This window comes from Pseudomonas sp. W2-17 (assembly GCF_041060445.1).
GTDB lineage: Bacteria > Pseudomonadota > Gammaproteobacteria > Pseudomonadales > Pseudomonadaceae > Aquipseudomonas.
The window spans coordinates 1-57671 of record NZ_JAUFNS010000019.1; the positions used below are offsets into that span (position 1 = coordinate 1).

Annotated in this window: 46 protein-coding genes and 1 other RNA gene (1 of these 47 running past the window's edge); 29 read left to right on the plus strand and 18 right to left on the minus strand. The window is 61.3% G+C overall.

Annotated features, from left to right (window positions below; all coding sequences use genetic code 11):
* Positions 1–363 precede the first annotated feature (363 nt).
* The 5 genes from QWI20_RS21105 to QWI20_RS21125 all read left to right on the plus strand — a co-directional run bounded on the left by QWI20_RS21105 (position 364) and on the right by QWI20_RS21125 (position 6857).
* Positions 364–1197 carry an aldo/keto reductase gene (locus QWI20_RS21105; protein ID WP_369307074.1) on the plus strand — a complete coding sequence of 278 codons (834 nt, stop codon included), beginning with the start codon at positions 364–366 and terminating at the stop codon, positions 1195–1197.
* Between the two features lie 107 nt (positions 1198–1304).
* Positions 1305–2321 (plus strand): transporter, encoded by a 1017-nt coding sequence (locus QWI20_RS21110; protein WP_369307075.1) that lies wholly within the window; start codon positions 1305–1307, stop codon positions 2319–2321.
* Between the two features lie 131 nt (positions 2322–2452).
* Positions 2453–4069, plus strand: a complete 1617-nt coding sequence (locus tag QWI20_RS21115; RefSeq protein WP_369307076.1) for an inorganic phosphate transporter — start codon at positions 2453–2455, stop codon at positions 4067–4069.
* Positions 4070–4467: 398 nt separating this feature from the next.
* Positions 4468–5604, plus strand: coding sequence for an FMNH2-dependent alkanesulfonate monooxygenase (gene ssuD, locus QWI20_RS21120; protein WP_172612785.1), 1137 nt, complete (start codon positions 4468–4470; stop codon positions 5602–5604).
* A gap of 149 nt (positions 5605–5753) precedes the next feature.
* On the plus strand, positions 5754–6857 hold the full coding sequence (locus QWI20_RS21125) for a sigma-54 interaction domain-containing protein (RefSeq protein WP_369307139.1): 1104 nt from the start codon (positions 5754–5756) through the stop codon (positions 6855–6857).
* A gap of 407 nt (positions 6858–7264) precedes the next feature.
* Here the strand turns inward: QWI20_RS21125 and QWI20_RS21130 are convergent, their stop codons facing one another.
* Positions 7265–7600 carry an antibiotic biosynthesis monooxygenase gene (locus QWI20_RS21130; protein ID WP_369307077.1) on the minus strand — a complete coding sequence of 112 codons (336 nt, stop codon included), beginning with the start codon at positions 7598–7600 and terminating at the stop codon, positions 7265–7267.
* A gap of 177 nt (positions 7601–7777) precedes the next feature.
* On the opposite strand from QWI20_RS21130, the gene soxR reads away from it, so the two are divergent.
* The gene (soxR, locus tag QWI20_RS21135; RefSeq protein WP_192174229.1) at positions 7778–8239 is read left to right on the plus strand and encodes a redox-sensitive transcriptional activator SoxR; all 462 of its coding nucleotides are present in this window, start codon (positions 7778–7780) and stop codon (positions 8237–8239) included.
* On the opposite strand, the gene QWI20_RS21140 is transcribed toward soxR, so the two are convergent.
* From QWI20_RS21140 to rlmM, 3 genes are all read right to left on the minus strand, one after another.
* Positions 8230–8718: a hypothetical protein gene (locus QWI20_RS21140; RefSeq protein WP_369307078.1), complete on the minus strand. Its 489-nt coding sequence runs from the start codon at positions 8716–8718 to the stop codon at positions 8230–8232. The two genes, soxR and QWI20_RS21140, sit on opposite strands and share 10 nt — an antisense overlap.
* Positions 8719–8882: 164 nt before the next feature.
* Complete coding sequence (locus tag QWI20_RS21145; protein WP_369307079.1) at positions 8883–10310, minus strand: FAD/NAD(P)-binding protein; 1428 nt, start codon at positions 10308–10310, stop codon at positions 8883–8885.
* Between the two features lie 76 nt (positions 10311–10386).
* Positions 10387–11454: a 23S rRNA (cytidine(2498)-2'-O)-methyltransferase RlmM gene (rlmM, locus tag QWI20_RS21150; protein ID WP_369307080.1), complete on the minus strand. Its 1068-nt coding sequence runs from the start codon at positions 11452–11454 to the stop codon at positions 10387–10389.
* Between the two features lie 235 nt (positions 11455–11689).
* On the opposite strand from rlmM, the gene acnA reads away from it, so the two are divergent.
* The 5 genes from acnA to QWI20_RS21175 all read left to right on the plus strand — a co-directional run bounded on the left by acnA (position 11690) and on the right by QWI20_RS21175 (position 19157).
* A complete protein-coding gene (acnA, locus tag QWI20_RS21155; RefSeq protein ID WP_369307081.1) occupies positions 11690–14431 on the plus strand; it encodes an aconitate hydratase AcnA in 2742 nt (913 codons plus the stop codon).
* Between the two features lie 241 nt (positions 14432–14672).
* On the plus strand, positions 14673–15464 hold the full coding sequence (locus tag QWI20_RS21160) for a lysostaphin resistance A-like protein (RefSeq protein WP_369307082.1): 792 nt from the start codon (positions 14673–14675) through the stop codon (positions 15462–15464).
* A gap of 101 nt (positions 15465–15565) precedes the next feature.
* Positions 15566–17131: a methyl-accepting chemotaxis protein gene (locus QWI20_RS21165; RefSeq protein WP_369307083.1), complete on the plus strand. Its 1566-nt coding sequence runs from the start codon at positions 15566–15568 to the stop codon at positions 17129–17131.
* A 285-nt stretch (positions 17132–17416) separates the two neighbouring features.
* Positions 17417–18070: a hypothetical protein gene (locus QWI20_RS21170; RefSeq protein ID WP_369307084.1), complete on the plus strand. Its 654-nt coding sequence runs from the start codon at positions 17417–17419 to the stop codon at positions 18068–18070.
* A gap of 421 nt (positions 18071–18491) precedes the next feature.
* Positions 18492–19157, plus strand: a complete 666-nt coding sequence (locus tag QWI20_RS21175; protein WP_282372832.1) for a hypothetical protein — start codon at positions 18492–18494, stop codon at positions 19155–19157.
* Between the two features lie 76 nt (positions 19158–19233).
* Here QWI20_RS21175 and QWI20_RS21180 read toward each other — a convergent pair whose 3' ends face one another.
* Positions 19234–21546: an autotransporter outer membrane beta-barrel domain-containing protein gene (locus QWI20_RS21180; RefSeq protein WP_369307085.1), complete on the minus strand. Its 2313-nt coding sequence runs from the start codon at positions 21544–21546 to the stop codon at positions 19234–19236.
* Between the two features lie 354 nt (positions 21547–21900).
* On the opposite strand from QWI20_RS21180, the gene QWI20_RS21185 reads away from it, so the two are divergent.
* From QWI20_RS21185 to QWI20_RS21195, 3 genes are all read left to right on the plus strand, one after another.
* Positions 21901–23772, plus strand: coding sequence for a hypothetical protein (locus QWI20_RS21185; RefSeq protein WP_369307086.1), 1872 nt, complete (start codon positions 21901–21903; stop codon positions 23770–23772).
* Between the two features lie 325 nt (positions 23773–24097).
* The gene (locus tag QWI20_RS21190) at positions 24098–25747 is read left to right on the plus strand and encodes a hypothetical protein (RefSeq protein WP_369307087.1); all 1650 of its coding nucleotides are present in this window, start codon (positions 24098–24100) and stop codon (positions 25745–25747) included.
* 202 nt (positions 25748–25949) lie between these two features.
* Positions 25950–26447 (plus strand): hypothetical protein, encoded by a 498-nt coding sequence (locus tag QWI20_RS21195; protein ID WP_369307088.1) that lies wholly within the window; start codon positions 25950–25952, stop codon positions 26445–26447.
* Here the strand turns inward: QWI20_RS21195 and QWI20_RS21200 are convergent.
* A complete protein-coding gene (locus QWI20_RS21200; RefSeq protein WP_369307089.1) occupies positions 26422–27111 on the minus strand; it encodes an alpha/beta family hydrolase in 690 nt (229 codons plus the stop codon). The two genes, QWI20_RS21195 and QWI20_RS21200, sit on opposite strands and share 26 nt — an antisense overlap.
* 858 nt (positions 27112–27969) lie before the next feature.
* Here QWI20_RS21200 and ccoN point away from each other — a divergent pair.
* From ccoN to QWI20_RS21260, 12 genes are all read left to right on the plus strand, one after another.
* Complete coding sequence (gene ccoN / locus QWI20_RS21205; protein ID WP_282372521.1) at positions 27970–29412, plus strand: cytochrome-c oxidase, cbb3-type subunit I; 1443 nt, start codon at positions 27970–27972, stop codon at positions 29410–29412.
* Entirely contained in the window at positions 29412–30023 is a 612-nt protein-coding gene (gene ccoO, locus QWI20_RS21210; protein ID WP_369307090.1) for a cytochrome-c oxidase, cbb3-type subunit II, read from the plus strand. Before ccoN ends, ccoO begins: the two co-directional genes overlap by 1 nt.
* 5 nt (positions 30024–30028) lie before the next feature.
* A complete protein-coding gene (locus QWI20_RS21215; RefSeq protein ID WP_369307140.1) occupies positions 30029–30250 on the plus strand; it encodes a cbb3-type cytochrome oxidase subunit 3 in 222 nt (73 codons plus the stop codon).
* Entirely contained in the window at positions 30247–31227 is a 981-nt protein-coding gene (gene ccoP, locus QWI20_RS21220) for a cytochrome-c oxidase, cbb3-type subunit III (RefSeq protein WP_369307091.1), read from the plus strand. Before QWI20_RS21215 ends, ccoP begins: the two co-directional genes overlap by 4 nt.
* A 56-nt stretch (positions 31228–31283) precedes the next feature.
* A complete protein-coding gene (gene ccoG / locus QWI20_RS21225; protein WP_369307092.1) occupies positions 31284–32699 on the plus strand; it encodes a cytochrome c oxidase accessory protein CcoG in 1416 nt (471 codons plus the stop codon).
* Between the two features lie 12 nt (positions 32700–32711).
* Positions 32712–33245 (plus strand): FixH family protein, encoded by a 534-nt coding sequence (locus QWI20_RS21230; protein WP_369307093.1) that lies wholly within the window; start codon positions 32712–32714, stop codon positions 33243–33245.
* Positions 33246–33261: 16 nt separating this feature from the next.
* Positions 33262–35736, plus strand: a complete 2475-nt coding sequence (locus tag QWI20_RS21235) for a heavy metal translocating P-type ATPase (RefSeq protein ID WP_369307141.1) — start codon at positions 33262–33264, stop codon at positions 35734–35736.
* A 25-nt stretch (positions 35737–35761) separates the two neighbouring features.
* Positions 35762–35977: a cbb3-type cytochrome oxidase assembly protein CcoS gene (gene ccoS / locus QWI20_RS21240; RefSeq protein WP_369307094.1), complete on the plus strand. Its 216-nt coding sequence runs from the start codon at positions 35762–35764 to the stop codon at positions 35975–35977.
* Positions 35978–36631: 654 nt separating this feature from the next.
* Positions 36632–37390, plus strand: coding sequence for a sulfite exporter TauE/SafE family protein (locus QWI20_RS21245; RefSeq protein WP_369307095.1), 759 nt, complete (start codon positions 36632–36634; stop codon positions 37388–37390).
* A gap of 90 nt (positions 37391–37480) precedes the next feature.
* The gene (gene hemN / locus QWI20_RS21250) at positions 37481–38863 is read left to right on the plus strand and encodes an oxygen-independent coproporphyrinogen III oxidase (protein WP_369307096.1); all 1383 of its coding nucleotides are present in this window, start codon (positions 37481–37483) and stop codon (positions 38861–38863) included.
* A 132-nt stretch (positions 38864–38995) separates the two neighbouring features.
* On the plus strand, positions 38996–39730 hold the full coding sequence (gene fnr, locus QWI20_RS21255) for a fumarate/nitrate reduction transcriptional regulator Fnr (RefSeq protein ID WP_369307097.1): 735 nt from the start codon (positions 38996–38998) through the stop codon (positions 39728–39730).
* A 63-nt stretch (positions 39731–39793) separates the two neighbouring features.
* Complete coding sequence (locus tag QWI20_RS21260) at positions 39794–40342, plus strand: adenine phosphoribosyltransferase (protein ID WP_369307098.1); 549 nt, start codon at positions 39794–39796, stop codon at positions 40340–40342.
* Between the two features lie 225 nt (positions 40343–40567).
* Here the strand turns inward: QWI20_RS21260 and recR are convergent, their stop codons facing one another.
* From recR to dnaX, 4 genes are all read right to left on the minus strand, one after another.
* On the minus strand, positions 40568–41170 hold the full coding sequence (gene recR / locus QWI20_RS21265; protein WP_369307099.1) for a recombination mediator RecR: 603 nt from the start codon (positions 41168–41170) through the stop codon (positions 40568–40570).
* A 69-nt stretch (positions 41171–41239) separates the two neighbouring features.
* A complete protein-coding gene (locus QWI20_RS21270) occupies positions 41240–42268 on the minus strand; it encodes an NADP-dependent oxidoreductase (protein ID WP_369307100.1) in 1029 nt (342 codons plus the stop codon).
* A gap of 181 nt (positions 42269–42449) precedes the next feature.
* Positions 42450–42776: a YbaB/EbfC family nucleoid-associated protein gene (locus tag QWI20_RS21275; RefSeq protein ID WP_037011416.1), complete on the minus strand. Its 327-nt coding sequence runs from the start codon at positions 42774–42776 to the stop codon at positions 42450–42452.
* A gap of 100 nt (positions 42777–42876) precedes the next feature.
* Positions 42877–45066, minus strand: a complete 2190-nt coding sequence (dnaX, locus tag QWI20_RS21280; RefSeq protein WP_369307101.1) for a DNA polymerase III subunit gamma/tau — start codon at positions 45064–45066, stop codon at positions 42877–42879.
* Between the two features lie 272 nt (positions 45067–45338).
* On the opposite strand from dnaX, the gene QWI20_RS21285 reads away from it, so the two are divergent.
* Positions 45339–46052 carry a substrate-binding periplasmic protein gene (locus QWI20_RS21285; RefSeq protein ID WP_369307142.1) on the plus strand — a complete coding sequence of 238 codons (714 nt, stop codon included), beginning with the start codon at positions 45339–45341 and terminating at the stop codon, positions 46050–46052.
* A gap of 316 nt (positions 46053–46368) precedes the next feature.
* Positions 46369–48075: an acid phosphatase gene (gene acpA / locus QWI20_RS21290; protein WP_369307102.1), complete on the plus strand. Its 1707-nt coding sequence runs from the start codon at positions 46369–46371 to the stop codon at positions 48073–48075.
* A 61-nt stretch (positions 48076–48136) separates the two neighbouring features.
* Here acpA and QWI20_RS21295 read toward each other — a convergent pair whose 3' ends face one another.
* The 5 genes from QWI20_RS21295 to ffs all read right to left on the minus strand — a co-directional run bounded on the left by QWI20_RS21295 (position 48137) and on the right by ffs (position 51959).
* The gene (locus QWI20_RS21295) at positions 48137–49333 is read right to left on the minus strand and encodes a nitrate/nitrite transporter (protein ID WP_369307103.1); all 1197 of its coding nucleotides are present in this window, start codon (positions 49331–49333) and stop codon (positions 48137–48139) included.
* 99 nt (positions 49334–49432) lie between these two features.
* Entirely contained in the window at positions 49433–49801 is a 369-nt protein-coding gene (locus QWI20_RS21300) for a Rap1a/Tai family immunity protein (RefSeq protein WP_369307104.1), read from the minus strand.
* Entirely contained in the window at positions 49801–50727 is a 927-nt protein-coding gene (coaA, locus tag QWI20_RS21305) for a type I pantothenate kinase (protein WP_074889248.1), read from the minus strand. The genes QWI20_RS21300 and coaA overlap by 1 nt, the downstream gene beginning before the upstream one ends.
* Positions 50728–50829: 102 nt before the next feature.
* The gene (locus QWI20_RS21310) at positions 50830–51501 is read right to left on the minus strand and encodes an HAD-IA family hydrolase (protein WP_369307105.1); all 672 of its coding nucleotides are present in this window, start codon (positions 51499–51501) and stop codon (positions 50830–50832) included.
* A 361-nt stretch (positions 51502–51862) separates the two neighbouring features.
* Positions 51863–51959: signal recognition particle sRNA small type (ffs, locus tag QWI20_RS21315), an RNA gene on the minus strand.
* 236 nt (positions 51960–52195) lie between these two features.
* Between ffs and QWI20_RS21320 the strand changes: the two genes are divergently transcribed.
* Complete coding sequence (locus QWI20_RS21320; RefSeq protein ID WP_369307106.1) at positions 52196–52690, plus strand: GNAT family N-acetyltransferase; 495 nt, start codon at positions 52196–52198, stop codon at positions 52688–52690.
* Positions 52691–52693: 3 nt separating this feature from the next.
* On the opposite strand, the gene QWI20_RS21325 is transcribed toward QWI20_RS21320, so the two are convergent.
* The 3 genes from QWI20_RS21325 to ligA all read right to left on the minus strand — a co-directional run.
* Positions 52694–54499, minus strand: coding sequence for a putative bifunctional diguanylate cyclase/phosphodiesterase (locus QWI20_RS21325; RefSeq protein WP_369307107.1), 1806 nt, complete (start codon positions 54497–54499; stop codon positions 52694–52696).
* Positions 54500–54671: 172 nt separating this feature from the next.
* Complete coding sequence (locus QWI20_RS21330) at positions 54672–55838, minus strand: putative zinc-binding metallopeptidase (protein ID WP_369307108.1); 1167 nt, start codon at positions 55836–55838, stop codon at positions 54672–54674.
* Between the two features lie 953 nt (positions 55839–56791).
* On the minus strand, positions 56792–57671 hold the end of the coding sequence (gene ligA, locus QWI20_RS21335; RefSeq protein ID WP_369307109.1) for an NAD-dependent DNA ligase LigA. It continues 1469 nt past the right edge of the window; the window shows 880 of its 2349 coding nt (coding positions 1470–2349); its start codon lies off the right edge, out of view; the stop codon is at positions 56792–56794.

Here is a 57671-nt window from a genome sequence, read left to right on the forward strand (position 1 = left end):
GCGGGTTGGCGTGAACTCTTTGTGGGACCGGCTTTAGCCGGGAATGCGTCATGTGTCACATCGCAAAACTGATGTCGTTCACACCGGCCTCTTCCCGGCTGAAGCCGGTCCCACTAATTGACCGCGTGCATCCAGTGGCACTGGCTGGAACACCATTGTGGGACCGGCTTTAGCCGGGAATGCGTCATGTGTCACATCGCAAAACTGATGTCGTTCACACCGGCCTCTTCCCGGCTGAAGCCGGTCCTACAATGGACATGCGATTCCACTCACTCACCGCGCATTCGCTTGCGATTGAACCCCTGCCGCCCCGTACTGCCTGACTCTTAATCATTCAGTCCTATCCGCCCGGAGGCACCCCCGATGCGCACGCTTGAACTGGCAGACAAAACCGTCCCCGTTATCGGTCAGGGCACCTGGCACATGGGTGAGGATCGCCATCAGTTCGAGGCGGAAGTCTCAGCGCTGCAGCTGGGCATCGATCTGGGCCTGACGCTGATCGATACCGCCGAGATGTACGGCGAAGGCGGCGCTGAGGAAGTGGTCGGCGAGGCCATTGCCGGGCGCCGCGACGAGGTCATGCTGGTGAGCAAGGTCTACCCGCACAACGCCAGCCGCGCGGGCATTCCGGCGGCCTGCGAGCGCAGCCTCAAGCGCATGAAGACCGACTACATCGATCTGTATTTGCTTCACTGGGCCGGTCAGTACCCGCTGGAAGAAACCGTTGAGGCCTTCGAGCGTCTGCGCGAAGCGGGCAAGATCGGGCGCTGGGGCGTGTCGAATTTCGACGTGGCCGACCTGCTTGAGCTGGACGCACTCGGCCTCGGCGGCGGATGTGCCACCAATCAGGTGCTGTACAACCCGGAAGAACGCGGCATCGAATACGACCTGCTGCCGTGGATGCAAACCGCCCGGATGCCGCTGATGGCGTACTGCCCGATCGGTCAGGCCGGCAACTTGCTGATGAACCCTGCCATCCTTGAAGTTGCCGAACGCCACGACGCCACACCGGCGCAGATCAGCCTGGCGTGGGTGCTGCGTCAGGACGGCGTGATCGCCATTCCCAAGGCCGTCACGCCCCATCACCTGGAATTGAACGCCGCCGCGGTTGAGATCGAGCTGTCCATCGAGGATGAATTGTTGATTGATTCCTCATGGCCGGCGCCCCTGCGCAAGACGCGCCTGTCAATGGTCTGAACAAGACCGCTGGCCGACACAAACCGTCACAAAACTGTCAAAACCCCTTGCGATGATGCCGCTTTCGATCTCGTGCCCTGCGGGGCACTTCCCGTCTGCGAGCCTTCATGAATCAACGCATCGCCCACCATCAGGACTCCGATCTGTTTGGCTTGCTGTACGGGTTCCGCTTCCGTCCCGGCGAGCCTGGTCGGGAGCTGGATTCGACGTCCGCGCTGGAATGCCTGCGCCGACCGACCGAGCCCGACGAGTTCGTCTGGCTGCACTTGAACCTGACCCACGCCAGTTGCGAACGCTGGCTTAAAACCAACCTCGACCTGCCCGACGAGTTTCTCGAAGCGCTGCACGAAGGGTCGCGCTCCACGCGCATCGAACACGTCGACTCCGCCCTGCTCGCGGTGGTCAACGACGTGGTCTTCGACTTCAACCGCGTCTCCACCGACATCGCCACGTTATGGGTCTGCGTGCGCAGCAACCTGATGATCTCCGCGCGCCATCAGCCGTTGCGTTCAGTGGACCGGCTGCGCTCGTCGGTCAAACAAGGCGAAACCTTCCGCTCCCCGCTGGAGCTGCTCGCCCACCTGCTGCGCGACCAGAGCGACGTGCTGAGCCAGTTCATGCGCAAGACCAGCATCAGCGTCGACAAGATCGAAGACCAGCTCCTCTCACAACGCCTGAGCAACAACCGCTCGGAACTGGGCGCCATGCGTCGGGTGCTGGTGCGTCTGCAACGGCTGCTGGCCTTGGAACCCGGCTCGCTGATGCGCCTGCTGCACCGACCGCCGCAGTGGCTGCTGGAGGAGGATTTGCAAGAACTGCGGCAATCCACCGAAGAGTCGGCGCTGGTGATCAGCGACCTCACCGCCCTCGGCGAACGGATCAAACTGCTGCAGGAAGAAATCGCCGCCAACCTCAACGAACAGAGCAGCCGCACGCTGTTCACCCTCACCGTCGTCACCGTGCTGGCGCTGCCGATCAACATCGTCGCGGGTTTCTTCGGCATGAACGTCGGCGGTATACCACTGGCGTCCGATCCCCATGGGTTCTGGGTGCTGGTCGCGCTGGTGGCGACGTTTACGTTTATTGCGGGACGGTGGGCGTTTCGCAAGAGCCGGGACTATTAACGACAGCGTTTAAAGCCCGTCCACTGGTCCCTAACCCCAGCATTTCCGCGCAAAACGTGACCCGTGTCGCATCTCTGTCACATTTTGTAATGATCATGGTCACTATCCCTCATTAACAGGATTGTGCCCCCATGGCGACCCCCACACTGGCTCAAGGCTCTCTGCAACAGGGACCCGGACTGAGTGCTCAATTCGGGCGCAAGCCTGGCATGACGACGATGGTGATTTTCTTCGTCGTGCTGGCATTGGGCCTGTTCTATACCGGCTACAGCCTCAAGCAGGACATGGACGATCTGGGTACCGTCGTGTTGACCTGGACGCCGTTCATTCTGCTTGGCGTCGCATTGGTCATCGCGCTGGGCTTTGAGTTCGTCAACGGTTTCCACGACACCGCCAACGCTGTCGCGACGGTCATTTACACCCATTCCCTGCCGCCGAACTTCGCCGTGGTCTGGTCGGGAACCTTCAACTTCCTGGGTGTGCTGTTTTCCAGCGGCGCGGTGGCGTTCGGCATCATTGCCCTGCTGCCGGTCGAACTGATACTGCAAGTCGGTTCATCGGCGGGTTACGCGATGATCTTCGCCCTGCTCATCGCAGCGATCCTGTGGAACCTCGGCACCTGGTGGCTGGGTCTACCGGCCTCGTCTTCCCACACGCTGATCGGTTCGATCATCGGCGTCGGCATTGCCAACGCGTTGATGCATGGCCGCGACGGCACCAGCGGCGTGGATTGGTCCCAGGCGACCAAAGTCGGTTATTCGCTGCTGCTCTCGCCGCTGGTGGGCTTCACCTGCGCCGCGCTGTTGCTGATGGCGCTGCGCATGTTCGTGAAGAACCGCGCGCTGTACAAAGCGCCGGAAGGCAACAAGCCGCCGCCGATCTGGATTCGTGGTCTGTTGATCCTGACCTGCACCGGGGTGTCGTTTGCCCACGGTTCGAACGACGGCCAGAAAGGCATGGGCCTGATCATGCTGATTCTGGTGGGAACGCTGCCCATGGCTTACGCGCTGAACCGCGCCATGCCAGCCGATCAATCGGTGCAGTTCGCCGCAGTCGCCCAAGTCACGCAACAGGCCCTGACCAAAGCGGCGCCGCTGCCCGCGCCGGCCGATTCCCGCCAGACACTTTCCGTTTACATCCGCGACAAGCAGGCGACACCTGAGCTGGTACCGGCGCTGGCGGTGATGGCCGGCAAGATCGGCGATCAGGTCGCCAGCTACGGTTCCCTGGCCAAGGTGCCGGCCGAGGCCACCGCCAACGTACGGAACGACATGTACCTGACCTCCGAAGCCATCCGTGTGATGGACAAGAACAAGGTCGGTAACTTCGACGCCGACACCCAGGCCAAGGTCGACACGTTCAAGCAGCAGATCGATACCGCGACGCGCTTCATTCCGCTGTGGGTCAAGGTGGCTGTCGCGATCGCGCTGGGCCTGGGCACCATGGTGGGCTGGAAACGCATTGTGATCACGGTCGGTGAAAAGATCGGCAAGACCCACCTGACCTACGCCCAGGGCGCATCGGCTGAAGTCGTTGCGATGCTGACCATTGGCGCGGCGGACATGTACGGATTGCCGGTATCGACCACCCACGTTCTGTCCTCGGGGGTGGCCGGCAGCATGGTCGCCAACGGATCCGGCCTGCAGATGCGCACCCTGCGCAATCTGGCGATGGCATGGGTGCTGACCCTGCCTGCCGCGATCCTGTTGTCGGGCAGTTTGTACTGGCTGTTCACCCAGATTTTCTGATGCCCAAGAGTCTCCCGCACTCTCCTTCAGGCGCTTCGGCGCCTGTTTTTTTGCGCGGTGTTCTGACCCGGCGCAGGTCTGTAACTCGCCCTAAATCGTGTAGGCGGGTTTGACAGGCCCACTGCAGATTCGCGTGGAATGCACGACTTGTGGGAGTGAGCTTGCTCACGAAGACGGCGTTTCAGGCGCCGAGAATGCAGCGGTTGTTCCGGCTCCTTCGTGAGCAAGCTCACTCCCACAAGATCTTACCCGTCAGCTGCATCTTCAGAGGGTACAAATCCGGGCATATCTCTAACGGTTATAAAAATATGGGATTCAGTTCTTTTACGGAATAAATCGGAGCCTTTATAACGGGTGCACTTGTCACAAGCCCACCGATTCCGCTCGAAGGATTTCTCATGGATGTTTTCTGGTTTCTACCGACACACGGCGACGGCCATTACCTGGGCACGACCAAGGGCGCGCGCCCGGTCACGCTCAATTACCTGAAGCAGGTCGCCCAGGCCGCCGATGATCTGGGTTACCACGGCGTGCTGATTCCGACCGGCCGCTCCTGCGAAGACTCCTGGGTGATCGCATCGGCCCTCGTGCCGCTGACCGAGCGTTTGCGTTATCTGGTGGCGATTCGTCCGGGGATCATTTCTCCGACCGTCTCCGCGCGCATGGCCGCGACGCTGGATCGCTTGTCCGGTGGACGCCTGCTGATCAACGTCGTGACCGGTGGCGATCCGGATGAAAACCGCGGCGACGGCAGCTTCCTCGATCACAGCGAGCGCTACGAAGTCACCGATGAATTCCTGAAGATCTGGCGCCGCGTGTTGCAAGGCGAAGCCGTGGACTTTGAAGGCAAGCACCTGAGAGTGCAGAACGCCAAAGCGCTGTATCCGCCGATCCAGAAGCCCTATCCGCCGCTGTATTTCGGTGGATCCTCCGAGGCTGCCCACGAACTGGCCGCCGAGCAGGTCGACGTTTATCTCACCTGGGGCGAGCCCCCTGCCGCCGTGGCCGAGAAGCTGGCGGACGTGCGTGAGCGCGCCGCGCGCAACGGTCGGACCGTCAAGTTCGGTATCCGTCTGCACGTGATCGTCCGCGAGACCAGCGAAGAAGCCTGGAAAGCCGCGGACACCCTGATCGAGCACATCAGCGACGACACCATCGCCGCCGCGCAGAAATCCTTCTCGCGTTTCGACTCCGAAGGTCAGCGCCGCATGGCCGCACTGCACGACGGCCGTCGCGACAACCTGGAAATCGCCCCGAACCTGTGGGCCGGCGTCGGACTGGTACGGGGCGGTGCGGGCACGGCGCTGGTGGGTAATCCGCAGGAAGTCGCCGCACGCATTAAGGAATACGCGGACCTGGGTATCGAAAGCTTCATCTTCTCCGGCTACCCGCACCTGGAAGAAGCCTATCGCTTCGCCGAGCTGGTGTTCCCGCTGTTGCCGGAGCCCTATCGCAGCCTGGCAGGCCGCGGCATCACCAACCTCACAGGCCCTTTCGGCGAGATGATTGCCAACGACTTGCCGCCTCAGAAGTAAGTTTCACCGCACCCCCTTGTAGGAGTGGCCCGTTTGCTGCGCGCCCGCGCAGCACGTGGGAAGCGGTTGATCTGCCACCGCGACAACTGCCATCGCGACAAGGAGTCCTCATGACAGCCAGCTTACCGTTCCAACCACAAGTGATCCCCATGCAGCTATTGACCCTACCGCCCTCGCCGGCTCTGGCCACTTCCATTCGCGCCACAGCGCAGGTGTTCGAAGACCCGAGATCCCAGGCGCTGCTGGCCCACATCGAACAAGTCGCGCCAAGCGATGCCAGCGTGCTGATCATCGGCGAAACCGGCACCGGCAAAGAGCTGGTGGCGCGCCACATTCACAACCTGAGCAGCCGTCGTCACCAGCCGTTCGTGGCCGTCAACTGCGGCGCGTTTTCGGAATCGCTGGTGGAAGCCGAGCTGTTCGGCCAGGAAAAAGGCGCGTTCACCGGCGCCCTCACGGCCAAGGCCGGCTGGTTCGAAGAAGCCAACGGCGGCACGCTGTTTCTCGACGAAATCGGCGATCTGCCCCTGGCGATTCAGGTCAAGCTGCTGCGCGTCCTGCAGGAGCGTGAAGTGGTGCGGCTGGGTTCGCGCAAAAGCACGCCGATCAACGTGCGGGTGCTGGCCGCGACCAACGTGCAACTGGAACGCGCGATCAATGCCGGGCACTTTCGCGAAGACCTGTTCTACCGCTTGAACGTCGTCAATCTGGAGCTGAGCACCCTGCGCGAACGGCCGGGGGACATCATGCCGCTGAGCCGGCACTTCATCGACGTCTACAGCCAGCGTCTGGGTTGCGGACCGATTCAGATCAGCGCCGACGCCGAGCACAAGCTGCGCACCTACGGCTGGCCGGGGAATATCCGCGAGCTGGAAAACGTCATTCACCACACCCTGCTGATCTGCCGCAACGGCGTGATTCAGTCCAGCGATCTGCGCCTCTCGAACTTGCGCCTTGAGCGTCAGGAAGATTCAGCCCCCGCCGTTGACGATTCAACCGAAGCGCTGCTGGCCCGGACGTTCCAGCGCCTGTTCGAGGAGCAGGCCGGCGCGCTGCACGAGAAGGTCGAAGACGCCTTGTTGCGCGCCGCCTATCGCTTCAGCCACTGCAACCAGGTGCACACCGCGCAGTTGCTGGGGTTAAGCCGCAATGTCGTGCGCGCGCGGCTGATCAAGATCGGCGAACTGGCCGTCAACAAACGCCGTCCCGGTGAACAGACCCAAGGGGAGCGGATGCTGCATTTGTCGGTGTGAACACGGCAGATCCCTTGTGTGCGAGCTTGCTCGCGAAGGCTTACCTGCAGCCCGGAATAAAGTGGCTGAACGTACCGGCCTCTTCGTGAGCAAGCTCACTCCCACAAGTCCAACGAACTGGCCGAAATTTCAAGTGGGCTCAGATCCCGTGGGAGCGAGCTTGCTCGCGAAGGCTTACTGGCAGCCCGGAAGAAAGTGGCTGAATGCACCGGCCTCTTCGCGAGCAAGATGAAGCGCCACCCCGGTCGCTCCCACAAGTCCAACGAACTGGCCGAAATTTCAAGTGGGCTCAGATCCCGTGGGAGCGAGCTTGCTCGCGAAGGCTTACTGGCAGACCGGAAGAAAGTGGCTGAACGCACCGGCCTCTTCGTCAGCAGGGTGGATCGCCACCCCGGTCACCCACAACCCTAACGCGGCCCTACGACTTCCCCCGCCACTTCGTACGCGTTGAAGATCATTGACGTGGCGCGGTATCGCCGAATCAACTCCCACATGTCCCCTTCGCCCTGCTCGGCGTTTTCGAACGCGCGCTCGCAGTCGGTCTTCGACAGCCATTGCACATGGCTCAGCACGCGCTGACGGTCTTCGCTAACGTGCACGCTGGCGCGGACAAAGCCTGGGTAGGTGCGCGTGAATCGCTCGAAACGCTCATTGAGCGCCCCAACCAGCCCGGCCTGATGGTGCGGATCGACGGCGAACTCAACGAACTGACTGAACGGAAGAGTAGCGGCTGCTGGTGTCATGAACGTTCTCCACAGATGACATGTGTTGCTGAACAGGATGCTGCGCAAACCGGTAGGGCCCCCTACGTTTCTTGCGCCGGTGCCCCACTTGCCAAGCCGGTCCGGCCAAGGGATGCTGCGCAGGATAAAACCTCCAGTTAACTGGAGGTCAAGCGTCGTTCAACACAGGGAGATTGCATGCTCACCCAGGACATCCCGCCCATCGCCCGCGAGCTCACCGTCGGCCAGCTGTCCGCCCGCAGCGGCGTGGCCATCACCGCGCTGCGCTTTTACGAGGCCAAAGGCCTGATCAGCAGCCAGCGCAACGCCGGCAATCAGCGTCGCTACCCCAGGGATGTGCTGCGTCGGGTGGCCCTGATCAAAACCGCCCAGCGCCTGGGCATTCCGCTGGCGACCATCCAGACCGCACTGCAGACCCTGCCCCAGGACCGCCCGCCCAGCCTTGACGACTGGACGCGGCTGTCCGAGCGCTGGAAAACCGATCTGGATGAACGCATCAACCGCCTCACCGCCCTGCGCGACCAACTCAATGGCTGCATCGGTTGCGGCTGCCTGTCGATGGAGGCCTGCCCGCTGCGCAACTTCGGCGACAGCCTGAGCGAGCAAGGCGCCGGGCCGCGCCTGCTGGATCAGGATTGAAGGTTCTGCGGACTGACCAGAGTGCCGGCCAACGTCTGGTCCGCCAGTGACAGATGCATCTGCTGCATCGCTTGATTGAGCTGGTTGGTGGCCTGAATGAGCGAGTTGGTCATGGCCATGATTTCCATCTGCAACTGGCGCATCTTGCCTTCCCGGGCGCGGGGCGAGAGCGAACGGTCGCTCATGAACGCGTGCATGTCCTGCATGCGTTTGGCAATGCGCTCCTGAATCGAGCGGATCAGCTTGAGCTGCTCCTTGATCCGGTCAGGCAAGTGGGTGGCGTCGATGTCGGCGTTCTTGTCACCCTTCTTCGCCGCCCTCTGCGCGTCCGGCGAGAGCAGCACTTCGATGCCCTGGCGCACCTGCTCGGCGGCGCTGGCGGTCTGACTTGCGTCGTCGGCGGCTGTAGCAGTTGACACGACGGGGGGCGGCAGGAGCAGCGCCCCTTCGGCGGGATTTCTGAAACTCAAGCTCAACATGAACGATGGCCTCCATAGCCCTGTGCACTCGCTGACGTCCCTGTCGCCTCGCGATGAAAAGCGGGCGGTCTTACCGGGTCGATAACGGGCTTTCGGCTCTTTCGGAGGGTGCTTTAGGAGGGGCTGCGGAAATTGTGTCGTGGTCGACACAATTTCCTGCGACTTCACAACGGTACGGTGCTCAACGCTGCCAATCGTGCCGCCAGCGCTTTGGCCTGCAACGCCACGTCGGTTACGGCGGTGCTTTCCCACCACAGACCACGCAAGGGCGGGCCCATGGCGTAGAGCCGCGTCGAGATACGTCCTTCGGCGTCCATGACCGCGCCACCCGCATCGGCGGCAATGCCCAGCGCCAGCGGCCCCGGCTGAATCAGTCCCCGCGCCAGCAGATTGCGCGGCAAGGCACGGTCGACCCGGCGCCAGTCGTATTGAATGCCGGTCGAGTTGATCAGCGCTACGCCGCTCTCTGTGCTGGCCTGGTCCTGGCCGCGATAGCGAACGCTGATGGAGACCTGTCCGGCCTCGGCGCCCTCAACGCTGAGCAATGAGGCGGCGTGGATGTTCAAGCGCCCTTCGCCGATCAGCCTGTCCAGCAAGTGCGCGCTGGGCGGCGGCGAGCGGTGGTGATGGCTTTCCCACCACGGCCGGACATGGCGTACGAATTGGCGGCGTTGCACGTCAGACGCCTGACTCCACAGCCGTGGAATATGCACGCGCACGGTGTCGAGTGGCGCCTGCCAGTCGATGCCCTGCTCCGCCGCTTGCGCGCACTGCTCGCGCAAGGCCCTGACCAGTTGCCGGGTGCTGCGAATGTTCGGGTCGGCGGCGAGGAAGTCCGGCCACGTTGGCGGCTGACGGCGCACGTGGGGCAGCAGGCCGTGGCGGGAAAACACGTCGATGGGCCCACGGTGACCGGCTTGCTCCAGGGACACCACGGCGTCGACCATGGTCAGGCCCGAGCCGATGATCAACACCCGGCCGTGGGGGTCGAGCTGGCCCATGGCGTTTACGTCCCACGGATCAACAGCGGCGGCATTAAGGGCGTTTGAATCGCGCTGGGGCGTGCGTGCGGCGGCGAACATGCCCGTTGCCAGCACGCCGAAGCGGCCGGTCAGGTGCTCACCGTTGGCGAGGGTCAGGCGTAGGCCGGCTGCGTCATTCTGCAGGTCGGTGACTTCGCCGCGCACGTGCTCGACGGTCGAGCCGTAACGCTCGCCGATCACCCGGGCCTCGGCCAGGCGCTGCTGGACGTACAGACCGAAAATCCCGCGCGGCGGAAACAGCTCGGCCACCGGCACGGGCTGCTGATCAGACTCCGCCCAGCCACCGGCGGCGATGTAGTCGGTCAGCCAGCGGGTAAGATCGTCGACGTCGTCCGGGTCGACGCTCATGCGTGCGGCGTTGCCGTTCAGCGTGTGGCCCAGCTCAGTGGCGCTGTAGGCCTCGCCTCGGCCCAGCTCGCTGCGTGACTCGACAATGACGATGCGCCGTTGCCCCGGCAGGCGCAGCAGCTGCACCGCCAGCATCGTGCCGCTGAGGCCACCGCCGACGATGAGGATGTCGGCGTCAGGTCCATTGTGTGCAGCGCTCATTGCCTCTCCCCTTCTCTTCGCCCCGCGGGCGCGCACCGCTGATTATGAACAGCGTGGCAGCGGATTCAAGCCGACGTCAGCCCTTGCGTTTCATGTCCAGCCGCCGCAGATGGCAGGTCACTTCTTCGCGGTCGTGATAGAGCTGCTTGCAACCAATCGAGACCTTGACGCCGCGCGCCTTGAAGCCGTCTTCGATGCGCTCCAGCAGCCGTCGCACTTCGGCGTAGCGCTGCTTCATCGGCAACTTCAAATTGACCACCGCCTCGCGGCACAGACCTTCGCCCAGCCAGGTTTCCAGCAGCGCGGCGTTGCGTGCGGGCTTTTCGACGATGTCGCAGACCATCCAGTCCACCGGCTGACGCGGCTTGAAGGTGAAGCCGTCCGCCATCAAGTGCTGCACCAGCCCGGTGTCCATCAGGCTTTCGGCCATCGGTCCGTTATCGATGGCGGTGACCAGCATGCCGCGCCGCACCAGTTGATAGGTCCAGCCACCGGGCGCCGCACCGAGGTCGACGCCGGTCATGTCCCCCGACAGGCGCTCGTCCCACTGATCGCGGGGGATAAAGTGATGCCAGGCCTCTTCGAGCTTAAGGGTCGAGCGGCTCGGCGCTTCCCGGGGAAATTTCAGGCGCGGAATGCCCATGGGCCACATCGCCGAGTTGCTCGCGTCGGCCAGCCCGAGAAACACCTCGCGCCCGCTTTTGAACGTCAGCAGCAAACGTGGCAGGCTCGGGTTATCGACCAGTTTGCCGGCCTTTTCCAAGGCCTTGCGCAACGGCGCCTCGAACTTGCGGCAGAACGTCGAGAGCTCCTTGCCGTCGTTGGTGTCGACCACTTCCAGCCACAGGCTGCCGCACGGCGCAAAGCCGGCCATGTGTTCGAGGATTACGCTGATGCGGTCGGTTTCGGGAAGCTGGACAAACACGCCACGGGCCCATTGGCGGGGAAAAATCAGCTCGCGGAACTTCAGGCTGTTCATCAGCCGCTCCGCGCCGTCGGCCTCGGTGCAGATGAATTCGGCAAAGGCGGCGTCGGTCTTGGCCTTGGCGTAGCCGGACACCTCAAGGCGAGCGGCGTGCTCGCTGAGTTCCGAGCAGACCTCGCTTTCGAAGCCGGGGCGGCAATGCATGAAAAGGGTGTTCACGGGACGGTCTCCTCGCGCGCCACGAATCAGGTCGCGGCGCAAGCTGTACATGAGGATTAACCTCAATGACTCGAAAGCGGCGCATGATAGCCGAATCAGGAACCACTGGCTCAGCCGGTAGGTCCAGTACTACTCAACGATCATTTAAAGGCGCCGCCCAGAGCGCCGAAGCAACACCCGTCTTACCGTCGATCGCCCGTCCGCGCGTACTGCACGGACCGTCAAGGAGTCAGTCATGCCCTCCCTCGATAGCCTGAAAAGCCTCAAAACCCTCGAAGTCAGCAACAAGACCTACCACTACTTCAGCCTCCCGGATGCCGCGCGGACGCTGGGCGATCTCGACAAACTGCCGATGTCGCTCAAGGTGCTGCTGGAAAACCTGCTGCGCTGGGAAGACAACCACACGGTGACCGGCGACGACCTCAAGGCCCTCGCCGACTGGCTGATCGAGCGCAAATCCCATCGAGAAATCCAGTACCGCCCCGCGCGCGTGCTGATGCAGGATTTCACCGGCGTGCCGGCGGTGGTTGACCTCGCCGCCATGCGCGCCGCCGTGGCCAAGGCCGGTGGCGATCCTCAGCGCATCAACCCGCTGTCGCCGGTGGATCTGGTCATCGATCACTCGGTGATGGTCGACCGCTTCGGCGACGACAAGGCCTTCGGCGAAAACGTCGACATCGAGATGCAGCGCAACGGTGAGCGTTACGCGTTTCTGCGCTGGGGCCAGAACGCCTTCGATAACTTCAGCGTGGTGCCACCGGGCACCGGGATCTGCCATCAGGTCAACCTCGAATACCTCGGCCGCACCGTGTGGACCAAGGAAGAAGACGGCCGCACCTACGCCTTCCCGGACACGCTGGTCGGTACCGATTCCCACACCACAATGATCAACGGCCTCGGCGTACTCGGCTGGGGCGTCGGCGGCATCGAAGCGGAAGCGGCCATGCTCGGCCAACCGGTGTCGATGCTGATTCCGGAAGTCATCGGCTTCAAGCTCACCGGCAAACTGCGCGAAGGCATCACCGCCACCGACCTGGTGCTGACCGTGACGCAAATGCTGCGCAAGAAAGGCGTGGTCGGTAAATTCGTCGAATTCTATGGCGACGGCCTGGCCGACTTGCCGCTGGCGGATCGGGCCACCATTGCCAACATGGCCCCGGAATACGGCGCGACGTGCGGGTTCTTTCCGGTCGACGACGTCACGCTGGATTACCTGCGCCTGTCGGGCCGTCCGGACGAAACGGTGCAGTTGGTCGAAGCCTATTGCAAGGCCCAGGGCCTCTGGCGCCTGCCCGGTCAGGAACCGGCGTTCACCGATGCGCTGGAGCTGGACATGGGTTCCGTCGTGGCCAGCCTTGCGGGGCCAAAACGTCCGCAAGACCGCGTCGCCCTTCCCGATGTGTCCAAGGCCTTCAGCGACTTCCTGGGCCTGGCGGTCAGCCCGAGCAAGCACGAAGAAGGGCGACTGGAAAGCGAAGGCGGCGGCGGTGTCGCGGTGGGCAACGCCGCGCAGGTGGGCGAGGCTGAGTATGAACACAACGGCCAGACCTATCGCCTCAAGAACGGCGCGGTGGTCATCGCTGCAATCACTTCCTGCACCAACACCTCAAACCCCAGCGTGATGATGGCGGCCGGCCTGCTGGCGAAAAAAGCCGTGGAACAAGGTTTGACGCGCAAACCCTGGGTGAAGAGCTCGCTGGCGCCGGGGTCGAAGGTGGTGACCGACTACTACAACGCGGCTGGTCTCACCCAGTATCTCGATCAGTTGGGCTTCGACCTGGTGGGCTATGGCTGCACCACCTGCATCGGCAACTCGGGGCCGCTTCCTGACCCGATCGAAAAGGCCATTCAGCAGTCGGACCTGACCGTTGCGTCGGTCCTCTCGGGCAACCGCAATTTCGAAGGCCGCGTGCATCCGCTGGTGAAAACCAACTGGCTGGCCTCGCCGCCGCTGGTGGTCGCTTACGCCTTGGCCGGCACCGTGCGCACCGACCTGAGCAGCGAACCCTTGGGCGAAGGCAGCGACGGCCAGCCGGTGTACCTGCGCGACATCTGGCCGACCCAGCAGGAAATCGCCGACGCGGTCATGAATGTCAGTACCAGCATGTTTCACAAGGAGTACGCGGAAGTCTTCGCCGGCGGCGAGCAATGGCAGGCGATTGAGGTCCCCGAGGCGGCGACCTACGTCTGGCAGCCGGATTCGACGTACATCCAGCATCCGCCGTTTTTCGAGGACGTCGCCGGCCCGCTGCCAGTCATCGCCGACGTGCAGCAGGCTCGCGTGCTGGCGGTGCTGGGCGATTCGGTGACCACTGACCACATCTCCCCCGCCGGCAACATCAAACTGGACAGCCCGGCCGGACGTTATCTGCGCAGCAAGGGCGTGGAATACAAGGACTTCAACTCGTATGGCTCGCGGCGCGGCAACCATGAAGTGATGATGCGCGGCACCTTCGCCAACATCCGCATTCGCAACGAAATGCTCGGCGGTGAAGAAGGCGGCTACACGCTGCACGTGCCCACCGACGAGAAGCTGCCGATTTATGACGCGGCCATGCGTTACCAGGATGAAGGCACGCCGCTGGTGGTCATTGCCGGTCAGGAATACGGCACGGGCTCCAGTCGCGACTGGGCGGCGAAAGGCACGAATCTGCTGGGCGTCAAGGCGGTCATCGCCGAGAGTTTCGAGCGCATTCACCGCTCCAATCTGGTCGGCATGGGTGTCCTGCCACTGCAGTTCAAGGCGGGCGAAAGCCGCAAAACCCTGGGCCTGACCGGTAAAGAAGTGCTGAACATCACCGGGCTCACCGGCGCCACGCTGCAACCGGGCATGAGCCTGGCGGTGCAGATCACCCGGGAGGATGGCCAGCAGGAAAACATCGACGTGCTGTGCCGGATCGATACCCTGAATGAAGTGGAATACTTCAAGGCGGGAGGGATTCTGCATTACGTGTTGCGGCAGTTGATTGCGTCCTGAGCCTCATCCCGGCTGAAGCCGGTCTCGCTGTGAGTGGGACTGGCTTTAGCCGGGAAGGCGTTGTCTGCCTCAACGCAAATTGCCAGCGTCTAACCCAAATCCCTCGTTATCAGAAAAGCCCTACACGACCTCCGCCCTGCATCCACGAAACAATCGGACCAGCTCCCTGCTGATCTGACATACACACGCCTTTAATCAACGTTAAAATCGCCAGCCTATTCCGACGCTCAAGGACGACTTCATGTCGGTGCAACGCTGGACTTCCCTCCTTCTGCTCTTTCTCGGCTACTGCCTGGCGCTGCTTTACGGCCAGCTCAGCGTTCCCGTGGTCATCACGTTCGGACTGCTGATCATGGCCGGCATCTGCGTCAGCCATTTCCAGCACCGCGCCGTGCGCCTGTTCGGTCACGGCATGTTCATCGCCATCGCAGCAGGGCTGGCCAGTCACTGGCTGCCCGGTTTCCTCAGCGCACGGGCGATTGCCGGCGTGCGCCTCAGCCCCGAGGCCGCGCCGTATTCGATGTACCTGAATCTCGACAAGCCCCTTATCGGCTTCTGGATTGCCATCGCCTGCCCCTGGGTGTTTATCGCGTTCAGTCCCCGACGCTGGCTGGGCGTCAGCATGATCGCCATGCCCGTCACCGCCGCAGCGTGTTTATCAACGGCGCTGCTGCTGGGCCTCGTCGGCTGGTCGCCCAAGTGGCCCGAGCAAACGGGCATCTGGGCGCTGAATAACCTGCTGTTGGTCGCGCTGACCGAGGAACTGCTCTTTCGCGGTTATCTGCAAGGCAGCCTGAAAAGATGGCTGCAACCTTTGCCCTGCCACGACGCCCTGGCCATCGGGACAGCCTCGCTGCTGTTCGGTCTCGCGCACATCGGTGCTGGCTGGGAATGGGCGCTTCTGGCGGGCATCGCAGGTGTGGGTTATGGCGTTGCCTATCGACTGGGCGGCCTACCCGCTGCCGTGCTCACCCACTTTGGTCTGAACCTGCTGCATTTCAGCCTGTTCACCTATCCGATGTTCGATCGCTGAAGAACCCCGTCGACACTTCGTTTATGACGCAGTTCACAAAAGCTTAATTTTTTTCGCTTCGGGCCGATAACCCTTCACAGCCTTCCTGGATCGAATAGCTCATGCGAAATAACCAGCCCATCACTCAACGCGAACGGACCTTCCCGGCGCAGCAACGGTTGATCTCCACCACCGATGCGCGCGGCGTCATTACCTATTGCAACGACGCCTTCATTGAAATCAGCGGTTTTTCCCAAGATGAATTGATCAAATCACCGCACAACACCGTGCGCCATCCAGACGTGCCGACGGCGGTATTCGAACACATGTGGGCCACCCTCAAGCAGGGCCAGCCGTGGATGGGGATCGTCAAGAACCGCTGCAAGAACGGCGACCACTATTGGGTCAACGCTTACGTCACGGCGGTCTTCGAGAACAAACAGGTCGTGGGCTTCGAGTCCGTGCGCATCAAGCCGACCGCTGAACAGGTGCGTCGGGCCGAAACGCTCTATAAACGCTTGAACAGCGGCAAAAGCGCGGTGCCAAGCCGTGACAAGTGGCTGCCGATGTTGCAGGACTGGCTGCCATTCATCCTGGTGAGCCAGGTCAGTTTTTTGATTGGCGTGTGGCTGAATTCCCATTGGGGTTTCCTGCTCGCCGCCGCAGTGTCCGTACCGCTTGGCCTGCTAGGGTTGAGCTGGCAACAGCGTGGCCTCAAGCGTCTGCTGCGCCTGGCCGAGCAAACCACCTCCGACCCGTTGATCGCACAGATGTACACCGACAGTCGCGGCGCACAGGCGCGGCTGGAGATGTCGATCCTCAGCCAGGAAGCACGTCTCAAGACCTGCCTCACCCGCCTGCAGGACACCGCCGAGCACCTCAACGCTCAGGCGCGTCAGTCCGACACCCTGGCCCAGGCCAGCTCCACCGGCCTTGAACGTCAGCGCGTCGAAACCGAACAAGTCGCCACCGCCGTCAACCAGATGGCCGCGACCACCCAGGAAGTGGCCAATCACGTGCAGCGCACCGCTGACGCCACGCAACAGGCCAACGAGCTGACCCGTCGCGGCCGCGAGATCGCCAGCGACACCCGCGAAGCCATCCAGCGTCTCTCCGCTTCGGTGGGCGAAACCGGCCTGACCGTGACCCAACTGGCGAAAGACAGCGACGAAATCGGTGGCGTTGTCGACGTCATCAAAGGCATCGCCGATCAGACCAACCTGCTGGCCCTCAACGCCGCGATCGAAGCCGCCCGCGCTGGCGAAATGGGTCGCGGCTTTGCTGTCGTCGCCGATGAAGTCCGCCAACTGGCGCAACGCACCACCGAATCGACCGGCCAGATCCACGCCCTCATCGCCAAGCTGCAACAGACGGCTACCAACGCGGTGCAGACCATGAACACAGGCCGGCGCCAGGCCGAAGAAGGCGTCGAGCAGGTCATGGAAGCCGACAGGGCGTTGGTAGGCATCAGCGACGCAGTGGCCAACATCACCGACATGACCACGCAGATCGCTGCCGCCACCGAAGAGCAAAGCTCGGTGGCAGAAGAAGTCAGCCGTAACATCAGCACCATCGCGCACCTGGCCGACCAGACCTCCGACGAAGCCCGTCGCTCTGCCACGCTCAGTGCCGAACTGACCCAAACTGCTCACACGCAATACTCCTTGGTGGAACGCTTTAACCGCTGAGTGTTGGTGGGTTATGCGAAGGCCCCGGCAGGTTGTCTGCCGGGGCTTTTTCGTTTGTGTTGGGGTTTAAGTAGGACATTTCTGAAAATCATTTGGGGAAGCAGTTTTTGGTTTGGAGCGGGGGTTTGGCTGTTGACAGGATTTGTAGAACTCTATTAGTTGATTATTGAAAGACGATAAATAGTTACCACCATGGGTGGGGTATTTGTTGATCTGGATAATTAATTTTAATGTGCACTCTTTCTGCGGATGGAAGTGGAGGGGTGTGCTTGATGGAGAAACTTTATGAATGAGCAATTTCCTTTCAGCGCCCCACTGGTCACCAAAGCGAGCCCTATCGACGGCCTTTTACAAACCGGGGATTTAACTCAACCCATCCCCGTTGAAATCATCATTTGGAATGGAGCACGTCCAGGCTATATTGTTCAGCTGCGACTTGATGGAGATCTGATTGGAGTCCCGATGGTCGTAGGCAAACAGCAGCCTGGAGAAATGGTACAACTTGAGCTAAGTCACAATAAGCTGTGTGAGAGCGGCAGCTATTTGCTTAGCTTCCAGGCGACAAACAACATCAATGGTGTAACCCGAGAGTCTCCCTCTATCACGCTAAAAGTTCACCGCACCAAACCCGGTGCCACCCTCCTCGCTCCCCTCATCTTCCCCACCGCCACCTTCGGCGATCAACTCGTTGGCCTGCTTCCTGGCTACGCCGGCATGGAGCCGGGCGATGTCATCAAGACATTACTCAATGGCGTCGAAGGCCCGTCCCATATGGTCGAGGCGGAAGAGCTTACCCTCCGGCCCGTCGAAATCGCTTTCAGCCGCGAAGACCTGCAAACCCATGCAGCCGAAACCGTGTCGATCGAATACGTTGTCACCGACCGGGCCGGGAATGCATCCATCACCAGCCTGCCGACCCTGGTTTCACTTAAATTGTAACCAGCTTTCCCGCTATTCAACTGAATACCAAAAGTAACCACCTCCACGCTAATGCGTGGAGGTCTTGTCAACAAAATCGCGAGCGAAAAATAATTTAAATTATTTTTTGGCATCTCGATTCCACAGAACCTACATCTCCGTAGGAAGCGTCTGATGGACTATCAAAATTTTATAGACTACGCGCGATACATAATTATTTAAATCGCTCAAAAACACCGTGAAAAGCGCCGAATTCACATATCAAAAATATATTCAACCACGAATTTTTTTCGGAGAAGCCATGCAATCCCATGCACTTCGCTTGTTTGACAGTCCTATTTTTCGAATCGATCATAGGCATGTGCAGCGCCGCAATCCTACAAGCAAGCGCCAACACCCAATCCTGTAATCCTCGCACTAGCGATCTGATCAAGGAGTTCCAATGGAAGATGAAACGGATATCCAGCCGCCACCCCACTCGCAGCCGAATGAGTCCGATAACGATAACAAGGTAACACTGCCTAATCCGAGAACGACCCGCAGGAAGAAAGGCAAATCACCCGACAAGAGTTCCATCCCGCTCTACGAAGATCTGCAGGCAATACCGCCCGCGGGCAAGAGTGCGGCTGAACAGGCGTTGGTCTACGCCGGCCAGCTTCAGAACGCTCCGGGATTTCCCTGGCATCACGAGATGAAGCACCCGCCTCCGGCGCCGGTATTCGAAGCGCCTTTCATCACCGGTGCCGACCCCGAAGGCCCGACGGACGCACAGCTGCACGTGGGCATCTACATCAATATCCCGCGCTCGCCGAAGCTGTGGTTCGGGGATCACCTGAAGCTGCGCTGGGGCCACAACACCTTCTACACCACCATCGGCAAGGTAGAAGGCCGCAAAGGCCCTCGCCTGGTTCAGTACCTCAACAATGAAACCCTGGCGGACTACGAAAGCGGATGCGTCGAGGTGCGCTATGAAGTGGTACGGCGCGCCAAGCTCGTCGGCATTTCGGAAACGCTGACCGTCAACTTGCCGCGCCTGAGGAAGCGACGCGGCAAGGGCTCACCTCCGGGACGTCCACCGCGACGGCGCCGGATGCAGCCAAAACCCTAAGCCCACGTAAAAAAGCCCCGACTGCATCGCTGCAGCCGGGGCTTCAAAACCGCTTTTCAACTAGCTGACGCGCGCGTCAGAACGCCAGACGCACACCCACGTTCGCACCCCAAGGCTGCTCAACATGCTCACCCTTCATGTAATCGAAATCAGCGTGCACCTGGAATCGCTCGGACAGCGACACCGAAAGGCCGGCGCCCAGTTCCGCCCGGGAGCCAAACAGATCGTTGTCGAAACGCTGACCGTTCACGCTGACGTCATTACTGCGGGAAAACTCGTGGGCCCACGCCACCCGTGCATACGGTTTGACAACGCCGCCGTCCTTCAGGGCGAAGCTGCGTCCCACGGTACTGCCGACTTTACCCAGCACCGACTGTGTCTGGTTGGTTCTGGCCTGCATGCCGTTGTCCAACGTGTAGCTGCTGCCATCGATCCAGACGCTGGACACCTGCGCAAACGGCTCGACGAAATACTCATCGCCCAGCTTAATGTGCTTGCCGACTTCCAGCGACCCGCCCAATGCCTTGCTGCTGTAATCGCCCTTGGCTTTGGTGCCATCGCTCATCGCCACCTTGGACTCGTTATGGAACTGGTTGAGTTTCAGCACGCCATCCAAGTAATAACCGCCCTCCGACAACCACGTGCCATACGCGCCCATGTAGTAGCTATCGACCTGGCCCGAAGTGCCTCGGCCGATGTCCAGATCCGACTTGCTGTAACCCCCCATCAAACCGAGCAACAGCTGACCGTTGCCCACCGGCACCGGCGCATCCGCACCGAACGACAGCCCCTGCTGCTTCTGGCTGTAATCAACGCCGGAATCCAGCGCCGCATTGAAGCGACTGCCATACGTCCGCATCCAGCCGCCGCCCTGCTCCTGGCCGCGCACTTCACCCATGCGACTGCGCAACGTCGTCAACTCGCTGTTCCACACCGTCGGTGCCGTGTTGAACAACGCCAGCGCACTTTTCGTGGAAGGACTGATCTCCTTGCCGGACCCGACGATGAACCAGTCCGTCCCCTGGCGCTCAAGCTCGTAGGAATACACCCCAAGATCCGCCCGACCGCCCACGAGCCCGAACTCGGCATCCCCGCCTTCGGTGTGAACCACCTGCAGCGGGTCGAACTCGGCAGGGACGGCTTCGATGCCGGTGTTCTGAATATGCAGGCGATGCCTGCCCGAGGCTTCCCCATTCACGCTGAGCAAATCACCGGTGCCGTCGTCCAGGTTGATACGCATATCGAACAGCCCGGAGCCGGACAGCTCGCCCAGGGAAAGCGAATGAAAGCCGTCTCCGGTGAAGCCAACACTGCCGCCGTCCATCGCAAGCGAGTTAACGCTGTTATCCGCCGCAAGCTGCCAGCGGCCACTGGAATCGATGGCCACGGAATTGCCATTGACAATATTCCCGTTCAACTGCGCGTGATTGCGCAGCACCACATTGAGGGTGCTGGTGTCGTCGGCGACGAAATCACCGGAGAGGGTGCTGTTGATCACTTTGACGTTCGCGGTGCTTTCTTGATCCACGTCCACGAGGCGACCGTTGCCCGCCTGCAGCACAGAATTATCAGTAATCACAATCTGACCCACTGTTGTCTCTGTTTCAAATATGGAGCTCTTCGTTACTTTGATAGCCGAACCCACAGTTGCCGAAACGGTGGAACCGTCAATGTGCACTCGGTTAAGTTGCTCACTGAGACCATGAGTGCCATTGATGATGCGGATTCCGGATTCGCTTCCTGCAACATGGCTTCCCTCGGTAATTCGCGCAGTGCCACCAGCAAGTTTCAGGCCGGCGTTACCGTCTTGGTCGCTAAGTGTTCCAGTCCCTGTTATCGACGAATTTGCCAGCCGTATTTCTCCCGTCGTGCCCACCGCTCCTCCGAAACCTATACCTGTAACCGTACTGTTTTTGAGAGTCACTACAGATGGGGATACGAGATCAGTTCCCGTGAGATAGAGACGCACCCCGATGCCATCAACGTTGCTTACAGTCGAATCCTCGATAAACACTTCCCCGGAGTGAACGCTTATTCCATCACGTACCAAGCTGCGATTGACATTCAATGTGGAGTTCTGAATCTCAACCCAGTCTATGGAAGCGCCGTTTACCAAGTTCAATTCGCCGCCGTTTATCACTCTGAAATTTCCGGCATTGAGGACTCCATCAAGGGTTCGTGTTACTCCGTCGACCTCATACACCGGGATTTCCTTTCCATCAACAAGCTCCGTTTTCAATCGAATAGACACCTCGTCTGCATCCGTTGAGAGGTCGAGAGGAAGGTCTATAGCTGATTTAGCGAACAAAAGAGGTGAAAAAAGACCTACGGATAAGCCCAACACGTTCCGTTGAAACGTTGCAGGCGTGAAATCTTTGAGTGACAGCATTACTACCTCCATTACATGAGGCTTGGATTTTGCAAAGCAATTGACACTCGACGGAGCTAGCTCAAGTTTTTTTGAAGTGGGAAATTTCCCAAACTTTTGACGGAAGAGGCCTACACCAAAATAGTACCTAAACCCGACTGCACTGTGCGATGACAAAGGACAGCCGCATGACCTCTGCCTTCGATGCTACACAAAAGTCTTACAGCAAACTCAGACCCTAAAAAAAATCTAAAAAAATGCATTGACCTATGACATAAACCTCTATTAGTTAAATAGGGAGCTGGTCATTAACCAGTCCAACAATCATAAAAACAGAGCAGTCTGTTTAAACATCTAGAAAGCAAAGGAAAACCCATGAAAACTTCATCCCAATCGCCAATCATCATTAATACTCGGCAAGAGCGAGCACCTATTCCATTGGACGCTCCCGATATCGCGGTCGCGTTCCACGATGAAGACAATTTTGGCCTGATCCCAGTAAGTGAACTAGGCAGTAATCTGACTCTGGACTTAAAAGTCTGGGAAGCTGCACGTCCAGGATTTACATATCGACTTGTATGGGACGACGTGCTGACGGGCCCTGAAAAGATCATTCAGGATACGGACGTCCCGGGTAATCCTCTCACCCTTGAAATCCCTGTGACGTTACTGAGTGAGGGGAAGCACACAGCGGGCTATCGAGTATTTAACCCCGCAACAGAATATGAGAATTTATCGGATCCTTTCCCGGTAGTGATCGATAAAACTGAGCCAGGCAAGCCGGAATTATCAGCTATCCACTTCCCGGTAGAGGTTCAAAATGGACTGACGGCAGCAGAACTGGCCCAACTTGGCGACCAAGTTGACGCTCATGTGGCCGGTTACACAGGTATGGCCAAGCACGATCTGATACGAAGCATGTGGGGTGACATCGAAGGACCCGTCGCAGTAGTGAACGAAGACGATATGGGTTTGAACAAGGTGGTACTGAGCTTTTCAGGCGATTTCTTACGCGCCATTCCCCCTGGCGTCCAGGCAGTAAAATACGACGTCGTAGATCGGGCGGGAAACATTTCCAAACCGTCGATCCCTGTAGATATTTTGCTGTTGCTTGAACAGCTGCCTGAAAACTATCCGGCACCTCTCCTTGATCCGGCTATCGGTGATGTCATTGAATACACTGAAGCTCGAGCTGGCGTAAGGATTGATATCCCCCATTACCCAGGGGCACAAGCCTTCGACCAGATCACTCTATTTTGGGGTGCGGATAAACCCATGCTGCCGGTACAACTTCCGCCAGAGAGTGAGGGTGAGGACATTGTCCTATCCGTCCGTGTGCCCTACGAAACAATTGCACTTACCCCCCTTGGAAATATCTCAATCAGTTACGAGGTCGTGCGCCAGAACCAGCTCACCGGTTCATCGCTGAGCACTCAAGCTGAAGTATTTCTGACACTCCCGATTGCAGAGCCAGCATTCGCCCCGGTTGTTCAGGGCACGAGCCTGAACAACCCTGACAAAACTGATAACTTCATTGATGAAGATGACTACGAGCTCAATGCGCGTGCCATTGTCAAGTGGGATCCACAGTTCCGGATCAATGACGATATCAATCTATTCTGGGGTGAGCAGTCAAGATTGCAGTGGTATCAGATTAAAGAAGAAGACATCGCAGCAGGACGAGATTTAATTATCCCTGTTGCGAACTCAATCATGAAGGCGCAGGGTACCGGCGCTGAAATCCCAGTTCGATACGCCGTAGTTCGTGCTGGTAACCCCAACGCCGTAATGTCTACTACACAGCTGATCACAGTCCGCTCAAAAGAGGAACTACCGGGCGGAGCTGAAGGGATCGACGGTCCTGCGTTCAAACTTACCGCAGCGGGGCTTATCTCTCTTACCGTTGCGGCAAACGGAACAGATGGGCACGTCGCTCCCTACGCAAACATCGCGGAGAATCAGAAGCTTTTCTTCACCTTCCGAGGATTTGACGAAAGCAACAACCCTGTTGATGCAGCCACTTTCACCGCGACGAGGGAACTGGACGATATCGACATTGTGAACGGCTACAGTTTTCATGTCCCATTTAATACGCTAAGAACCGTATGCGCTGGGTATTGCGAGGCCTACGTGAGAGTAGAACCCGCCCCAGGCAGTAATCAAAGTGCTGTTACATCTAAACTAACGCGCGTGCCAATTGATATGCGCGAAGCAATTGAAACCACATGCACCATCCGATTCGACTAACTATTAACCACCGCAGGGCAGCGCAAGCTGCCTTGCCCTCTTACCACAAATGAAGGAATACAAGATGAATAGTCAGAATATCAATGAGCTCCGCGCGCCCATCCCCCTTGACTTGCCAAAGGTACCTGCGGCTATTGATGACGGTCTGATACCAATCGAGCGGCTGGACTCGCCTCTTAACGTCAACTTTCCAGTCTGGGCAGCTGCGGTGCCTGGCCATACATATGAGCTAGTCTTCGATGGCGATAAAATTCCGCCCCAGAAAGCTGTCGTTGGGGCCGACAAGCCAGGGGATATTCTCACTGTAGAGGTGCCAGTAGCGCTGTTGACCGAAGGCACTCACCAAGTTTCATATCGCGTTTATAACCCGAACACAGATTTTGAGAATTTCTCCGGCACAACCCCAATCCAAATCGACCGAACCGCCCCAGGCGCACCGCAACTCGGCCCCATCATTTTTCCCGACGTCATCCAGAACGGTCTCACCTCTTCCGAGCTGGAAGGCCTCAACAACATCCTCCCGGGCAAGATTGCAGGCTACAGCGGCATGGCCGCAGGGGACGAAATCCGCACCTATTGGGGTCCGATGGAAGGGCCGATGACCGTCGTTGATGCCAACGACATGGGCCTGAACCGGGTGATGGTGGACTTCACGCGTCCGTTCATGGAACTGTCGGACTGCCAGACTTCCGCGGTCACCTACACCGTGACCGACCGTGCGGGTAATCTGTCGATGGTCTCTGATCCGGTGATGATCCAGCTCGACCTGGGCATGCGCCGACCTCTGCCGGCACCGGTGATCCGCGAAGCCAAGGGTCAGGTTCTGGACCCGGCCGATGCGGCGAATGGCGCCACCTTGGTGATCGATACCACGGCTGATCTGCGCGAAGGCGAAACAGTCGTTGCTCAGTGGAACGGTCCGAAGGGCAACGATCGCCAAGAGAAGATTATTTCGGCCGCCGAAGCCGGCCAGGCGCTGGCTCTGGTGTTCCCTAACAGTGTAGTCACGGTCAATGACGGGCAAAACGTCGAGGTGTCGTACACCGTGACGCGCGGCAGCGGCATCGTGCAGGAGTCGGCCAAACTTGCGCTGAAGATCATGAGCGCCGCGCTGGAACTGCCCGCGCCAACCGTCGACACAGTCGGCCCGGACGGCATTCTGCGTCCTTCACTGATTACCGGCTGGGAAGCGATCGTGCGTGTCAGTTATCGCGGGATGGACCCTCGGGATCTGGTGCGAGTGCGCTGGGTCGGCGCGCGTACGTTTGAAACCATGATGATGAATGTCGGTGGCATGACCGAACTGGTTTTCGGCGTGCCCAAGATGCTGATCGAGATGAGTATCGGCAGCACCGCGACGCTGACCTACATCGTGACGCGCAATGGCGTCGACATGGAATCTGTGCCGCTTCAACTGTCGGTGCGCGAGGGCATGATGTTCGACACATCACCGGTTACCCTGGCCGGTAAAATTTACCTGCTGCCCGCCCATCCTGCGTTGCTCCCGACCTTTCCGACAGGCACCACTGTCCATCGCATCGCCAGCGGCGGTCGCCCTCCTTATACCTATTCGACCAGCGATGCGAAGGTGGCAGCCGTGGCAGCTTCCGGCTGGACGTCGGTGCGCGGCAACGGCGTCGCAACCATCACGGTCACCGATTCAGCGGGCGAACAGCAGAGTTACGACGTAACCGTCACCGGCGTCATCGAATGCCACGGCGTGGGCTCCGGCAACTACACCCAGATCTCCAACGCCGCCAACCGCATCGGCGGGCGTATCCCGAGCATCCACGAGCTGATCGAGATCTATAACGCCTACGGCAACCGCTGGCCGATGGGCAACGCCAACTATTGGTCCTCCACCGTCGCCAAGAACGTGTTCGGCGCGAAGTGGTATTACGTAAAGAACCTCAACACCGGCAAGGACTACAAACTGCTCCACATCAATTCCAGCCTGGGCGTTGCTATTCGCTAATTAGCTAATTCGCTAATCCGCTAATCCGCTAATCCGCTAATCCGCTAATCCGCTAATCCGCGAATCAGCCACTCACGCGCGCCAGCACGCTTCAGACACGTAAGCAGCACCCCCTTTCAAAGACGTCGTCGCCACCCGACGGCGTCTTACACGTGCAGCGCCCACGCCGCCCTTAAAATCCACTCAAGGAAACCTCGGAAAAATGCCCGCAAACCCTCCTCTTCAACGGCCGCGAGCACCAGCGGCGCGCGGCACGTTCAGCGCAACCGTCAACGGCCACCCCTTCATCACCCACCGCCTGAGCGCCATGGCGTGCCTGCGCCCGGGTCGGTCGGATCCACGCACCTGCCAAATCTGGAAGATCCTCGCCACCGGCACGGTTCGCCGGCACCGCACCATGATCGGCCTGTTCATCGACCAGACAGTGCAACCCGGCAGCTACAACTTGCTGCGCAACGAACAGATCACCGTCATCTATCACCTCACCCCCACGCGGATGGCGAAGATTTATCACTCCCGCGATCTGCAGCAAGGCAACCTGACGCTGTTGGGCTGCGATGCCACTTCAGGAGAGCTGCACGGCAACTTCGAGTTTGCCGTCCCGACCAAGGACTTTCACGTGACCGACGGCCTGTTCGACCTGGTCTGTGACCTTAACGCCGAGGAACATCCCGCTATCCGATCAGCCGGCGCGCCATAAGCCCGGCGATTTCCTGCATGCACGCCTCGACACTGAGGCCCGATGATTTCAACGGTTTGAGGTCATGGTTGGCCGTCGGCACCCAATGCACCTCGATGGCTTTCGACAGCTCGTACCCTTCAACCGCCTCTCGATTGCCCAACGCATCGCGTTCGCCCTGAACGATCAGCGTCGGCGTCCGCAGTCCCGCCAGGTGCGCGACCCGCGGCTTCTCGGGTTTACCTGCCGCGTAGAACGGATAGCCCAGACAGAACAAGCCATCGGCTTCGACTTCGTCAGCGATGACGCTGGCCATGCGTCCGCCCATTGATTTGCCCCCGATCGCCACTCGTCCGCCCACACCCCCACGCACCGCGGCGTACACCCCATGCCAGCACTCCAGCAACTTCGGTTGGGGATTGGGCGGTCGTCTGCGCCCGTCGATTCGGCGCTGGGCCATGTAGGGGAATTCAAAGCGCAGCACGCCAACACCCAAGGCCGCCAGGCGCGTGGCAATGTCGTTCATGAAGTCGCTGTCCATCGGGGCGCCCGCGCCGTGGGCGAGAATCAGCGTGGATGGCGTGTCCGCCGCCTGGCCGGTGGGCGCATCCCAGATCCAGCCGTGTTCTTGCGCCAGCTGCGCGCAGTGATCGGCCGTTCGCTTCGCCGCGTGTTGTTTGCTCATGCAGGTCTCTTTTACCAAAACATCGACCACCCGCCGACTAAGGCGAGCACCACGGCCGGCATTATGCAGCAACGTCGGGGTGCCATGACCCTGCCCGCCGTTTGCCCTGCTCCGACAGCAAGGGTTCAGCTCCTGGGCGTTAGTCTGGCCCGGCACTTCGGCAACGAGCACCGAATCCTGAGCGCCCCAACCTGCACACAACCGGGCGGTTTCATCGACGGAATATGCTTTTTGTCCGCTCCGGACGATCACCCGTGACGATCGCCGGCCTTTCTGCCAGCTCGGGCCAAATATTTTTTGGGCAGATAAAAGTGCCAATGTCAGCGGCTTTTTGTATACAACTTTGCAGTCGAAATGCTCTCTCGATGCACAGGAACGGCAGGCAGAGAAGCGTTTCAGCTATCTCCGGAAATGGTTGATCGCCGCGTCCCGCCAAGGACGCGGCAACTTTCCGTCGAGCGCGGCCAAGTGTCGCAGGCGCTGTTCCAAAGCCTTCCCTCCGCGATCATTCGCGTCTAAGCTGTGTCCGCACAGTGGACCGGCGACAGCTAGCCACAGGCCCAGCAACAAGATTGTGCCCGGCAACGCAGCCCTCTTGCAGACAAGCAGCCCCAGCGCTGTTTTCACCCGCAGGGTTGTATCCAATCCCTCCCACTCACGCGCGCGATCCAGCTCGACCTGTCTTCCTTCCCTCAGGCCACTCAGCCAGAACCCTATTGCGCTTCGGCAAACGGGCCTCTGCGTGCACCGCGTCCCTCGCTTCCGTCTATTCCCAGCCACGCCACTGCGTGATGGGTTACGCGCGATCGAAGGTGCGGCTGTGACCACACTAATAAAATACACACCGTGGAACCTGACATGAGCACAGCACCCAGCCCGACTGCTTATAACTACAAGGTCGTCCGCCAGTTCGCCATCATGACGGTGGTCTGGGGCATCATCGGCATGGGCCTGGGCGTCTTCATCGCCGCCCAGCTCGTGTGGCCTGACCTGAATTTCGGTTTGCCGTGGACCACATTCGGTCGACTGCGCCCCCTTCATACCAACCTGGTGATTTTCGCGTTCGGCGGCTGTGCCTTGTTCGGCACTTCCTATTACGTCGTCCAGCGCACCTGTCAGGCGCGACTGATTTCCGACGGCCTGGCGGCCTTTCATTTCTGGGGCTGGCAGGCGGTGATCATCGGCGCCATCGTCACCCTGCCGATGGGCTACACCACCACCAAGGAATACGCCGAGCTCGAATGGCCGATCGCGATCCTGCTGGCGATTGTCTGGATCGCCTACGGCGCGGTGTTCTTCGGCACCATCGTCAAGCGCAAGACCCGACACATTTACGTCGCCAACTGGTTCTACGGCGCGTTCATCGTGGTGACGGCGATGCTGCACATCGTCAACCACATCTCGCTGCCGGTGAGCCTGTTCAAGTCGTACTCGGCCTATGCCGGCGCCACCGACGCGATGATCCAGTGGTGGTACGGGCACAACGCTGTGGGCTTTTTCCTCACCACCGGTTTTCTCGGGATGATGTATTACTTCGTGCCGAAACAGGCCGAACGCCCGATCTATTCCTATCGCCTGTCCATCGTGCATTTCTGGGCGCTGATCACCCTGTACATCTGGGCCGGCCCGCACCATCTGCACTACACCGCCCTGCCCGACTGGGCGCAATCGCTGGGCATGGTGATGTCGATCATCCTGCTCGTGCCGAGCTGGGGCGGCATGATCAACGGCATGATGACCCTCTCGGGCGCGTGGCATAAATTGCGCACCGACCCGATTCTGCGGTTCCTGGTGCTGTCGCTGGCGTTCTACGGGATGTCGACGTTCGAGGGCCCGATGATGGCGATCAAGACCGTCAACTCGCTCTCTCACTACACCGACTGGACCATCGGCCACGTTCACGCCGGCGCGCTGGGCTGGGTGGCGATGATCTCCATCGGCGCCGTCTACCACATGATCCCGAAACTCTACGGCCGTGCGCAGATGCACAGCGTTGCGCTGATCAACACGCACTTCTGGCTCGCCACTGTCGGCACCGTCCTCTACATCGCCGCGATGTGGGTCAACGGCATCACCCAAGGCCTGATGTGGCGCGCCATCAACGACGACGGCACCCTCACCTACTCGTTTGTCGAAGCCCTGCAGGCCAGTCATCCGGGCTACATCGTCCGCGCGTTGGGCGGAGGAATTTTCGCCAGCGGCATGCTGTTCATGGCCTACAACGTGTTTCGCACCATTCGTGCAGCGAACACGGAAGAAGCGGAAGCCGCCGCACAGATTGCCGTCGTGGGGGCCCACTGATGATCAAGCACGAAGCACTGGAAAAGAACATCGGCCTGCTGTCGATCTTCATGGTCATCGCGGTGGCGGTGGGCGGGCTGACCCAGATCGTTCCGCTGTTCTTTCAGGACGTCACCACCCTGCCCGTCGAAGGCATGAAGCCGCGCCCGGCGCTGGAACTCGAAGGCCGCGACGTCTACATCGCCAACGGCTGCGTCGGTTGCCATTCGCAGATGATCCGGCCGTTCCGCGCCGAAACCGAGCGCTACGGGCATTACTCGGTGGCCGGTGAAAGCGTCTGGGATCACCCGTTTCTGTGGGGTTCCAAACGCACCGGGCCGGACCTGGCCCGGGTCGGCGGGCGCTACTCGGATGACTGGCACCGCGCGCATTTGAGCAACCCGCGGGACTTGGTGCCGGAGTCGATCATGCCGGCCTACCCCTTCCTGACGGACACCAGGATCGACGGCGCGCTGACCGGCAAGAAGATGGAAGTGCTGCGCAGCCTGGGCGTGCCGTACACCGATGCCGACATCGCCGGCGCAGCCGACGCGGTGAAGGGCAAGACCGAAATGGATGCGCTGGTGGCCTACCTTCAGGGCTTGGGCACCCTCATCAAGAGCAAACGGTGATCGCCATGGACATGGGAACAATACGAGGCCTGGGCACCGTCGTCGTGATGGTGGCCTTCATTGGTCTGGCGCTGTGGGTATTCAGCCCGCGGCGCAAGGCGGAATTCGACGATGCGACGCTGCTGCCGTTTGCCGATGATCCGGAGGCGATTGCGCAGGTCAGGCAGGCTCAAGACCAGAGCAAAGCCCACGCCCCGTCAACACCCGAAAGGAGCCAGAAACCATGAGCGCCTTCTGGAGCATTTACGTCACGGTGCTGACGCTGGGCACGATCTTCGCGATGGGCTGGCTGCTGATCGCCACGCGCAAGGGCCAGCGCACCGACACCACCGATGAAACCGTCGGCCATGCGTTCGATGGCATCGAGGAGTACGACAACCCGCTGCCCAAGTGGTGGTTCTGGTTGTTCATCGGCACCCTTATTTTCGCCCTGGGCTACCTCGCGTTCTACCCTGGGCTGGGTAACTGGACGGGGCTGCTGCCGGGTTACGACTACGCCGACAACGACAAGAAAATCCCGTTTTCCGACGGCACGACCGGCTGGACCGGCGTGCACGAGTGGGAGAAGGAGATGGCGCAATCCGAGGCGCGCTTCGGGCCGATCTTCGCCAAATTCGCAGCGATGCCCATTGATGAGGTGGCCAAAGATCCGCAAGCGCTGAAAATGGGCGCCCGATTGTTCGCGTCCAATTGCTCGGTCTGCCACGGCTCCGACGCCAAGGGTGCTTACGGCTTCCCCAACCTGACCGATGCCGACTGGCGCTGGGGCGGCGATGCGCAGAGCATCAAAACCTCCATCATGAACGGCCGTCACGCCGTGATGCCGGCGTGGGGTGCGGTGATCGGCGATCAAGGCGTGCGGGACGTCTCGGCCTATGTGCTGACGCAACTGGGTGGCCGCACGCTGCCCGCCGACGCGAACGCCGACCCGGCGGCGGGCCAGAAAATCTACGCCACCACCTGCGTCGCCTGCCACGGCCCGCAGGGCAAAGGCGTTGCTGCATTGGGCGCGCCAGACCTGACCCACCCCGGCGCGTTCATTTACGGCGCCAGCTTTGCCCAGTTGCAACAGACCATCCAGTACGGCCGCCAGGGCCAGATGCCGGCACAGGCTTTGCTGCAGGGAAACGACCGGGTGCACCTGCTGGCGGCTTACGTGTATAGCCTGTCCCATGAGGACGAACCGGCGGCAAAGCCCGAGTGAGGGATATTGCCGTCGCACACGCTGATGATTCGGCCCGAAGGGCGTAGGACGCTGCCATGAGCAACCAGATTCCGCTGCACAACGTCACGCCGCCGACTGACAAGGACGGCGACACCGTTGACCTGTATGCCTCGCGGGAGAAGATCTACACCCGCGCGTTCACCGGGGTGTTCCGCAATCTGCGCATGGGGGGCGGCTTTGTGCTGTTCCTGCTGTATTTCGGCACGGTCTGGCTTAACTGGGGCGCGCATCAGGCCGTGTGGTGGAACCTGCCGGAGCGCAAGTTTTACATCTTCGGCGCGACGTTCTGGCCGCAGGATTTCATTTTGCTGTCGGGCATCCTCATCGTCAGCGCGTTCGGGCTGTTCTTCATTACCGTGTTCGCCGGGCGGGTCTGGTGCGGTTACACCTGCCCGCAAAGCGTGTGGACGTGGGTGTTCATGTGGTGCGAAAAGGTCACCGAAGGCGACCGCCATCAGCGCATCAAACTCGACAAGGCGCCCATGGACGGCAACAAGTTCGCGCGCAAGTGTGCCAAGCACAGCCTCTGGCTGCTGATCGGCCTCGTCACTGGCCTGACCTTCGTCGGCTACTTCTCGCCCATCCGCCAACTGCTGGTGGATTTCTTCACCGGGCAGGCCGATGGCTGGGCGTATTTCTGGGTCGGTTTCTTCACCCTCGCCACCTACGCCAACGCCGGCTGGCTGCGCGAACAGGTGTGCATCTATATGTGCCCCTACGCGCGCTTTCAGAGCGTGATGTTCGACAAGGACACCCTCATCGTTTCCTACGACCCACGTCGGGGCGAGCCACGGGGCGCGCGCAAGAAGGAAACGGACTACAAGACTGAAGGCCTAGGCGACTGCATCGATTGCACGATGTGCGTGCAGGTCTGCCCCACCGGCATCGACATCCGCGATGGTTTGCAGATTGAATGCATCGGTTGCGCGGCGTGCATCGACGCCTGCGACGCGATCATGGACAAGATGGATTACCCCCGCGGCCTGATCAGTTACACCACCGAGCACAACCTTTCCGGGCAAGTGACCAATACACTGCGGCCTCGGTTGATCGGCTATGCGGTCGTGTTGCTGGCAATGATCGGCGTGCTCACTAGCGCGTTTCTCACCCGCTCGCTGGTGGGTTTCGACGTCAGCAAGGACCGCACGCTGTACCGGGAAAACGCCGAGGGCCGGATCGAAAACGTCTACAGCCTGAAGATCATGAACAAGGATCAGATCGACCACACGTACGTGCTCGACGCCAGCGGGCTGCCGGACCTGAAGCTGCAAGGCCGCCGCGAGATCAAGGTGGCGGCGGGCGAGATCGTCAGCCTGCCGGTTGAGCTGTCGGTCGCGCCCGAGCAACTGCCGTCGAGCACCAACGAGGTCAGTTTCGTTCTCAGGGATAGTGAGCACAGCGACACTGAAGTCCACGCCAAGAGCCGTTTCATCGGCCCGTCCATTCGCTGAGAGAGGTCGGAAATGACCCCAGTCACCGCAGCAACACCTTGGCACCGGCATTTATGGCCGTGGATCATCATCGGCATTCTGACCTGCTCGGTGGCATTGACCCTGGCCATGGTCACCATCGCCGTCACCCACCCGGACAACCTCGTCACCGACAATTATTACGAGGCCGGGAAAGGCATCAACCGTTCCCTGGATCGCGAGTTGCTGGGTCAGTCCCTCAACCTGCAAGCCCGCGTGGGCCTTGATGAGCTGACCGGCGAAGTGGATGTGCAACTGAGCGGCGCCAGTCAGCCGGAAACCCTGGTGCTGAACCTGATCTCCCCGACCCAGCCGGACAAGGACCGCAAAACCGTGCTGGCGCGTAATCCTTCGCAGCCGGGGCGTTATGTCGGGCAGGTGAGCGACAGGATCGAAGGCCGGCGCTTCGTCGAATTGCTGGGGGTGGAGAACGGCCAGACCTGGCGCCTGTTCGAAGAAGAACGGATCGTCCCCGGGCAGCCACTGACCCTGGGCGACGAGCCGATTCAGGGCGCGGGCAGGCATTGATGTGAACGCCACCGACATACAAACCCTGCGGTCTTGCTACCACTGCACGTTGCCGGTCCCGCCGGGCGGGCGCTTCGTCGCGTCGGTGCTGGGCGCGGCGCGCGAGTTTTGCTGCCCCGGTTGTCAGGCCGTGGCCAATGCCATCGTCGCCGGTGGGCTGGAAAGCTATTACCTGCACCGCAGCGAAGCGTCGGTCAATCCGCAGGTGTTGCCCACCCTCTTGGCCGATGAGCAGGCCCTCTTTGATCGTCCTGATGTGCAGGCGCCTTTTGTTCGCCATGAGTCCCCCGCGAGCGATATCGCCGGCGATGTGGCTGAAACGACGCTGATGATCGAAGGCATCACCTGCGCCGCCTGCGGCTGGCTGATCGAGCGCCACCTGCGCACGTTGCCCGCCGTGGTCGAGGCGCGGCTGAACCTGTCCAGTCATCGCCTGCACCTGCGATGGCATGACGTGGGGTTGCCCTTGAACGAGGTGCTGTCCGAGCTGCGCAGCATCGGCTACGCCGGCCACCCTTATCAGGCGGACAAAGCAACCGAGCTGCTGGCCCGGGAAAATCGCCGCAGCCTGCGCCAACTGGGCGTTGCCGGGCTGCTGTGGTTTCAGGCGATGATGGCGACCATGGCGACCTGGCCAGAATTCAACATCGACCTCAGCCCCGAGATGCACACGATCCTGCGCTGGGTGGCGATGTTTCTGACGACGCCCATCGTGTTTTACAGCTGTGCGCCGTTCTTCAAAGGGGCGCTGCGCGACCTGCGCGCCCGCCATCTGACCATGGACGTTTCGGTGTCGCTGGCGATTGGCGCGGCGTACCTCGCGGGCCTCTGGACGGCGGTCACCGGCGTGGGCGAATTGTATTTCGACGCCGTCGGCATGTTCGCGCTGTTCGTGCTCACCGGCCGCTACCTGGAACGCCGCGCCCGGGAACGCACCCGCTTAGCGACGGCGCAACTGGTCAATCTGCTGCCGGCTTCCTGCCTGCGGCTGAACGCGGACGGCCAGACCGAGCGCGTCTTGACCCATCAGTTGCGTCTGCACGATCAGGTGGTGGTCCACCCCGGCGCGATGTTGCCGGCGGACGGCCGAATCATCGCGGGTCGGTCGAGCATCGACGAATCGCTGCTCACCGGCGAGTACCTGCCGCAGCCCCGTCAGGTGGGAGACGCCGTCACCGCCGGCACCGCCAATATTGAAAGCGTGCTGACGGTGGAAGTGCTCGCGTTGGGCGCTGACACGCGGCTTTCCGCCGTCGTCCGATTGCTGGAGCGCGCCCAATCCGAGAAGCCGCCCCTCGCGCAGATGGCCGATCGCGCAGCGCAGTGGTTCCTGCTGATCTCGCTGGTGCTGGCGGCGTGTGTCGGCGTGGTCTGGTGGCAGCTCGACGCAAGCCGCGCGTTCTGGATTGTGCTGGCGATGCTCGTCGCCACCTGCCCGTGCGCTTTGTCGCTGGCGACGCCCACCGCCCTGACGGCCGCCACCGGCACGCTGCATAAACTCGGGCTGCTGCTCACCCGCGGCCATGTGCTGGAAGGGCTGAACCGGATCGACACGGTGATCTTCGACAAGACCGGCACGCTGACCGAAGGACGCCTGACGTTAAGGGCCATTCGCAGCCTCGGCACGCTGGGCAGTGACGACTGTTTGAGCCTGGCGGCGGCCCTGGAAACTCGGTCTGAACACCCGATTGCCGGGGCGTTCGGCAAGACGCCGCTGACCGCTGAAGGGGTCGTTGCCACGCCGGGGCTGGGGCTCGAAGGCGTCGTTGATGGGCGCCCGTTACGCATCGGTCAACCCGGGTTTGTCTGCGCCTTGAGTGGCGTCGCCGTGCCATTGATGCCCGACGAGCCCGGTCAGTGGTTGCTGCTGGGGGATGACACGCAGGCCCTCGCCTGGCTGGTGCTTGATGATCGGCTGCGGGACGACGCGGCGGCGCTGGTCGAGGCGTGCAAACACCGCGGCTGGCAGACGTTGTTGCTGTCCGGCGACAGCTCGCCCATGGTGTTCACTGTCGGGAGTCAGCTGCAGATTGACGAAGTCGTGGGCAGCCTGCGGCCCGATGACAAACTGGCCATTCTTCAGCGGCTGCGGGCCGAGGGCCGGACGATTCTGGTGATCGGCGACGGGGTTAATGATGTGCCGATGCTGGCGGCGGCCGACATCAGCATCGCCATGGGTTCGGCCACCGACCTGGCCAAGACCAGCGCGGACGCGGTGTTGTTGTCGAACCGTCTGCACGTGTTGGTGGAGGCTTTTGGCCTCGCTCGGCGCACACGGCGGATCATTGTGGAAAATCTGGCGTGGGCCGGGCTGTACAACGGGCTGGTGCTGCCCTTCGCGGCGCTGGGCTGGGTCACGCCGTTGTGGGCGGCGGCCGGGATGTCGGTGAGTTCGCTGGTGGTGGTGTTGAATGCCTTGCGTCTGACACGGATCAAGCATCGGCCCGTCGATCCGCTCCCAGCCGGGCTAAGCCGATCGGTGCCCGCATGAATGTACGACCCAACCCGGAGGCCCGATGCCTGCGCTCTACATCATGATTCCGGTGGCGCTGCTGATTGTGGCGGTGGCGATTTACGTCTTTTTCTGGGCAGTGGACAGCGGTCAGTACGACGACCTGGACGGCCCGGCTCACAGCATTCTGTTCGACGATCAGGATCCGGGGCACAAGGCCGGAGTGGATGAGGTGTCGGGGAAAGAAAAATCGGGCGATAAGCAGGATTCAGCCAAATGAACCCGGTCCCTGTGGGAGTGAGCTTGCTCACGAAGGCTGACTATCGACCGCTGGATATCTGTCGGATGTACCGACTTCTTCGCGAGCAAGCTCGCTCCCACCCTCCACGGGTCGGCAGATACATCGGCGGTGTCGTCGCGCTTGATGCGATCTCATGTCGGACGACCGGGGTGGCGCTCCACCTTGCTCACGAAGGATTAGGCCACGTGAACCCGGCCCCTGTGGGAGTGAGCTTGCTCACGAAGGCTGACTATCGACCGCCGGATAACCGTCGGATGTACCGACCTCTTCGCGAGCAAGCTCGCTCCCACCCTCCACGGGTCGGCAGATACATCTGCGGTGTCGTCGCGCTTGATGCGATCTCATGTGGGACGACCGGGGTGGCGCTTCATGTTGCTCACGAAGGATTCGGCCAAGTGAACCCGGCCCCTGTGGGAGTGAGCTTGCTCACGAAGGCTGACTATCGACCGCTGGATAACTGTCGAATGTACCGACCTCTTCGTGAGCAAGCTCACTCCCACAGTCCATGTGTTGGCAGATACATCTGCGGTGTGGTCAGGCTTGATGCATTCTCATGTGGGACGACCGGGGCGGCGCTTCACCTTGCTCGCGAAGACGTCCGTGCAATCACTGCCAGACGTTCAGGCCGAAACCATGCATGACCTCCTCCCCCAACTCCTCTCTGCCTTCGTCCTTGGCTTGCTCGGCGGTGGCCATTGCCTGGGCATGTGCGGCGGGCTGATGGGCGCGCTCACCTTTGCCATCCCCAAGGAGCAACGCAGCCGACGCCTGCGCCTGCTGCTGGCCTACAACGTCGGACGTGTTTTCAGCTACGCCTGTGCGGGATTGCTGATGGGCCTGCTCGGGTGGGCGGTCGCCAACAGTCCGGGGGCGATGCTGTTGCGGGTGATCGCCGGGCTGCTGATGATCACCATGGGCCTGTACCTGGCCGGATGGTGGAGCGGCCTGACCCGCATCGAAGGATTGGGCCGCGGGGTCTGGCGTTACCTGCAACCGCTGGCCAGCCGCCTGATGCCGGTGTCGACGATCCCCCGGGCTTTACTGCTTGGCGCGGTGTGGGGCTGGCTGCCGTGCGGACTGGTTTACAGCACGCTGCTGTGGTCGGCGAGCCAGGGCAATGCGCTGCACAGCGGGTTATTAATGCTCGCGTTCGGCGTCGGCACCTGGCCGGTGCTGATCGCCACGGGGCTGGCCGCCGAGCGCATCACCGCCCTGCTCCGTCGGCGCAGCGTGCGCGTGGCCGGCGGGGTACTGGTGATTCTGTTCGGCCTGTGGACACTCCCCGGCCCCCATCAACAGTGGCTGATGGGGCACACGCCTCACTCGATGAATCACGGGATGGATCACACGATGAATCCTCAGATGAACCATGCAGACATGGACCACGAGTAATCGCTGACCCCATCCATTGACCCAGATCAATGCCCTCACCGGCGGCTTCCCTACACTTCCCGCACCGCCAGCCTTCACGGGAACGCCCCCATGCTCGACGACCTTCGTTGGGATTCTGAACTCATCCGCCGCTACGATCTGGCAGGGCCGCGTTACACTTCCTACCCCACCGCCGTGCAATTTCATACGCAGGTTGGCGCCTTCGAACTGCTGCAGGCACTGCGCGACAGCCGCAAGGCGTCGCGGCCGTTGTCGCTTTACGTGCACATCCCGTTCTGCGCCAACATTTGCTACTACTGCGCCTGCAACAAGGTCATCACCAAGGATCGCGGTCGCGCTCAGGCCTATCTGCAGCGCCTCGAACGCGAGATCAGCCTGATCGCCGCACACGTCGATGACCGTCAGGTGGTCGAGCAGTTGCACTTCGGCGGCGGTACCCCGACCTTTCTCAGCCACGTTGAACTGCGCCAGCTCATGGCCCATTTGCGCCAGCAATTCACCCTGCTGGATGACCACTCCGGCGACTACGGCATCGAGATCGACCCGCGCGAGGCCGACTGGTCGACCATGGGCCTGTTGCGCGAACTGGGCTTCAACCGTGTCAGCCTCGGCGTGCAGGACCTCGATCCGCTGGTGCAGCGGGCGATCAACCGTTTGCAGAGCCTGGACGAAACCCGCGCCATCGTTGAAGCCGCGCGCACCTTGCAGTTTCGTTCGGTGAACATCGACCTCATCTACGGCCTGCCGCTGCAGACACCAGAGGGTTTTGCTCGCACCGTTGAGCAAGTCATCGCCCTGCAGCCCGACCGGCTCTCGGTGTTCAACTACGCCCACCTGCCGGAGCGCTTCATGCCCCAGCGGCGCATCGACACGGCGCAGTTGCCCAGCCCTGAGCAGAAGCTGGAGATGCTCCAGCGCACCATCGAGCAACTGACCGGCGCCGGCTATCGCTACATCGGCATGGACCACTTCGCCCTGCCCGATGACGACCTGGCCATCGCTCAAGAAGAAGGCACGCTGCAGCGCAATTTTCAGGGCTACACCACCCATGGCCACTGCGACCTGATCGGCCTCGGCGTCTCGGCCATCAGTCAGATCGGCGAGGTGTATGCGCAGAACACCAGCGATCTCACCGAATACCAGACCCTGCTGGCCAGCGATCAACTGGCGACCAAGCGCGGTCTGCGTTGTAACGAGGACGATCAGCTGCGGCGCACCATCATCAGCCAGCTCATCTGCCATTTCCGCCTCGATTTCGCGACCGTCGAGGACAAATTTTCCATCCACTTTCGGGAATATTTCCGCGAGCAGTGGCCGCAATTGCTGATCATGGCCACGGATGGGCTGATTCATCTGGGCCCGGCAGGCATCACCGTCACCCCGGCGGGACGTCTGCTGGTGCGCTCGATCTGCATGGTGTTCGACGCGTATCTGGGCGCGCAAAACCGTCAGCGCTTTTCCCGGGTGATATAGGCCCGCGTGATATAGGAAGTTCCGCCTGGCGCGGAGGAATCATTTCTGGCCATGGAGGCGCGTGGTAGTCGCAGGGTTGACCGCTGAGTTACCCTTACGACTTATGTGTGTTTCTGCAAAAGGAATTACCCGATGTCTGAGCCAGTCAAACTGCGCGCTCACACCCAGGCTCACTGCAAGGACTGCAGCCTGGCCCCGTTGTGCCTTCCGCTTTCATTGAACCTGGAAGACATGGATGCACTGGACGAGATCGTCAAACGCGGCCGGCCGTTGAAGAAAGGCGATTTTCTGTTTCGTCAGGGCGACACCTTCGCTTCCGTCTACGCCGTCCGTTCCGGCGCGCTGAAAACCTTCAGCCTCAGCGACAGCGGCGAAGAACAACTCACCGGTTTTCACCTGCCCAGCGAACTGGTCGGGCTGTCCGGGATGGACGCCGAGGCGTATCCCGTCACGGCGCAGGCCCTTGAGACCACATCGGTGTGCGAAATCCCCTTCGAACGGCTGGACGAACTGTCGGTGCAACTGCCGCAATTGCGTCGCCAGTTGATGCGCGTGATGAGCCGGGAAATTCGCGATGACCAACAGATGATGCTGTTGCTCTCGAAGAAAACCGCCGACGAGCGCATCGCCACGTTTCTGGTCAACCTCTCCGCCCGCTTCCGCGCCCGGGGCTTCTCCGCCAACCAGTTCCGCCTGAGCATGTCGCGCAACGAGATCGGCAACTATCTGGGCCTGGCAGTGGAAACCGTGTCCAGGGTGTTCACCCGCTTTCAGCAGAACGAGTTGATCGCCGCCGAGGGCAAGGAAATCCGCATCCTCGATCCGATTCAGCTCTGCGCGCTGGCCGGGGGATCGCTGGAAAGCTGATGCATGATGGTGCGGGCGGGCTTAGACTGGCGTCTTTTGAGTCATGTCCTGCCCGAGATCCATATGATTTTCGACCAATTGAGCATCAAATCCCTCATCCGCCCTGTGGTGGATTTCCCCAAGCCCGGCGTGATTTTTCGTGACATCACCCCGCTGTTCCAGTCACCCAAGGCCCTGCGCCTGGTCATCGACAGCTTCATCCAGCGTTACATCGATGCCGAGTTCACCCACGTCGGCGCCATGGACGCGCGCGGTTTTCTCATCGGCTCGATCGTCGCCTATGAACTGAACAAACCGCTGGTGCTGTTTCGCAAGCAGGGGAAATTGCCGGCGGACGTGTTGGCCGAGGCCTATCAGACCGAATATGGCGAAGCGCTGCTGGAAGTCCACGCCGACAGCTTGTGTGACGGGGATTCGGTGGTGATGTTCGATGACCTGATTGCCACCGGCGGCACGCTGGTCGCCGCCGCCAACCTGATCCGGCGCATGGGCGCGAAGGTTCACGAAGCCGCTGCGATCATCGATTTGCCGGAGCTGGGCGGCTCACAACGCCTGCGCGACATGGAAATCCCGACGTTCTGTTTGACCGAGTTTGCGTTAGCGGATAAGTAAGAAGCCACCAGTGGAAGACGTCTGATCACAGCACCAGACGTCAGGCCAGCTAACACCGCTGCTCCTGAGCGAACACGATATTGTGGGAGTGAGCTTGCTCACGAAGAGGCCGGTACCGCCGCCAGATATCTAGCGGTAGGAAGGCCACCTTCGCGAGCAAGCTCGCTCCCACAGGTCCTGCATTCGCTGCAAGACACCGGGGCGTATTGAAGACAGGGAACTTACCTACAACTGAATCGGCTTGCGCCCTGCGAACGAGTGCGCGAGCGTGCCGCCGTCGACCAGTTCCAGTTCGCCACCCAGAGGCACGCCGTGGGCAATCCGCGAGATGACCAGGCCTTTATTGGTCAGCAGCTGGGCGATGTAGTGCGCCGTCGCTTCGCCTTCCACCGTCGGGTTGGTGGCGAGGATGACTTCGGTGAACGAGCCCTGCTCCTCGATCCGCGCGACCAGCTGCGGGATGCCAATGGCTTCAGGCCCCAGACCGTCCAGTGGCGACAAGTGGCCCTTGAGCACGAAGTAGCGCCCGCGGTAACCGGTCTGCTCCACCGCATACACATCCATCGGGCCCTCGACCACGCACAGCAGCGTGTCGTCGCGACGGACGTCCGAGCATTGCGGGCAGAGTTCTTCTTCGGTGAGGGTGCGGCATTGTTTGCAGTGACCGACGCCTTCCATCGCCTGACTCAACGCCTGGGACAGACGCGAGCCACCGCTGCGATCACGCTCCAGCAGCTGCAACGCCATGCGCTGGGCGGTTTTCTGACCGACGCCAGGCAGGATGCGCAGGGAGTCGATCAACTGGCGAATCAGGGGGCTGAAGCTCATTGGAGAAACGTCCGACAAAAACACGAGACGCGGTTTATACCCGCGCCTCCGATTACCGTCAAATCAGGGTCATGAGACCTTGACCACCAGCTTGCCGAAGTTCTTGCCGTCGAGCAGGCCAATGAACGCGTCCGGCGCGTGCTCCAGACCTTCGACCACGTCTTCGCGGAATTTCACCTTTCCGTCCTTCACCAGCGGAATCATGGCCTGCATGAATTCTTCCAGACGGTGGTAATACTCTTCGTAGACGATGAAGCCCTGAATCTTCGCGCGCTTGGTCAGCAGCGTGCGCATCAACAACGGCAGTTGATTCGGCCCTTCTGGCTGGCTTTGCGCGTTGTAATGGGCGATCAGTCCGCACAGCGGTACCCGCGCACGCTGATTGAGCAGCGGGATGACCGCTTCCAGCACCTTGCCGCCGACCAGTTCGAAATAGATGTCGATGCCGTTCGGGACGGCCGCTTTCAACTGCTCGGCGAACTCATCACTGCGGTGATCAATGCAGGCATCAAAGCCCAGCTCGTCGACCACATAGCGGCATTTGTCTTCACCACCGGCAATACCCACCACGCGCAGACCATTGAGCTTGGCCACCTGACCCACCACCGAGCCGACCGCCCCGGAAGCCGCAGCGACGACCAGGGTCTCGCCCGCTTTCGGCTTGCCGATGTCCATCAAGCCCATGTAACCGGTGATGCCTGGCATGCCGAGCACGCCCACCGCCATCGACGGGCTGGGCAGATCCTTCGGCGCCATCAACAGGTTGCTGCCGTCGGAAATGCTGTGGGTCTGCCAGCCGGTCTGACCCACCACCAGATCGCCTTCCTTGAATTTAGGGTTGCGCGACTGCTCGACCACGCTGACCGCGCCGCCTTCCATGACCGCGTCGATTTCCACCGGTGCCGCGTAGGACGGGGCGTCGCTCATGCGACCGCGCATGTAGGGATCGAGGGACAGATAGAGCGTGCGCAATTGCACCTGGCCTTCTTGCAGGTCAGGCAACGCCTCGCGCTCGAGTCGGAAGTTTTCCGGGGTCGGTGCGCCCTGGGGACGGGACGCCAGGACTACGCGTTGGTTGAGGATCAATTCTTGGGTCATCGGAATGGGCTCCATGATGAAGGTTGCGAGGGTATAGAGAGCAGACCGTGGGCAACCGGACGGGTTCGGTCGGATGTGGCGTTCCATATGACGCGCGTAATCCAAGGCGGACCTGGCGCCGTCCCCAACAAAAATGCCAGGCACGAGGGCCTGGCATTTGGGTGTCGCGACAGCCGTCCGATCAGAACGGCAGTTTCATGCCCGGCGGCAGCTGCATGCCAGCGGTCATGCTGGCGGTCTTCTCCTGGCTGGCCGCTTCGATTTTGCGCACAGCGTCGTTGACGGCTGCAGCGATCAGGTCTTCGAGAATTTCCTTCTCTTCCTGCATCAGGCTGTCGTCCAGGCTGACGCGCTTGACGTCGTGACGCCCGGTCATGACCACGCTGACCAGACCGGCGCCGGATTGGCCGGTCACTTCAGCGTTGGCCAGCTCTTCCTGCATCTTGGCCATTTTTTCCTGCATCTGCTGAGCCTGCTTCATCAGGCCTGCCATGCCACCTTTCATCATGGGAGTTACTCCTCGGAAGTCATTGGATAGAAAGTCGTTGAACAGTACGGGCGCCCCATCAGCTTAGCGCCCCCGGAATCCATTGGTCCTTAATCAGTTTCTAGACCGGCGCCTGCGCCGGCGCATCCACCGGAACAATTGTGTCCTCGCGAATGGACGCACCGAACTGTTGCATCATCTGCTGGATGAACGGATCGCCGTGAATCGCCGCCTCGGCCTGCTTCTGCCGATCGGCACGCCGACGCGCCGCTGCCTGAGCCGGGGTTTCCTGCTCGGGCTTGATCAGTTCGATACTCAGGTTGAGGGTGCGTTCATGGTATTGGTTCAGCGCGTCGTTCAGACGGCGCTGCTGGGTCGAGTTGAACAGCGCGCTGTGGGCCGGGTCCAGGTGCAGCAGCCAGTTGTCGCCCTCCACCGAAATCAGCGTGCAATTGGCGGCGATGCTGCCGGTCATGCCGGAAATCGGCAGTTTCGGGAACAGCTCAAGCCAGTCCGCCGCCAGCCCGGTGGCAGGCCTGGAAGCCGGCAACAGCTCGGGCTCCTTCTCCACCGCTTCGACCGCTTCGTGGGCCAGGTCGTCAAGATAAGCGAACGACGCCGGGTCGATGTCGATGTCCGGCTCGTTGTAGTCGTCATCGGGCGGCGGCTCGTCGTCGCGCTCCATGGGCGCCGGCACGTACGGCGTCGCGTCGGGCACGTGCTCGATCATCTGCAATGTCACGGCGTCGGCGGCGGCTTGCCGTTGCTCTGACGACTCGACTTCAGGCGCTTCAGGCACAGGGCTCGCGGGGACCGGCGCCGGCATTGGCGTCAGATCAGGCTGCTCGGCCACGGTGTCGAGGACGGGCTCGGGAATCTCGGCGACGGATTCGGAAGCGGGCTGCGCAGACGGCTCTGGCTCTGGCTCTGATTCGGGCTCGGCAGCAGGGGCTGGCTCAGGCTCTGATTCGGGCTCGGCAGCAGGGGCTGGCGGCGCGACCTTCGGCTCGTTCCAGGGCAGATCGATCTCTTCCTCAGTCTTTGCCTTCGCAGCTTGAGCGTCAGGCACGGCCACCGGAGCAGGCTTGTCGATAACAGGCGCTGGCGACGGGGCGGTGATGGGTTTGGGTGCTGCGGATGCTGAACTCGCCACCGCTGTCCGGGAATCAACCGTGGCCGGGTTGATCCCCACTGACTTTAACGGTTGCGTCGGCGCGTTGTCGGCATCTGCCGGTCGAAACGCCAGCATGCGCAGCAGCACCATTTCGAAACCGCCACGGGGGTCAGGCGCCAGCGGCAAATCACGGCGACCGATCAGGCCCATCTGGTAATAGAACTGCACGTCTTCAGCGGGCAATGACTGGGCCAGCGCCAGCACGCGATCCCGATCGCCATGGCCGTTGTCGACCCCTTCAGGCAGCGCCTGGGCAATGGCAACCCGGTGCAATACGTTGAGAATCTCCGACAGTACGCCGCTCCAGTCAGGGCCCTGTTCGGCCAGATGACGCACGGCTTCAAGCAACGAGCGGGCATCGCCCTCGATCAACGCAGCCAGCACGTCGAACACCTGGCCGTGATCCAGCGTGCCGAGCATGGCGCGCACGTCGGCCGCCAGCACTTTGCCTTCGCCGAAGGCAATCGCCTGATCGGTGAGGCTCATGGCGTCACGCATCGAGCCGTCGGCCGCGCGGCCCAGCAGCCACAGCGCGTCGTCTTCGAACGGAACGTTTTCGACGCCAAGCACGTGGGTCAAATGCTCGACCACACGCTCGGGCGTCATGTTTTTCAGGGAGAACTGCAGGCAGCGCGACAGAATGGTCGCCGGCAGCTTCTGCGGATCGGTGGTGGCGAGGATGAACTTGACGTAGGGCGGCGGCTCTTCCAGCGTTTTGAGCAACGCATTGAACGAGTGGCTGGACAGCATGTGCACTTCGTCGATCAGGTAGACCTTGAAGCGGCCGCGACTGGGTGCGTATTGCACGTTGTCGAGCAGCTCGCGGGTGTCCTCGACCTTGGTGCGGCTGGCGGCGTCGATCTCGATCAGGTCGACAAAGCGGCCTTCATCGATCTCGCGGCACACCGAGCACTCGCCGCAGGGCGTTGAAGTGATACCGGTTTCACAGTTCAGGCACTTGGCAATGATCCGCGCGATGGTGGTCTTGCCGACGCCCCTTGTGCCCGTGAATAAATAGGCATGGTGCAGGCGCTGGCTGTCCAGCGCGTTGATCAGGGCCTTGAGCACATGGGTCTGGCCGACCATTTCGCGGAACGAGCGCGGACGCCATTTACGTGCAAGAACCTGATAACTCATTGAAAACCGTCGCGACTGGGTTGCGGAAGACCGCCAATGCTAGCGGAGCAGGGGCAAAATTGCATCTGGTGTCCGTGGCTTTCGCTTTATGATGGCTGGCCTGACTCCGCAAGACGGCTCCGCGAGAGGGTTCCCCCATAAGGTTCCGCACCTGGATTCCGAAGACACAGCAGGCTTGAAGCGTCGCACTGTTACTTCGAGGGATCCGGATGCACGTGTGGGTGAGTGGCTTGGGACTTTTGAGCGCCTTGGGGTTACTGAGCGCGTCTGCGATGGCGGAAGGCCCGCCCCTGCGCTTCGCCGTGGCCGACAGTTGGTCGATGCCGCTGATGCAAGTGGGTCCCGACGGACCTGAAGCCGGCATTCTTTTCGACATCATGGAAAGCCTGGCCCGACAGATCGGCCAGACCGCCGAATATCGCGTGTATCCACGGCTTCGGGTGCAGGCGGCGACCGAGCGCGGTGAAGTCGATGTGCGCTGTTACGCCGCGCAGTCCTGGTTGCCGGACATGTCGGGCGACTACACCTGGAGCCTGCCACTGCTGACCCAGCGCAACGTGCTGGTCGGCAGTGCCTACGACACCGCACCCTTTCAGTTGAGCGCGATTCTCGGTGATCACATCGGTACGGTGCTGGGCTATGCCTACCCGGTGCTGGACCCGCTGTTCGCCACGCGCGATTTGATCCGCGAAGACGCCAGACTCCAGGAGCAGGTCCTGCAAAAGCTCTCGGCCCATCGCTACCGATACGCCGTGGACACACAGTGGTCGCTGGACTGGTACAACCGCGACCAGAAAGCCGACGAGAAACTCAGGGCCGTGTGGATCATCGATGAACAGCCCGTGGGCTGCGTCGCCCGCAACGACCCGAGCGTACCCGCGCAACGCATCATGCGCACGCTGCTGAGGATGAAGATGTCCGGGGAGATCGAGCGGATTGTCGAGCGGTACCAGGTGCATTCGGGCAACCCCGACGACCCGTATTGAGGCTGCGCCGCTTTTCAATTGTGGCCCCGGCTGCGACTTTCGATTGTAAGGCTGGCGCCGATTGCAGGACCGGCTTTAGCCGGGAAAGCGTCATGTGACACACCGCAAGACTGATGGCGTACACACTGGCCTCTTCCCGGCTAAAGCCGGTCCCACTAAAAGATCGCGCGCACTCAGTGGGACCGGCTTTAGCCGGGAAGGCATTAGGTGGCACACCACAAATTTGATGTCGCCTATCGCTGTAGCAATCCCGTCATATTCCCTCGATAGGCTCCGGCGACATATGTTGTAACAACTCGACCTGCGAGCACCCGCCATGACCAAGAAACCGGAAGAACCCGCACAGGCTTCGGCCCCCCAGACACCGGTGGATGGCAGCCGTCGACGCTTCCTCGGTGGCGTCGCGGTATTGGGCGCCGGCGCGACCCTCAGCGGTGTAGTGGGCGCGGCCGAAGCAGCCCCTGAAGGCAAGCCTGCGACGGACACCCTGTTGACCGGCCCGGCGCTGGACAAAGCGCTGCAGGACAACATCAAAACCATCGTGGTCATCTACGGCGAGAACCGCAGCTTCAATAACCTGTTCGCCAATTTCCCCGGCGTCGAGCATCCACTCTCTGCCGTGAAAGCCGACCAATACCGCCAGCGCGACCGTGACGGCAAGGTCCTCGACACCCTGCCGCAGTGCTGGGGTGGCGTCTGCCAGATCGGCCCGCAAAGCGTCGACGGCGTCACCTACGCGACGGGCGTGCAGTATCAGGAAAACCTGCCCAACGCGCCCTTCCCCCTCAAAGGCCCGAGCGGCGAAGACCTGCCACTGAGCGTCGTCACCCGCGACCTGTGGCACGTGTTCTATCAGAACCAGATGCAGATCAACGGCGGCAAGAACGACGCCTTCGTTGCCTGGGCGGATTCCGGCGGTCTGACCATGGGCTACTACCCCCAGACCCAATATTCCCTGCGCTTGTGGGACGTCGCCAAGGAGTTCGTGCTCTGTGACAACTTCTTCCAGGGCGCTTTCGGCGGCTCGTTCCTCAACCACCAGTACCTGATCTCCGCGCGGGCGCCCTTCTACCCGGATGCGGCGAACTCCCCGGCCAAGTCGCAGATCGCCGTGCTGGAAAGCAGCGATCCGCTGGACTACCGACTCAAACCGCTGGAGAAGTCACCCGCCAGCGCCATGACCGGCCCGCCGCAGTTCGGCCCGAGCGCACTGACGCCGGACGGCTACGGCGTCAACACCATGGCCCCGCCCTACTGGCCGACCTGGCTGCGGGACAAGGAGAGACCGGATTATTCGCAGCCGGGGCTGGCCAACGTGCTGGTGCCGCAAACCCATGACCACATCGGCGACAAGCTGTCGAAGAAGAGCGTCGACTGGGCCTGGTACGCCGGCGCCTGGCAGGTGACGCTGGACGAGTACAAGGATTCGACCGGCATCCCGAAAATTCCGAATTTCCAGTACCACCACCAGCCCTTCAACTACTTCAAGCAGCAAGGCCCGGACAATCCGGCAGAGCGCAAGAAGCGACTGCGCGACGGCGGTCTGGGCGATGAGTCGAGCACCAATAAATTCCTCGCCGACGCCGAGGCCGGCAAGCTGCCCGCGGTGACCTTCTACAAACCCCAGGGCAACCTCAACATGCACGCCGGGTACGCCGACGTGGCTGCGGGTGATCGACACATTGATCGCGCCATCAAAGTGCTGCGCAACAGCCCGCAGTGGAAGAACATGGTGATCGTCATCACCGTCGATGAAAACGGCGGCTGGTGGGACCACGTCGCGCCGCCGAAGGGCGACCGCTGGGGCCCGGGCACGCGAGTGCCGGCAATTGTGATCTCACCGTTCGCGCGCAAGGGCACGGTCGACCACACGGTGTACGACACCGCCTCGATCCTGCGTCTGATTACGCGTGTGCATGGTCTGGAGAAACTGGACGGATTGACCGAGCGCGACAACGCCATGGCGGTACGGGGTCAGACGTCGATGGGTGATCTGAGCAACGCGCTGCAGTTTCCGGCGTAGCCAGTTCCAGTGTAGCCGGGCGCTCAACCATTGCTGGCAGGTGGGCTGATCTTATGTGTAATCAAGCCGCCTGCCGACCGCCGCGCTCGTTCGGCAAGCAAACCGTTAGCACCGCCAGCACCACCGCGACCCCCGCAATCACCCCATACACCGCAACGAACGAACCGCTGGCGCTCGCCAATAGCCCGGCGCAGTAGTTGCCGAGCATGCCGCCGACGCCTTGCATGATGTTGGCGATGCCGAAGATGGTCACGGCCAGCGCCGCGCCGCTTGCCATCTTCGACACGTACGCCGGGATCAGCCCGAAGATCGGGTAGAACGCCACGGCGAACACCACCCCCGCCACCAGCGGCCAGTAGCCGGTCGGCGCGATGACCAGAATCAACCCCGCCGTCGCCACGCAGACGTACACCAGCAACATCGCCGCCCGCAGGCCGATGCGGTCCGACAGCGCGCCGAGGGCCAGGCCGCTGAACATGCCGACGAAGCCGATGCTGGCCCAGATCTGCGCGGTGTACTCAACGCCGAAATGCAGCTCGGTGCGCAAGTAGGACGACAGGTAGTTCTGAAACGGAAAGGTCGAGAAGCCGATCAGAAAATTCATCGACCAGACTGCGTACACCCAGCCCTGCAGCGCCTCACGCAGAATGCTTCCACGTGGCGCACCATCACCGGCGCTCTCGCCTTCGCGAACAAACAGCCGCGCACGTTTGAAGACCAGAAAGGCACCGACGGCCAGCACGACCGTGATCAGCCCAACGATCCACCACACCGTGCGCCACTCGCCCTGGGGCGCATAAAACGGCACCAGCAGGCTGTTGATGAACACGCCGTAACTGGTGCCGCTCGATACCAGCCCCATGGCCATGCCGCGATATTTGTAAGGCACAGCGCGCGCGATCACGTCGACCATCGGCACGAACACGGTCGCCGCCGTGCCGGCCAGAATCGTCAGCAGCAGACCGATCAGCACCACGTTCTGCGCCAGGGGCATGAGCAGCAAGGCCAACGCGCACACCGCGCCCGAACCGAAGATCACCCAGCCGCCGCCAACACGAGGCGTCAGCCACGCCGCCAGCAACGCACTGGCGAGAAACCCGGCCTGCCCCGCTGCGGTGATGGTGCCCACGTAGGCGATATCGAAGCCCAGGCTGGCGCGCATGTCCGGCACCAGTTGGGCAAAGAGGTAGATCCCGAAGCCGTATGTCGCGGCCACAAGACCGGTGAGCAATAAAACAATCAGTGCGTTGATCCGCATCGTCGGCATCCTTGCTGAAGGCCGTCGCAGACGCGGCGGCGCAGGTTGACCCGGAGCATCACGCCTGGATCACGCAAAGGCTAGCGTAAAACGTCAGGGTTACTGGCAGGGAAACGCGTTTTTCAATGCTGCGACGACCAGCACGGATTCATTCAGATGCAGGCTCTCGGGATGCGCCTGCAATGACTGCACAATGATGCGCATCGACTGAATCATCGGAATGCCACCCTCGGGCACGCACACCAGCCGGGGCAGTCCGCCTGCTTCGTGGAACAGGTCCAGGGTGTCCATCGTCGCTTGCAGCACCCCGACGCAATGGCCGACACCGACGCCGTTCTGCGCAACACCGCCGCTCATGCTGTTGATACCGTCCTGGCATTCGAGCAGTAACTTATTCCCGTCCGCCAGAGCGCCAGTGCTGACGCACAACGCGAATAACGCCGACGCGGCCGCGATGGACTTCCTCATCAGCGTAGCCACAGTTCCTTCACCGAATGATCCGACGCCTTACGCACCACAAGGCTGGCGCGCTCGCGGGTCGGCAGGATGTTTTCCAGCAGATTGGGACGGTTGATGTCGTGCCAGATCTTGCGCGCCGCATCCGGGGATTTCTCCGGCGGCAGGTCGGCCAGCTCGCGGAAGTAGGCGCCTCGCGCGCGAAACGCGGTGCGTTGCAGCATCAGAAAGCGCTCAACGTACCAGCGCTCGATGTCGCCTTCTTCGGCGTCCAGATAGATCGAGAAATCGAAGAAATCCGAGACGATGCTGCCCGGCTTCTGCCCGTCATTGCCCTCGGTCTGCAACACATTCAGCCCTTCGAAAATCAGGATGTCGGGCTGGCTGACCTTGAAGAACTGGTCCGGGACGATGTCGTAGCTGATGTGGGAATAGACCGGGGCGGTGATTTCCGGCGTGCCGGCCTTCAGGTCCGAGAGAAACTTGACCATGCGCTTGCGATCGTAGCTTTCCGGAAAACCCTTGCGGTGCATGATGCCGTCGGCGACGAGCCGGGCGTTGGGGTGCAGAAATCCGTCGGTGGTGATCAGATCCACCCGGGGATGATCCGGCCAGCGCGCCATCAGCGCCTGCAGCACCCGGGCGAAGGTGCTCTTGCCCACCGCAACGCTGCCCGCCACCGCCACCACATAGGTCTGGCGCTTGGCGGGGCGCCCGAGAAAGGTGTCCTTGATGCTGTCGAGGTTGCGGGCAGCGCTGACGTGAAGATTGATCAGGCGCGACAACGGCAGGTAGATGTTGGCCACATCCTCCAGCGAGATGTCCTCGTTCACGCCTCGCAACGCGGCGAGATCTTCTTCGGACAACGTCAATGGCGTACTGGCGCGCAGCCCCGCCCACTCCGCGCTGCTCATTACCAGATAGTCATCAGGGGCCATCAATCGCGTTCCAGTCAGGTGTCCGTATCGACAATGGTGCGAAGACTATCGTATTGATCAAAATGGAGGGCAGATTTATTTGGGTCTGCCGGGGCGGTTCGCTTACTTCCTGGCCGTCATGTTCGCCAGATCCGCGGACAGGGTTTCCAGCGTAGGCCGCGTGATCAGAGGCGCCGGCGCCCCTTCGGGGGCTGACAGGCCAAGGCGGTTATGCCAGATCGTCGGCAGCCCCACCTTCGCCGTGCCAAACAGGTCGTAGGCCGAACCCGCGACAAACACGGCATGCCCGGCATCGACACCCAAGGAGTCCAGCGCCAGACGATAAGGCGCCGGGTCCGGCTTATAAAAGCCGGCTTTCTCCGAGGTAATCACCACGTCAAACGGGACGCCCAGCACCTCCGCCGCGAGGTGGCCCAGCCGCTCCGAGCAGTTGGTGACGATACCGAGCTTGTAACGGGGCTTGAGGGCTTCGAGCACTGCCTTGGCTTCCGGCCAGGGCTGCAGTTCCCCGAAGCGCCGATCAAGCTCCGCCGCTGCGTGCCTGCCCAGGCCGACTTCCATCGCAGCCTCCTCGACCAGCGCGTCATAAGGGCGATAGCGGCCGCAGCCGTAGGTCGCCTTCAGGTAGGCCATGCGCCAGGTCCGCCCCAGCTCCTCGGATCCGGCGACTGAGTTCCACAGGGTCCAGGAATCCAGCAGGGCAGTGAGCAGATCGAAGAGTACGAGTTGGATGGAGGCTGTTGGATGGAGGGGTGACGAGGTGGCGGTTGTCATTGTTGTTATTCCTGAGCCGAGGGGTGGCGTGCGCGTGTCTTCGCGATGGGCTCCATTCTAGGCCAGGCATACGACGATACACCGCACGCGGCCTAATTCTATGGTTCAGCGTTGGTTAACGGCCGGTTGCTCGGGGGTAGGCTTTCGACGGGGCGCACGCGGCGACCCTGTGCTGAACAACACCGCGACATCCGGTGAGTAGCGGATTCAGGCACGCGAGAGGAAATGACGACGTTAAGAGACGCGGCAGCTTGCCAACAAGACGATGATGAAAGATCAGAGAGATTTGAAGGGGTGGGGGCTGGACACGATCTGGATGATCACAACTCGTCATTGCGACGAGCCTTCGTTATGGAGGCAACCCCACCAGCCACACCCCGGCACACAATGTTCCCGCTGTGGCTGCTGCCTTCCGGCTCTGACCAGGTTCACGGGTAATCGTTGCGGGGGGACCGATGGGGTCACCATAACGACGCTCGCCAGTGGCGAGCCGCGCCATTGTACCGGTCTCGCGCGAAGTTACAACCTCTTGTTTCAGATTAAGATTTTGAGCGTCATCAGCCCCTCGCCGCCTGCGCGATGAGACGCTTGAGGGGCCGAATGCGGCACAATGGCGCCTGCATTTTCACCTCCCTCCAGCAAGGGGCTCGCCCCCTGCCCGGCCCCGCCGGGGCGCAAGACACAGGAACCACCGATGTATTTCGCGCTCACCCCATACCAATCCCTCTCCCCCACGCAACAGCGCCAGTTGCTGGACATCGACCTGCTCCCCGAGCAGATCCGTCACGTCGGCGACATCCACGGCGGCCTGCACACGCTCACTGCACGTCCCGTCGTCGACCGGCAAGGCTTCGTGCTGCTCATCGACGACATCCCCCGGGGCTTTTTCGTACTCAAGCGCAGGTCGCTGCTGCCGGACTGGGCACGTGACCGCCCGCGCATCACCACGACATTGCACGCGCTGATGATTGATAAAGGGTTTCAGGGGTTAGGACTGGGCAAGCAATGCCTGCGCGCGCTGCCAGAATTGACGCAAGAACTATGGCCAGACACGGAACAGTTGATGCTGGCCGTGGAGGCCGGCAATCACCCGGCGCGTCAGCTGTACCTGGCGCTGGGTTGGCAGGAATGGCCCGAAAGCGATCCAACTAACGCCAGCTTTGAGCGGCTGATGCTGCTCACGCTGTAACGCTCAATGGGCCAGTGATCGCAGCTGCCGAACCTTGCGGCGGCGCTCGACGTTCATCCATTGCTCGAGGGCGGTGACGGTCATGGGCCGCGCGACGAGGAAGCCTTGCACTTCGTGGCAACCCAGCTCGCAGAGAATTTCATAGACGCCTTCGGTTTCCGCGCCTTCCGCGACGACGCGATAGCCGAGGCGCTTCGCCAGATCGACGATGGCTTCCACCAGGCCGCGGTCCTTGTCATTGCTGTCGATATTCTCCACCAGCGACTTGTCGAGCTTGACCGTGGTGGCCGGCAGTTGCCGCAGGTAGGTCCAGTTGCTGTAACCGGTGCCGAAGTCATCGATGGCGATGTCAATGTTCAATCCACGCAGGCGCTCTAGCTGCAGGCGGGTCACTTCAGGGTTGTCGCACAGGGCGCTTTCGGTGAATTCAAGCTCGAAGCCGCTCGGGTCGAGACCGCTGACTGACAAGTGCTCGAACAGCGCGTCGCTGAACGATGAGTTGGCGAGGTCGATGGCCGATACGTTCATCGCCACTTTGAAGGCATAGCCCTGGGCCTGCCAGATCGCCGCTTGAGCAACAGCCTTTTTCAGCACCCACAAGCTGAGCGAGCGAATCAGCGCGGTCTTTTCCGCCAGGGGAATGAATTCCATCGGGCTGATCGGGCCCAGCATCGGGTGCTGCCAACGCAGCAGCGCTTCGACGGTCACAATGCGGCCGGTCGCCACTTCCAGCCTCGGCTGATACACCAGCGACAGTTGATCCGGGCTGCGCACCGCCTCGGCCAGCGCGACCAATAGTAGAAAGGCTCGTTGCTGGGCGAAGTCCAGATGGGGCTCGTACCAACGCCAGCCCGTCGATTTGCCGCGGGCTTGGTCCGCCGCGCTGACCACCAGCCGGATCCAGTCGCGCTCATCGCAGCGGTCCAGGCCCAAGGGCAGCACACCGATGCCGACGTCCATCTGAATGGGAATATTGCGGCAGATCAGCGGCTGGCGAAAATGCTCGAGCAAGTGCCGAAACACCCTCTCGGCCTGCTCGGGGCGGGCATGACGGGTGATCAGGGCGATGCGCGTGGGGCTGACTTTGTACAGCGCGGTGTCGGCGGGCAACTGGCTGCGGCAGTTTTCGATCATGCAGCGCACCAGTTCTTGGGCGAAGCTGTAGCCCAGCGCCTTGACGATGCTGTCGAGGAACGCTGGCGCGACCATGTCCAGCGCGACCAGCGCGTATTTGCGGCGATCGGCCAGGGCGGCGAGGTCTTCTTCCAGGCGCAGACGGTTGAACAGTCCGGTAGGCTGATCCACATAACTGGCACTGCGCAGGTTATTAAGGCGCTTCATCACCAACTGGCCATACATTTCCAGCATGGCTTGATCGCGCGGATCAAGTTGCGGCCGAGGCGTGCTGTCGATGATGCACAGCGTGCCCAGGGCCAGACCGTCGGCCGTCACCAAGGGCACGCCGGCATAGAAGCGAATGTGCGGCTCACCGATCACCAGCGGATTGTCGCTGAAGCGCGGGTCGAGCATTGCGTCGGGGACTTGAAACGCCTCATGGCTGAGGATGGTGTAGGCGCAGAAGGCGATCTCGCGGGGGGTCTCGCGCTCTTCAAGGCCTGCCCGTGCCCGAAACCACTGGCGGTGCTCACTGACGATGGAGACGAGGGCGATGGGGACCTGGAAATAATGGGTCACCATCGAGATGATGTGGTCGAGCACATCGTCAGCCGTCGCATCGATGAGCCCCATGTGGGTGATGCGCGACAGCCGGGAACGTTCGTTTTTGGGCAATGGAGCACTGGTGGCCATAACTGAAATCCCTTTTACACCGCTTCGCCAACCGCTTCGCCAGTAGTGTCAAAACGATATGTATAGGGAAAATAGCACCGCTTTTTCTCCCATGCAGGCATCGCAGACAAGCGGTGAATTCCCTTTCACCGCTTCGTACCAACTGTTTTTTGCAGTCACCCACCTGAGGGTTTTACTGCACTTGCAGCACTTCATCAGCCTTGCCGCCAGCGCCCTGTATGACCAGATGGATGAAATGCAGCTTGGTGATGACAGCCGGGGGCAACACGAACGGATAGAAATCCGCCTGCCCCATGGCGCGGGACAACTCGTTGAGCATGCCGGCCAGTTCGATCCACGCATTGACGAACGCCAGGAACGCCGGCCCGCCCGGATGCTGAGGGTCGTACAAGGTTTCCAGGGGAAACGGCTGGTAGTCGAGGTCCATGTCCCGGGCACTCATGCCCAGGCTCAGCGCGGTGTCGACGGCGTCCATCATGTGCAGGTAATGGGCCCAGGTTTCAGCCCAGTCTTCCCACGGGTGCATGGTCGCGTAGGCGCTGACGAAACTCTGCTGCCAGTCGGCCGGTGCGCCGTGCTGGTAGTGATGATCAAGGGCCTCGGCGTAGCTGGCACGGTCATCGCCGAACAGGTTACGGAATCCGTCCTGCCAGTAAGTGTCGGCGATCAGGCGATCCCAGTAGTAATGCCCCACTTCATGACGGAAATGCCCGAGCAGCGTGCGGTAGGGTTCGTGCATCTGCACGCGAACCTTCTCACGAATGGCATCGTCCGCTTCTTCCACGTTGAGGGTGATCAAGCCACTGGCGTGGCCAGTGGTTGGCAGGTTGCCTTCCAGGTCGACGCCGAGGAATTCGAAGGCCAGCCCGCGCTCTTCATCCACGCTTTTCGGGATGACCTGAAGGCCGAGGGTGATCAACTGCGCCACCAGCCGACGCTTGGCGGTCTCGATCTTGCCCCAGCGCTCGGGGTTTTCCGGCACGGACAGGTCGGGGATGGTCTTGTTGAGGCTACAGGCGATGCAGAATTCTCCGGCATTCAGCGCCGGAAATATCCAGTTGCAGGCCGCCGCAGTGTCCAGATTGGCACAACGACGGTAGAGCCCGGCCTGGGGCTCGTCGCTCAGACGCCAGGTCTGCGCTTCAGGGCCCGGTTCCAGCGCGGCGATCTTGCTCTGCTCGGGCAGATAACCCAGGGCCGCCGAACACGCCAGGCACTGGCTGTTGCGGAAAAACACCGACTGCCCGCAATGGCACTGCCAGACCTTGCTGTTGCGCTTGCTTTCACCGGCGAACGGCGCCGCGATCCGTGTGCTGAGTTGCTCGAAGAACTGGAACATGGCGATATCCTGATGGGGCTGCAAGCACTAGATCGTCAAGGGTGACGGGGGTTCCGTGGGATTTTCTTACTCTTGGTCCCGCCTATCGGCGGGACTACTTCACTCAGGTCCAGCTCCGTCGGCCCGCCTAACGGCAGGCATTTCGCCTCCGGCGAGTTACTTGGAAAAGTCGAAAGTCGCACCATCCCCAAGTAACCAAGGGTGCTTGCTCTCGGTTTGGCCCGACTTCGTCGGGTTCCTTCACTTCGAAGACGCTCCGTGGGCCCGCGCCGAACGGACATCCATGTCCTAGCGGCGCTCTCGCGGCATCCATGCCGCTCGGCCTGCGCCAAAGTCGCGATTGGCGGTGACTGGACTTTTTGTGCATGAAGATCAAAAGCAGATCGAGGGCGGGTCAAACGCTAAGGACTTGTGGGAGTGAGCTTGCTCACGAAGGGGCCGGTACATCCATCGGATATCTGGCGTGTTGGATAAAGCATTCGCGAGCAAGCTCGCTCACACAGGGAGGGCGGTGCTATCAGCAAAAATGTCGGTGTCTGAACTGGCCTCTTCCCGGCTAAAGCCGGTCCCACTAACGGCAGCGCGTGCATTCCGCGAAAGTCGCGGCAGGCCTCGAATGTGGGACCGGCTTTAGCCGGGAAGCTTTTGATCTTGATCTTCCTACGCAGGAAGTCCAACGACACCAATCGCGACTTGGGTGCAGGCTGAACGCAGGTCTCGCGCAGTGGGCCGAGCGGCATGGATGCCGCGAGAGCCGCCCCCCGCCATGGATGGCGGATGGCGGCGGGCCCACGGAGCGGGACCGGAGTGAAGGAACCCTGACGAAGGAAGGGCCAAACCAGGAGCACAAGCCCTTGGTTACTTGGGGCTTTATCAAGTAACTCGCCGAAGGCGAAACAGTCTGCCCCCAGGCAGACGCTCTTGATCTTAAGGACCTTGATCTTGATGTTGATCTAGCTTAAATCGACGCCATGCTTTTTCAGAAACGCCACAAACGCCGCTTCGTCCAAAACCGTAAGCCCCAGCTCATTCGCCTTGGTCAACTTCGAGCCAGCCCCCGGCCCGGCCACCACCGTGTGGGTCTTTGCCGAGACCGAACCGGACACCTTCGCCCCCAGCCCCTCCAGCTTCTCCTTCGCCACATCCCGGCTCATCAACTCCAGCGAACCGGTCAGCACCCACGTCTGCCCGGCCAGCGGCAAACCCTCCACCACCTTCTTCTCGCTCTGCCAGTGCATGCCGAAATCCTTCAGCTGCTGCTCGATCGCCAACGCCCGCTGCGCCTGCTCCGGGACATCGAAAAACGCCCTCACCGCCTGCGCCTGCTTCTCCGGCAGCGTCTGCCGCATATCCAGCCAGTCCGCCTTGACGACCGCCTCAAGCGTGCCGAACTTGTCCGCCAGCTTCTGCGCCGCACCTGGCCCCACCGACGGAATATTCAACTTATCCAGCATGCCGCCCAGGGTCGCGCTCGCCGCGAACTCCGCGCCCAGATCGCCCGTGTCCTGCAGCTGCATCTGGCATTCGCCGAGCAACGCGCCGATCACGTTCTGGTTGTGCTCGTCCTCGAAGAAACTGTGAATCTCATGGGCAACTTCCAGACCCACGTCCGGCAGATACGTCAGCACTTCCGGCAGCGCCACAATCACTCGATCCAGCGAACCCAGCGACCGCGCCAAGACCTTGGCCGTCTCCTCGCCCACGTCCGGAATGCCCAGCGCATAGATAAAACGCGCCAGCGTCGGCTTCTTGCTGTCGTCGATGGCCTTGAGCAGCTTCTTGCTGGAGATCTCGGCGAAACCCTCCAGATCGATGATCTGCTCGTACGTCAGC

Excerpts from the sequence above, each read along its gene's own strand:
- QWI20_RS21105 (WP_369307074.1), top strand. The coding sequence starts at position 364 with ATGCGCACGCTTGAACTGGCAGACAAAACCGTCCCCGTTATCGGTCAG.
- QWI20_RS21110 (WP_369307075.1), top strand. The coding sequence starts at position 1,305 with ATGAATCAACGCATCGCCCACCATCAGGACTCCGATCTGTTTGGCTTG.
- QWI20_RS21115 (WP_369307076.1), top strand. The coding sequence starts at position 2,453 with ATGGCGACCCCCACACTGGCTCAAGGCTCTCTGCAACAGGGACCCGGA.
- ssuD (WP_172612785.1), top strand. The coding sequence starts at position 4,468 with ATGGATGTTTTCTGGTTTCTACCGACACACGGCGACGGCCATTACCTG.
- QWI20_RS21125 (WP_369307139.1), top strand. The coding sequence starts at position 5,754 with ATGCAGCTATTGACCCTACCGCCCTCGCCGGCTCTGGCCACTTCCATT.
- QWI20_RS21130 (WP_369307077.1), bottom strand. The coding sequence starts at position 7,600 with ATGACACCAGCAGCCGCTACTCTTCCGTTCAGTCAGTTCGTTGAGTTC.
- soxR (WP_192174229.1), top strand. The coding sequence starts at position 7,778 with ATGCTCACCCAGGACATCCCGCCCATCGCCCGCGAGCTCACCGTCGGC.
- QWI20_RS21140 (WP_369307078.1), bottom strand. The coding sequence starts at position 8,718 with ATGTTGAGCTTGAGTTTCAGAAATCCCGCCGAAGGGGCGCTGCTCCTG.
- QWI20_RS21145 (WP_369307079.1), bottom strand. The coding sequence starts at position 10,310 with ATGAGCGCTGCACACAATGGACCTGACGCCGACATCCTCATCGTCGGC.
- acnA (WP_369307081.1), top strand. The coding sequence starts at position 11,690 with ATGCCCTCCCTCGATAGCCTGAAAAGCCTCAAAACCCTCGAAGTCAGC.
- QWI20_RS21160 (WP_369307082.1), top strand. The coding sequence starts at position 14,673 with ATGTCGGTGCAACGCTGGACTTCCCTCCTTCTGCTCTTTCTCGGCTAC.
- QWI20_RS21165 (WP_369307083.1), top strand. The coding sequence starts at position 15,566 with ATGCGAAATAACCAGCCCATCACTCAACGCGAACGGACCTTCCCGGCG.
- QWI20_RS21170 (WP_369307084.1), top strand. The coding sequence starts at position 17,417 with ATGAATGAGCAATTTCCTTTCAGCGCCCCACTGGTCACCAAAGCGAGC.
- QWI20_RS21175 (WP_282372832.1), top strand. The coding sequence starts at position 18,492 with ATGGAAGATGAAACGGATATCCAGCCGCCACCCCACTCGCAGCCGAAT.
- QWI20_RS21180 (WP_369307085.1), bottom strand. The coding sequence starts at position 21,546 with ATGCTGTCACTCAAAGATTTCACGCCTGCAACGTTTCAACGGAACGTG.
- QWI20_RS21185 (WP_369307086.1), top strand. The coding sequence starts at position 21,901 with ATGAAAACTTCATCCCAATCGCCAATCATCATTAATACTCGGCAAGAG.
- QWI20_RS21195 (WP_369307088.1), top strand. The coding sequence starts at position 25,950 with ATGCCCGCAAACCCTCCTCTTCAACGGCCGCGAGCACCAGCGGCGCGC.
- QWI20_RS21200 (WP_369307089.1), bottom strand. The coding sequence starts at position 27,111 with ATGAGCAAACAACACGCGGCGAAGCGAACGGCCGATCACTGCGCGCAG.
- ccoN (WP_282372521.1), top strand. The coding sequence starts at position 27,970 with ATGAGCACAGCACCCAGCCCGACTGCTTATAACTACAAGGTCGTCCGC.
- ccoO (WP_369307090.1), top strand. The coding sequence starts at position 29,412 with ATGATCAAGCACGAAGCACTGGAAAAGAACATCGGCCTGCTGTCGATC.
- QWI20_RS21215 (WP_369307140.1), top strand. The coding sequence starts at position 30,029 with ATGGACATGGGAACAATACGAGGCCTGGGCACCGTCGTCGTGATGGTG.
- ccoP (WP_369307091.1), top strand. The coding sequence starts at position 30,247 with ATGAGCGCCTTCTGGAGCATTTACGTCACGGTGCTGACGCTGGGCACG.
- ccoG (WP_369307092.1), top strand. The coding sequence starts at position 31,284 with ATGAGCAACCAGATTCCGCTGCACAACGTCACGCCGCCGACTGACAAG.
- QWI20_RS21230 (WP_369307093.1), top strand. The coding sequence starts at position 32,712 with ATGACCCCAGTCACCGCAGCAACACCTTGGCACCGGCATTTATGGCCG.
- ccoS (WP_369307094.1), top strand. The coding sequence starts at position 35,762 with ATGCCTGCGCTCTACATCATGATTCCGGTGGCGCTGCTGATTGTGGCG.
- QWI20_RS21245 (WP_369307095.1), top strand. The coding sequence starts at position 36,632 with ATGCATGACCTCCTCCCCCAACTCCTCTCTGCCTTCGTCCTTGGCTTG.
- hemN (WP_369307096.1), top strand. The coding sequence starts at position 37,481 with ATGCTCGACGACCTTCGTTGGGATTCTGAACTCATCCGCCGCTACGAT.
- fnr (WP_369307097.1), top strand. The coding sequence starts at position 38,996 with ATGTCTGAGCCAGTCAAACTGCGCGCTCACACCCAGGCTCACTGCAAG.
- QWI20_RS21260 (WP_369307098.1), top strand. The coding sequence starts at position 39,794 with ATGATTTTCGACCAATTGAGCATCAAATCCCTCATCCGCCCTGTGGTG.
- recR (WP_369307099.1), bottom strand. The coding sequence starts at position 41,170 with ATGAGCTTCAGCCCCCTGATTCGCCAGTTGATCGACTCCCTGCGCATC.
- QWI20_RS21270 (WP_369307100.1), bottom strand. The coding sequence starts at position 42,268 with ATGACCCAAGAATTGATCCTCAACCAACGCGTAGTCCTGGCGTCCCGT.
- QWI20_RS21275 (WP_037011416.1), bottom strand. The coding sequence starts at position 42,776 with ATGATGAAAGGTGGCATGGCAGGCCTGATGAAGCAGGCTCAGCAGATG.
- dnaX (WP_369307101.1), bottom strand. The coding sequence starts at position 45,066 with ATGAGTTATCAGGTTCTTGCACGTAAATGGCGTCCGCGCTCGTTCCGC.
- QWI20_RS21285 (WP_369307142.1), top strand. The coding sequence starts at position 45,339 with ATGGCGGAAGGCCCGCCCCTGCGCTTCGCCGTGGCCGACAGTTGGTCG.
- acpA (WP_369307102.1), top strand. The coding sequence starts at position 46,369 with ATGACCAAGAAACCGGAAGAACCCGCACAGGCTTCGGCCCCCCAGACA.
- QWI20_RS21295 (WP_369307103.1), bottom strand. The coding sequence starts at position 49,333 with ATGCGGATCAACGCACTGATTGTTTTATTGCTCACCGGTCTTGTGGCC.
- QWI20_RS21300 (WP_369307104.1), bottom strand. The coding sequence starts at position 49,801 with ATGAGGAAGTCCATCGCGGCCGCGTCGGCGTTATTCGCGTTGTGCGTC.
- coaA (WP_074889248.1), bottom strand. The coding sequence starts at position 50,727 with ATGGCCCCTGATGACTATCTGGTAATGAGCAGCGCGGAGTGGGCGGGG.
- QWI20_RS21310 (WP_369307105.1), bottom strand. The coding sequence starts at position 51,501 with ATGACAACCGCCACCTCGTCACCCCTCCATCCAACAGCCTCCATCCAA.
- QWI20_RS21320 (WP_369307106.1), top strand. The coding sequence starts at position 52,196 with ATGTATTTCGCGCTCACCCCATACCAATCCCTCTCCCCCACGCAACAG.
- QWI20_RS21325 (WP_369307107.1), bottom strand. The coding sequence starts at position 54,499 with ATGGCCACCAGTGCTCCATTGCCCAAAAACGAACGTTCCCGGCTGTCG.
- QWI20_RS21330 (WP_369307108.1), bottom strand. The coding sequence starts at position 55,838 with ATGTTCCAGTTCTTCGAGCAACTCAGCACACGGATCGCGGCGCCGTTC.